Source organism: Rhizobium sp. SVR5-2C, from assembly GCF_056755115.1.
Genome location: NZ_JBNDHT010000024.1, coordinates 1 through 55679, shown reverse-complemented (window position 1 = coordinate 55679; position 55679 = coordinate 1). Strand labels below are relative to the sequence as shown.

The window sequence follows — 55679 nt, the reverse complement described above, 5'->3', positions numbered from 1 at the left end:
GGTCGTTTCCTCGACCATGGCGGCGTTCTGCTGCGTCATCGAGTCGAGCTCGGAAACCGCCGTGTTGATCTGGCGAAGCGTATCCGCCTCTTCGCGGGTCGATTCCATGATCTCATGGATCTGGCCGTTGATCGCTTCCACATGGCTGCCGATGCCCGTCAGAGCCACACCAGCCCGCTCGACGAGCGACACGCCGGATTCGACTTCGTGAGTCGATTTCTGCAGCAGGCTCGCGATCTCCTTGGCGGCGCTCGATGAGCGTTGCGCCAGTTCGCGGACCTCCATCGCAACAACTGCAAAGCCCTTGCCGGATTCACCGGCGCGTGCCGCTTCGACACCGGCGTTGAGCGCCAGAAGGTTGGTCTGGAAGGCGATGTCGTCGATGACGCTGATGATCGTGTTGATCTGCCGCGAGGAGGACTGGATTGCCTCCATGGCAGCGATCGTCTCACGCATAATCTGGCTCGAACCGGTTGTCTCTTGCTTGGCGGCGCGGGCGATGCGCTCGGCCTGTTCGGCACGCTCGATCTGAATGCGGACAGACTGGGTGATCGCGTCGATCGCGTTCGCCGTTTCGGTGATTGATGCCGCCTGGCGCTCGGTGCGCCCGGCAAGGTCGTCGGCGCCGGTACGCATCTCTTCCGAGCCGGAGCGGACCGCCATGGAGTTGCCGCCGATCGCCGTCATCGTCTGGCTGAGGGTGGCGAGCGCCTCGTTGAAGTTGACCCGCAAGCCCTCAAGCTCGTTCGGGAAGCGCGTTTCGATCTGATAGGCGAGATCGCCGTTCGCCAGATGATGCAGCCCTTCGTCCAGCGCCCGCACGACATCCTGCAAAGTTTTCGCTTCCGCCTCGCGCAGCGCCAGATTCTCCTGACGCTCGCGTTCCGCATGGGCGCGGGTCTCGGTGCTTGCTGCTTCCAACGCCCGGCTTTCGATCAGCGACTGCTTGAAGCGGGCGAGCGCCTTGGCCATCATGCCGATTTCATCGTGACGGTTCTGGCTGCCGATCTCGACGTCCAGCTTGCCGTCGGCGACATCCCGGGTATTTCCGGCAAGCCGTTCAAGTGGCGAGAAGAGCAGCCTGGTCACAAGCCCGGTCGCAAGGGCCATGACGATCAGAGCGCCGAGGCCGATCATGGTCAGCAGCGTCGCAATCTCGATCGAGCCCGCATTCAGCTCGCTGAGCAGGACGCTTTCGACGACAAGGAAGCGCTGCCCCTGATAGGTGACTGAGCGGACATAGGCTCGCGCGGTGCCGTCGGCACGGGTGAAGTCGTCGACCGTCATGCCATCGCTGCTGGCAAGCGCATCCTGCACGAAGGTAAACGGCGCCGTATCGAGCGTAGCGAGATGGCCTTCGGCGTTGAGACCGACGGCCGAACCGTCACTGGAAATGATGGCCGCCTGAGCCGTACTGCCGGAAACGATGCCCTTGGCCAGGATGCTGGTGATGATATCGTCGCGCACCTTGAAGAGAATGATGCCCTTCGGCTGGCCGAGCTTGATGATCGGCACGGCATAGAAGATCGCCGACTTGCCGCTCGCAACATCGACGCGCAGGCCGGAAAATGCGGTCGGCGCGGAATCGTCCGTTGCCTTCGTTGTGTTTTCGATCGCTCTGGAGAAAGCGATGCCCGCGCCTGTAGCCTTCCAGGCATCAGTCTTCATGTTCTCGGCGAAGTTGTCATCCTTCTTGTAGGAATAGAGAACCGAGCCGTCGAGATCCGCAATCAGCAGGTCGCTGAAAGTGGTGTTTTCGAGATCGCGGGCAACTTCGCCCTGTGTCTTCTCGTGATTGGAGTAGTAGAAGCCGCTCGGACCTTCCGGCTTCATCAGCTTTTCACGCTGATCGGCGGGATTCGGATTATTGGTGATGAACACCTTCTTGAGCTCGCCGCGCACGTCACCTGAGGATTTTTCGATCGTCTTCCAACCGCTCTTCAGGCTGGTGATCGACATTTGCAGCGCCTCGATGCGCGCGATGGAACTCGCCTGATTTTCAAGCTGCGCCAGTTGATCCTGCAGCATGTCGCCGCGGAAGATGAGCAAACTTTCCTTCGCCTTCAGTGCCTGCGCATCCGAGATGCGGCTGCTGGCGAAATAGCCGAGAACACTGATCGCACTTACCGCAAGTGCGGTGAGCAAAATGAAAGTCGCAATAACCTTGAAGGATAGCGACTGAAATCTCTGAGCCATGGCTACGAACCCCTCGAAGCGCCTTCGCCGGCGGAACGCGCCGGCTGACCAAAAAGCAGAACACGGGGAGTTTTAACCTTTGCGAAAAGGGGCTCCTCTCATATTTGATCGGTTAGATTTCAGGCAATGAATTTAATTCGTGGTAAACAGCGGCCGTAACAGGCGAATGTTTTTGTTCTGTTCACATCTTTCTGGCACTTATTCCGGCATCGCAATAAGGTAAGCCATGCAAAATACGATTCGCATCATCGGCATCGACCCAGGTCTTCGACGCACCGGCTGGGGAATTATCGATACGCTCGGCAATTCATTGCGCTTCGTGGCCTCTGGAACGGTGACCTCCGATGGCGATATGGACCTCGCCTCCCGCCTCTGCCAGTTGCACGATGGCCTTGCCGAGATCATGCACATCTACAAGCCCGACGAAGCAGCCGTCGAACAGACCTTCGTCAATAAGGATGCGGTCGCAACACTGAAGCTCGGTCAGGCCCGCGGCATCGCGATGCTCGTGCCGGCGCGTGCCGGATTGCAGGTATCCGAATATGCCCCCAATGCCGTCAAGAAAGCCGTCATTGGCGTCGGTCACGGCGAGAAGCAGCAGATCCACATGATGCTCAAGATTCTGATGCCGAAGGTGGAATTCAAAGGCAATGACGCCGCCGATGCACTCGCAATCGCCATCTGCCACGCCCACAACCGCGGCAGCAGCCGAATGCGCATGGCGGCGTTGGCAGGTTAGGGTATGTTCTTGACTTGTTCTCGTGGGGCCGGTAAGTAATACTCAAGAGGTATTACCATGCGCGTTACCGAAAAAGGCCAGGTCACCATCCCGAAAAACGTTCGGTCCAACTTGGGAATCGAGGCGGGGAGCGAAGTCGAGTTCGTTTTGCGCGAAGGCGAAGCTGTGCTTCGCCTCATCGAGAGGTCTCGGGATCAGGTCGATCGTGATGTTCGCGAACTCATCGACCATCTTCGGAGGCATCAGGGTTCCATGTCTCTCGGCGACATGAGCGGCGAGGAGTTCTATCGCCTTTTGAGGGATTGATTGGTGGCGACGCTGGTAGACACGAACATCCTGATCGACGTATTCCATGCGCGCGGTGCCTTCACCGACTGGTCGACAGAGCAGCTCGCGGTTGCTCGCGCAGAAGGGCCATTGCTCATCAATCCTTTGATCTATGCGGAGATGGCTGCTGGCTACGCCACGAGCGAAGAGCTGGAATCGGCGCTTGCGCCCAGTCTTTTCCGTCGGGAAGAACTGCCATGGGAGGCTGCCTTTTCAGCCGGCCATGCCTTTCTGCAATACCGCCGGTCCGGCGGCGACAAACGGTCGCCGCTTCCGGATTTCTACATCGGAGCCCATGCGATGGTGAAAGGCTACAGGTTGCTCAGCCGTGATGTTGCGAAATACCGAACCTATTTTCCGCTGATTTCCATTGTCTCCCCCGAAACCCATCCCTGACGGACCTTTTCATGATCGGCAAGCTCAAAGGCACTATCGAGGAAATCGGCGACGACTATGTGCTCGTTGATGTGCACGGCGTCTGCTACGTCGCCTATTGTTCCGGCCGCACCCTGTCGAAGATCGGCTCCGTAGGCGAAGCCTGCGTCCTCTTCATCGAGACTTATGTCCGCGAAGACCAGTTGAAGCTCTTCGGCTTCATGAGCGTGCTCGAGCGCGAATGGTTCAACCTGCTGCAGAGCGTGCAGGGCGTAGGCGCCAAGGTGGCGCTTGCCGTGCTTTCGACGCTCACACCAGGCGAACTCGCCAACGCCATCGCGCTGCAGGACAAGACATCCGTTTCCCGCGCCCAGGGCGTCGGCCCAAAGGTCGCGGTTCGCATCGTCACCGAACTGAAGAACAAGACACCCGCCTATTCAGGCGAGGCGATCAATATCGGCCTCAAGCAGGAAATCGGTGAAGGCGTCGCCTCGGCTCCGGTCGCCGATGCCGTCTCGGCGCTGACCAATCTCGGCTATTCGCGCGACCAGGCAGCAAATGCAGTTGCAGCAGCGATGAAGACTGCAGGTGACGGCGCAGACAGCGCCAAGCTGATCAGGCTGGGATTGAAGGAGTTGGCGCGGTGATATCCCGCAAGGGTGCCAATGCCTGCGGCTTGGTGTATGGACTTGAACAAGCTTTAAACGGAAATGCCTATGAATGATGCCCGCCTGATATCGCCGGAAAAGCGGGGCGAAGACCTCGATGTGACGCTGCGCCCGCAGTCGCTGGACGAATTCACCGGCCAGGCGGAGGCACGTGCCAACCTCAAGGTCTTCATCGAGGCTGCCAAGAACCGCGGCGAAGCGCTGGACCATGTTCTGTTCGTTGGTCCGCCGGGCCTCGGCAAGACGACACTGGCGCAGATCATGGCCAAGGAGCTGGGCGTCAATTTCCGCTCCACCTCCGGTCCGGTCATCGCCAAGGCCGGCGATCTTGCCGCTCTGCTGACCAATCTGGAGGAGCGCGATGTGCTCTTCATCGATGAAATTCACCGCTTGAATCCGGCCGTCGAAGAAATCCTTTATCCGGCGATGGAGGATTTCCAGCTCGACCTCATCATCGGCGAAGGTCCGGCCGCCCGCTCGGTGAAGATCGATCTCTCGAAATTCACGCTCGTAGCCGCGACCACGCGCCTCGGCCTGTTGACGACGCCGCTCCGTGACCGCTTCGGTATTCCGGTGCGGCTCAGCTTCTACACCGTCGAGGAGTTGGAATCGATCGTGCGGCGCGGCGCCCGGCTGATGAACCTGCCGATGACCGATGACGGCGCCCGCGAAATCGCCCGCCGGGCGCGCGGCACGCCGCGCATCGCCGGCCGTCTGCTCCGCCGCGTACGTGACTTCGCCGAAGTCGCCAGGGCCGAAGCCGTCACCCGCGAGATCGCCGACGAGGCACTCACCCGCCTGCTCGTCGACAGCGTCGGCCTTGACCAGCTGGACAAGCGCTACCTCAACATGATCGCCGTCAATTTCGGTGGCGGTCCCGTCGGTATCGAGACGATCGCCGCTGGTCTGTCCGAACCGCGCGATGCGATCGAGGACATCATCGAGCCCTACATGATCCAGCAGGGCTTTATACAACGCACGCCGCGCGGCCGCGTGTTGACGGCCACCGCCTGGAAGCACCTCGGCTTGCAGCCGCCGAAGGACCTCGAGGCTGCGCAGTTTCGGCTTTTTCAGGAAGGCGACTGATTTAAAGGATGCTCGCGGAGCCGCTTGCCGGTTCATAGCGAGGCCATCCGGTTGCCGGCCGTCCGCATTGACGCTGCACCCGACCACGCCTAGCTACGCTAATTCGCAGACGAGGAGGGTGCGTCATGCCACGTTTCGATCCGTGCCGGGTTTTCCGCAAGCTTTCCTATAACAACGCGCTCGCGAACTATCGCCTTCTTGCTGCCTGCTCGTCTCTCCGGCCCGGGGAATTCGAGGCCGAACGCGTGAGCTTCTTCCCCTCGATCAAGGCGACGCTCAATCACATCATCACTGTCGACTGGTTCTATGTCGACGGACTGGAAGGCGGCTCCTTGGGCCTGAAAGCCTTCGACGTCGAAGAGCCCTTCGATGAGGTCGCTGCGCTTGCCGCCGAGCAGCGCAAGGTCGATCGACGCCTCGTGGCGCTTTGCGAAGTCCTTACGCCGGAAAAGCTCGTGTCCGTCATTGATCTTCAGCGCACCGGCCGCATCCAGAAGGAGCGCATGGAGGATGTCTTGAGCCATCTCTTCCAGCATCAGACGCATCACCGCGGCCAGGTTCACGCGATGCTCGCCGGAACAAGCGTCGAGCCGCCGCAGCTCGACGAGTTCATCGTCGATGACGACGCAAAGTTCCGCGGCGGCGAACTTGACGCCCTTGGATGGAGCGAAGAGAAGCTGATGCTCTAGATGTCTGGGGTTATTGCCTAGCCGCGAAATGCGGCTTCGAGCTTCTCGATGTCGAGCTTCACCATGCCGAGCATGACTTCGGTGACACGCTTGGCGCGCTCGCGATCGGGATCGGAAACCATCTCGATCAGCGCGCGCGGAACGATCTGCCAGGAGAGGCCCCAGCGATCCTTCAGCCAACCGCAGTGCTCCTCCACGCCGCCGTTTGTCAGGAAGGCGTGCCATATCCTGTCGATCTCCTCCTGCGTCTCGCATTGCACCGAGATCGAAAAAGCGTGGTTGAACGCTTCGAACGGACCCGCTTCCATAGCCGTGAAATGCTGATCTGCCAGTTCGAGATCAATGATCTTGACGCTGCCCGGAGGGCCGCTTGGCGTTTCAGCCGGAAGGACGGTCATGCGCCCCATGGACGAATTCGGAATCGTCGCCACATAGAATTCAACGGCCTGCTGGACGTCCTTCTCGAACCAGAGACTCGAACTGACCTTGAGCACGGTTTTTCCTCCTTGTGCTGTGTCGACGAAATGTTCGACAGCCCTAGGACGTTTCAAATGTTGCCGCTCCCGACAGCGCTCACGAAATCTTTTCAGAAATTCCCGCGAATGCAGAATTTGACGTTTACGCAAACGTCAAAATTTTGTAAGACACTGTCAAAAGCCGGGCTCGATCCGGTTGCCGAATTGGAGGAATTCGAACGATGCCAGTCTACAAGGCCCCGGTGAACGACACACTCTTCGTGCTCAACGATGTGCTGGGTCTGGAGCGCTACAACAACCTCCCGGGCTTTGCCGATGCGACGCCGGATATGCTCGAGGCCATTCTGGGCGAGGCCGCGAAGTTCGCCGAGGAAGTGCTTCTTCCACTCAATGCCTCCGGCGATCGGGAAGGCTGCAAGCGCGCGGATGACGGCTCGGTCACCACGCCGAAGGGCTTCAAGGAAGCCTACAAGGCCTATAGCGACGGCGGCTGGGTGGGTTTGGCGGTCCCCGAAGAATTCGGCGGGCAGGGACTGCCTTACACGCTGCATTGTGCCGTCGGCGAATATACATCTGCCGCCAATATGTCGCTGATGATGTATCCGGGCCTGACCCAGGGTGCGATTGCCGCAATCTTTGTCCACGGCACGCCCGAGCAAAAGCAGACCTACCTACCGAAGATGGTCTCCGGCGAATGGTCCGGCACCATGAACCTGACCGAGCCGCATTGCGGCACCGATCTCGGCCTTTTGCGGACTAAGGCGGTTCCACAGGCGGACGGCAGCTACAAGATTACCGGCCAGAAGATCTTCATCTCCGCCGGCGAGCACGACATGACGGATAATATCGTCCATCTGGTACTGGCGCGGATCGAGGGCGCGCCGGAGGGCACCAAGGGGATCTCGCTCTTCATCGTGCCGAAGGTTCTCGTCAATGAAGACGGCACGCCGGGCGCGCGCAACGCAGTCTCCTGCGGCGCGATCGAGCACAAGATGGGCATCCACGGCAACGCCACCTGCGTCATGAACTATGATGAAGCGACAGGCTTCCTGATCGGGTCGGAGAACCGCGGATTGAACGCCATGTTCGTGATGATGAACGAGGCGCGCCTCGGCGTCGGGCTTCAGGGTCTGGCGGTTGCTGAGATTGCCTATCAGAATGCCGTCGATTATGCCCGCGAGCGTATCCAGGGCCGTTCGCTTTCCGGCCCAAAGGCGCCCGATAAGAAGGCTGATCCGATCATCGTTCATCCGGATATCCGGCGTACGCTGATGACGATCCGCGCCTTCAACGAGGCGGGCCGCGCCTTCCTGCTCTGGACGGCGCTGAAATCCGACATCGCCCACCGCTCCGCCGACGAGCAGGAGCGCCAGACGGCGGACGATATTCTCGGTCTCGTCACCCCGATCCTCAAGGGCGTGATGACCGACAAGGGCTTCGAGCACGCGGTCATGGCCCAGCAGGTCTTCGGCGGCCACGGCTATATCGAAGAACACGGCATGAGCCAGTACGTGCGCGACGCCCGGATCGCCATGATCTACGAAGGCGCAAACGGCATCCAGGCGCTCGACCTCGTCGGCCGAAAGCTGGGCCTGAACGGCGGCCGTGCCGTGATGGCGCTCTTCAAGGAGATCGCCGATTTCTGCGAGGAACACCGCAGCGACGAGAAGATGACCTTCTTCACCAAGAACCTGAAGAAGGGCTTGAACGATGTGCAGGCGGCGACCATGTGGTTCATGCAGCACGCGATGGCGAAACCTGACAACGCCGGTGCCGGATCGACCGATTACATGCATCTCTTCGGCCTCGTCATTCTGGGTTACATGTGGGCGAGAATGGCGAAAGCTGCTGAGGATGGCCTTGCTTCGGGCGATACGCCGCGCGAAAGCTACCTGCGCAATAAACTCGTGACCGCCCGCTTCTTCATGGAGCGCGTCATGCCGGAAACGGCACTGCGCAAAGCCCGCATCGAAACCGGCGCAGAGACGATGATGACCTTGGCCGCCGAGGCCTTTTGACTGAAATCCCTTCTCCCCAGCGGGGAGAAGATGTCCGAAGGACAGATAAGGGGTGGGCGCGGCAAGCGCGAACGGCCGGGAGGCCGAAGCTTTGGCGCCCCCTCATCCGACCCCTTCGGGGCCACCTTCTCCCCGAGGGGAGAAGGGAACTATATTGACCGGCCGCCATGGCCGCCAGGGAGACGAAACAATGACCGAGGTTTTCATTTACGACCACGTGCGTACGCCACGCGGCCGCGGCAAGAAGGACGGCTCGCTGCATGAGGTTCCCTCCGTCCGCCTCGCCGCCAAGACGCTGGAAGCGATCCGCGACCGCAACGGGCTTGATACGACGACCGTCGATGACATCATCATGGGCTGCGTCGATCCTGTCATGGATGCCGGCGCCGTCATCCCCAAGGCCGCCGCCTTCGAGGCCGGCTATTCCACCCGCGCGCCGGGCATGCAGATCTCCCGCTTCTGCGCCTCCGGCCTAGACGCCGTGAACTTCGGCGCGGCGAAGATCGCCCAGGGCGCCGATGACATCGTGATTGCAGGCGGCGTCGAAAGCATGTCGCGCGTTGGCCTCGGCATGGCGGGCGGCGCATGGTTCATGGACCCCTCGGTCAACTTCCCGGCCTATTTCATGCCGCAGGGCGTCTCGGCTGATTTGATCGCCACAAAATACGGTTTCTCGCGCGATGACGTCGATGCCTATGCCGTCGAGAGCCAGAAGCGCGCGGCAAACGCCTGGGAGAAGGGCTACTTCAAGAACTCCGTCATCCCGGTCAAGGACCAGAACGGGCTCACCATCCTCGCCCACGACGAGCACATGCGCCCAGGCACGGACATGCAGGCGCTGGCGGCGCTCAACCCTTCCTTCCAGCTCCCCGGCGAGATGGGCGGCTTCGAAGCCGTCGCCATCCAGGCTCATCCGGAGGTCGAGCGTATCAACTACGTCCACCACGCCGGCAATTCGTCGGGCATCGTCGATGGTGCCGCTGCCGTGCTGCTCGGTTCCAAGGCCGGCGGCGAGAACATGGGCCTGAAGCCCCGCGGGCGCATCAGGGCCTTCGCCAATATCGGCTCCGACCCCGCGCTGATGCTGACCGGCCCGGTCGACGTCACCGAAAAGCTCCTGAAGCGCACAGGCATGTCGCTTGCCGATATCGACCTCTTCGAGCTCAACGAAGCCTTCGCCGCCGTCGTGCTGCGCTACATGCAGGCCTTCGAGATCCCGCACGACCAGATCAACGTCAATGGCGGCGCCATCGCCATGGGCCACCCGCTCGGTGCGACCGGCGCGATGATCCTCGGCACGGTTCTGGACGAGTTGGAGCGCCGCGACCTGAATACGGCGCTCGTCACGCTCTGCATCGGCGCCGGCATGGGCACGGCAACGGTGATCGAGAGGGTTTGAGGGGTCCAACCCTCCCCCTTGTGGGGAGGGTCGAGCGTAGCGAGGGGAGGGGTCTTCTTCCGGAGACAATCCCCTCCCCAACCCCTCCCCACAAGGGGGAGGGGCTTCAAGCGGCCAAGATTTTCAAGGGAGAGGAAATCCCGACATGAGCACCTACAAGAATTTCACCGTCGCAACCGACGCGGATGGTATCGCCCTCATCACCTGGGACATGCCGGGCAAGTCCATGAACGTCTTCACCGAGGAGGTGATGGAGGAGCTGAACGCCATCGTCGATGCTACGGTCGCCGATAGCGCCGTGAAGGGCGTGGTGATCACGTCGGGCAAGTCGAGCTTCTCCGGCGGCGCGGATCTGTCGATGATCAAGTCGATGTTCTCCCTCTACCAGCAGGAGAAGGCAGCCAATCCCGACACCGCCGCGCAAAAGCTCTTCGATCTCGTCGGCCGCATGACCGGCCTGTTCCGCAAGATCGAGACATCAGGCAAGCCGTGGGTGTCCGCCATCAACGGCACCTGCATGGGTGGTGCCTTCGAAATGTCGCTCGCCTGCCACGGCCGCGTCGCCTCGAATGCCAAGTCAGTGAAGATCGCGCTGCCCGAGGTCAAGGTCGGCATCTTCCCGGGTGCGGGCGGCACGCAGCGCGTCTCGCGCCTCACCGATGCCCAGTCCGCCCTGCAGATGATGACGACCGGCCAGTCGCTATCGGCGGCCCGCGCCAAGGCGATGAACCTTGTGCATCAGGTGGTGGAACCCGACCAACTCATCCCGGCCGCCAAGCAGATGATCAAGGATGGGCTGAAGCCCGTCGCGCCTTGGGACGAGAAGGGCTTCAAGGCTCCGGGCGGCGGCATCTGGACGCCGGCTTCCGCGCAGCTCTGGCCGGCAGCGCCGGCGATCCTCCGCCGCGAGACATCAGGCAATTATCCCGGTGCGCTCGCCATCCTCAAATGCGTCTATGAGGGTCTCCAGGTCCCCTTCGATACGGCGCTGAAGATCGAGCAGCGCTATTTCACACAGGTGCTGCAGACCACCGAAGCTTTTTCGATGATCCGCTCGCTCTTCATCTCCATGCAGGAGCTCGGCAAAGGGGCCCGCCGCCCGGCGGGCATGCCGAAAACTGAGCTCAAGAAGGTCGGCATCGTCGGCGCCGGTTTCATGGGAGCCTCGATCGCCTATGTCACCGCCGCTGCCGGCATTCCCGTCACCCTCATAGACCGCGACATGGAAGCGGCTGCCAAGGGTAAGGGTGTCGGCGAAGGCCTGGTGAAGGATTCCGTTGGCAAGGGCAGGCTGACGCAGGAAGAGGGTGCCGCCCTTCTCGCGCGCATCACGCCGTCCGCCGATTATGGCGACCTCAGGGATGCCGGTCTCGTCATCGAAGCCGTCTTTGAGGACCGCGAGGTCAAGAAGGCGGTAATCGAAGCCGTCGAAGCGGTACTGCCGGAAGGCGCGATCTTCGCCTCCAACACCTCGACGCTGCCGATCACGGGCCTTGCCAAGAACTCCAAGCGCCCGGCCGATTTCATCGGCGTGCACTTCTTCTCGCCGGTCGAGAAGATGATGCTGACGGAAGTGATCCTCGGCAAGGAGACCGGCGACAAGGCGCTCGCAACAGCACTCGATTACGTCGCCGCTATCAAGAAGACGCCTATTGTCGTCAACGACACCCGCGGCTTCTTCGTCAACCGCTGCGTCTTCCGCTACATCCACGAAGCCTATGACATGCTGATCGAGGGCGTGCCGCCCGCCATGATCGAGAATGCCGCCAAAATGGCCGGCATGCCGGTCGGACCGCTGTCGCTGAACGATGAGGTGGCGATCGATCTTTCGCAGAAGATCCTCAAGGCCACCGTCGCCGATCTCGGCGAGGCCGCCGTCGATCCGAAGCACATGGCGCTGATCAACAAGATGGTCGACGAGCTCGACCGCCGCGGCCGCAAAAATGGTAAGGGCTTCTACGACTATCCGGCGAAGCCGGCCAAGAAGTCGCTTTGGCCGGAACTGAAGACCTTCTACCCGCAGAAGAAGGCGGAAGAGATCGATGTCGAAGTGCTGAAGCAGCGCTTCCTCGTCACTATCGCGCTGGAGGCGGCACGCACCATCGAGGAAGGCATCGTCACCGATCCGCGCGAAGCCGACGTCGGCTCCATCCTCGGCTTCGGCTTCGCCCCCTATACCGGCGGCGTGCTCTCCTATATCGACGGCATGGGCGTGAAGGCGTTCGTGGAACTCTGCGAGAAACTTGCGACAACTTACGGTGCTCACTTCAAGCCCACGGCGCTGCTGAACGACATGGCGGAAAAAGGCGAGACCTTCTACGGCCGTTTCGATCCCTATGGCGGAGCAAAGGAGGCGGCATAGGCCGCCTTCCCGCAGCTGCGCATTATGGCAGCTTTGGCAGACTGAAGGCTTTCAATTCCCGCTTATTGCCGTGTCTATGAAGATCAGGCCGGAGAGCTGGTGCCAGTTCATCGAAGCAATCGGAATTGCCGTAAGGAACGTTGCGGTAGGATCCATCATGATTACGGCATAATTGATTCGACTTGCGTGCCTCTGCCGTGATTTGCTTGCCCTGGACATATGTCACCTCTCTCTAAGCGTCCAAACCTAAGGAGTTCGACATGAGCAATACTCAGGTGCAAGGCGAAACCGCAAGCAAGACCTCGGGAGGGCGAACGGCCGACATGAAACTCGAGATCGTCGTCATCCCTGTTTCGGATGTCGATCGCGCCAAACGATTTTACGGCGACTTGGGTTGGAGGCTCGACGCCGACTTCGCCGGCGATAACGACTATCGCGCAATTCAGTTCACGCCCCCGGGCTCGGGCGCCTCGGTCATCTTTGGCAGACAAGTGACGGCGGCAGCCCCCGGCTCGGCACAGGGGCTGTACCTGATCGTCTCGGACATCGAAGCCGCGCGTAGCGATCTGATTGCCCGCGGTGTCACGGTCAGCGAGGCGTTCCACCCCGGCGACACGAATGCCGGCCCGGATGAACCCTATTTGTTTGGCACGCTCCGGGCTCGCGGCCCGCATCCCGAGCGCAGCAGCTACCGCTCCTATGCCTCGTTCAGCGACCCGGACGGCAACGGCTGGCTGTTCCAGGAAATCACCACGCGACTCCCCGGACGGGTGGAGGCTGACACGACATTCACCTCCACGGCGGAGCTCGCGAGCGCACTCCGCCGTGCCGAGGCTGCCCACGGCGAGTATGAGAAGCGGACCGGCGGCCAGCGCGACGAGAATTGGCCGGACTGGTACGCCGAGTACATCGCAAACGAGCAGGCCGGCAAGCCGCTGCCGTCATGATGTAGAGCCTCGCCCGTGCAGAGAACGATTGACGGAGGCTGGAAAGCCAAATTGCCGCCCCCGGTGTCGGATTTCCGTCTGGCGGTTCGTCCTATGTCCGAAACAACGGACAAGGAGGACCGTTATGACAGATGAAAAGTTCCGCGTCGAAGAGGAAACCATCATCGCCATGCTGATGATGCGCGGCAAGGCCATCGAGGAAAAGAATGTCGAGGGCGTCATGTCCTGCACGGCAGATGACGTTGTCGAGTTTTCGCTGGCTCCGCCGCTCGCCATGACCGGCAAGGATCCTGCTGGCCTCGCGGGCTGGTTCGATACCTGGGAAGGGCCTCTCGGTGGCGATATCCGGGACGCGAAGCTGACGATTGGCGGCGATGTTGCCTTCTGGAGCGGCCTGGTGAATATGACCGGCACCAAGACGGATGGCGAAAAGGTCGACCTATGGTTCCGCCAGACGCTCGGCCTCATCAAAAAGGGCGGCCGCTGGCTGGTCGCCCACGAGCACGCCTCCGTGCCCTTCGCCATGGATGGCAGCGGCCGCGCGCTGCTCGACCTCAAGCCGTAACGTCACTCCGCCGCGGCGCGCTTCAGTCCGGAAATCTGTGTGATGAAGGCGCGGAGTGCGGCCGGGCGCACGGGCTTGTGCTGGATGGTGATGCCGTGGCGTTCCGCCTCTGCGCGCACCTCCGGCGTCCGGTCGGCCGTCACCAGCAGCGCCGGAATCTCGACCCGGAAGCGCTCCCTGAGATCAAGGATCGCTGAAATGCCGTTGCCATCGCCGAGGTGATAGTCGGCGATGATGAGATCGGGTGGCGGCCGATCCGTGCCGAGATCCGCAACGGCGGCAAGGGAATCCACCGCTTCTACCTCGCAACCCCAACCTGAAATCAGAAGGCGCATGCCTTCAAGGATCTTCACTTCGTTGTCGAGGCAAAGAATCTGCAGCCCCCTGAGCGTTTGCGCCGAACGATCGGCCGGTGGTGCGGCAGTTGGTGCATCACCGGCTTTCGAAGCATCGATCGGCATGACGATCCGGAAATCCGTCCCGCTGCCATGCGTCGAGTGAAGCTCGACCGTATGGTTGAGAACGCGGGCGATGCGGTCGACGATCGACAGGCCGAGCCCGAGGCCGGCGGCCGTCTTTGCCCCTTCCTCAAGCCGCGCGAATTCCTTGAAGACCGTGCGGAATTTCGAAGGCGGGATGCCGATGCCGGAATCGACCACCTGGATCACCACCTGCTTGCCCCGCCGCCGGACCCCAACCAGCACCTTGCCGCTCAGCGTATATTTGATGGCGTTGGAGACGAGATTCTGCACAAGCCGCCGCAGTAGGTTCGGATCGGAGCGGACCCGCAACGATGTCGGCATAACAACGAGCTTCAGGTTTTTCGCCCGGGCAATCGGCGCGAAATCTGTTTCGATGCGCTCCAGCAAGCTGGCAAGCGGCACGGAGGTCAGCCGCGGGCGCATGGCGCCAGTGTCCAGCCGCGAGATGTCGAGAACGGCGCCCAGGATGGTCTCGACGGATTCGAGTGCGGAATCGATGTTCCGTACGATCGGCCCGTTGTCGGAAAGCGCCATGCGCTCGACGAGCGCGGAGGAATACAGCCGCGCCGCATTCAGCGGCTGGAGGATGTCGTGGCCGGCAGCGGCAAGGAAGCGGGTCTTGCCGATATTTGCCTCGTCGGCCGCCGCTCTCGCTTCGCCGAGTTCGCGGTTCACCCGCGTCAGCTCCGCGGTCCGCTCGGCCACGCGCTGCTCCAGCGTTTCGTTCGCCTGTTTCAAAGCCCGGTCGGCGGCAACTTGCTGGGTAATGTCGGTGAAGGTTGCGACGATCCCCTTGTCCGGCATGGCGTTTGAACGGACCTCAATAATCCTCTCGCCGCCGCCGAGAACGAGCGAGAAGGGCTTGTCGAGCGTCAGGAAATGCCGCACCGTCTGGCTGAGATCGGCGGCCGAAACGTCGCCGCGCCTGCCGAGAATCGCGACGATCTCCGACAGCGGGAAGCCGACGCGGCCGGCATCTTCCGGGAGATCCAGAAGCTGGCGGAAGCGCCGGTTCCAGATCGTCAGCTGGTTGGAGCTGTCAAAGACGGCGATGCCCTGATCCATCTGCGAGAGCGCCGTCTGCAACATGTCCTGGTTATATTGCAATGCCTCGCTGGCCTGATCGAGCAGCCATGCGGTGTCGGCCGAAGCATCCTCGGTCTTCTGGAGGATGAGCGAAAGCACCAGCCGCGCCGAAGAGGAGCCGATGGCGCTTCCCAGCAGCTGCTCGGTAAAGTGAATGAGCGCCATGTCCGCCGGCTGATCGTCCTCCAGTTTCCGGCCCGACCCCTGCTCGTATGTCGCAAGCGATCGCTGCATGCGCTCCTCGCCGAGATATCGCGCTATCGCCGTTTTCAGATCGCCGACGCTGATCCGCGTCTTCCAGCCGCGGGTTGCAAATTGCGAGCGTGATTGTCCCTTGACGAAGATCCCTGCCTGGATGCGCTCCAGCGGCCGTGCATTGCGCGTCATGGAGCCGACAATGAAGAAGGCGGTGTTGACGAGCAGGCTCATTGCCGTGGCGCTAACCAGGGGATCGGCGTTCACGGGTGCAAAAATCGTCGTCCCGGGAAAGATGAAGTTGAGGAACGCGGTGGCGACATAGGAGTAATCCGGTCCGCCGAGCGAGGGCAGGAAAAGCAGGTAGAACCAGATGATGAATCCCGAAGTCAGGCCGAGAACCGCGCCGCGTGCGTTGGCTCGTCGCCAGACCAAGCCACCGAAAAGGGCAGGAGCGATCTGCGCGATTGCGGCGAAGGACAGAAGACCGATCGATGCCAGGCCGGTGGTGCTATCGGTCGAGCGATAGTAGGCGTAGCCGAGCAGAAGGACGGCAAAGATCGCGCTTCGTCTGATGTTGAGCAGGCTCTTGGCAAAGTCGTTGCGCTGGGTAATGCGCCCGGCAAGCTTCCGGCGCAGAAAGATCGGCATGATGAGGTCGTTCGACACCATGATCGAAAGCGCCACGGAATCGACGATGACCATCGCGGTCGCTGCCGAAAAGCCGCCGATAAAGGTGATCAGCGAGACCACCGGCATCTGTCCGGCAAGCGGCAGCGACAGCACGTAGAGATCGGCATTGCCTGCCCCGCCGAAGGTCAGCAATCCGGCGATCGCCACCGGCAGCACGAAGAGATTGATGACGATGAGATAGAGCGGGAAGAGATAGCCCGCGAGCCGCAATTGCTTGGCCGAGCGGTTTTCGACCACCGTGACGTGAAACTGGCGCGGCAGCATGATGATGGCGAATGCCGAAAGCAGCGTCAGCGTGATCCAGCGGCTGAGCGGCGTCTCGTAGGTCAATGCGGAGTTTACCAGCGCATTTCCCACGCTCTTCTGCCAGAGGTCGACCGGCCCTTCGAACAGGAACCAGATGACGCAGACACCGGCGGTGAGAAAGGCCACGAGCTTGACCAGCGACTCCATGGAAACCGCGAGGATCAATCCGTCCTGATGCTCGGTGGCGTCAGTATGTCGTGTGCCGAACATGATGGCGAAGCAGGCAAGCACGAGGGTCGCGACCAGCGGGAGATCGAGAAAGTAAAGGTTGCCGCTGCCGATACCGTAGTCGGATGGATTGACCATCGCCGTTACGGCGCTGGAGATCGCCTTCAATTGCAGCGCGATGTATGGAATTGTGCCGACCAGAGAGATCAGCGCGACGATGGTGGCGACCGTGGAATTCTTTCCGTAGCGAGCAGCGAGGAAGTCCGCTACCGACGTAAGCTTTTCCGTCTTTGCAAGCTCGATGATCCGCCGCAGAACCGGCATGCCGAGCGTGAAGACAAGGATCGGGCCGATATAGATGCCGGCAAATTCCAGGCCGCGCTGGGAGGCGAGCCCGACGCCACCGAAATAGGTCCAGGAGGTGCAGTAGATACCAAGGCTGAGCGCATAGACAACCGGCCAGCCGCCTTGCGGTATGCCGAGCCTCTGGCTTCTGCGGTCGCCATAGCTTGCGACGGCGAACAGAAGCAGAAGATAGCCCAAGGCAAATGCAATTATAACCCAGCCTGCAAGCATTGACCCTCCGCCCGATCCACCATGCGCCGGTTCCCCGGAAGGCTTGAAGATTAAGGGAAATCCTCCCTTTTGGAAATTGCGGTGATCTAGGCATTAAGTCCAAGACGGAAGGAAAAGCCGATTGTTTCAATTCGACAATTGATTAATCAATCAAGAGCTGTAGCTAATGGAAACAACGCACTGTCGAGAGAGCGCATCAGAGGGAGACAGATCGGATGCTTAACGAGTTCAAGGCTTTCATCGCCCGAGGCAACGTCATGGATCTCGCCGTCGGTGTCATCATCGGTGGCGCTTTCGGCGGTATCGTGAAATCACTGGTCGACGACATCATCATGCCGATCGTCGGGGCCATTTTCGGCGGTTTCGATTTTTCCAACTATTTCATCGGCCTTTCGTCTTCGGTCAACGCGCCGACGCTTGCGGCCGCCCGGGCCCAGGGTGCCGTCTTCGCCTATGGCAGTTTCATCACCGTCGTCATCAATTTCCTGATCCTCGCCTGGATCATCTTCCTGCTGATCAAGGGCGTGAACACGCTCCGCAAGCAGGTCGAGCGCAACGAGGAAAAGGCCGCCGAAGAAGCGCCGCCCCCGGCGGATGTCGCGCTGCTGACGGAAATCCGCGATCTATTGGCCAAGCGCCCGGCGGTCTGATTGCTGCCGGAGCCCGCACATTCTGCGGCGCTCATTCATCACGAAAATCGATACGGCATCACGCATTCTCATGGGATTTGCGTGCGGTTTTGTTTTATGAAAGCCAAAACCGGAGATCTGCATGTCGATTATGAACAGCCTGAGCCCGCGCGCCGTTTCGGCGCCAGAAAGCGGGATCGTAGAAGTCGTGAATTATGCCCGTGGCCGCGATGGCCTGCTGCCGTTGTGGGTCGGAGAAGGTGATCTTCCGACGCCGGACTTCATCAGCAAGGCTGCGATGGATGCGCTCGCCGCAGGAGAAACCTTCTACACCTGGCAGCGCGGTATTCCCGAACTGCGTCAGGCTCTATCGGACTACTATGCCCGGCATTTCGGCATCACCCTGCCGGTGGAGCATTTCTACGTGACCGGCTCGGGCATGCAGGCGATCCAGATCGCCGTGCAGGCGCTGACCTCCCCGGGCGACGAATTGATCTATCTGACGCCCGCCTGGCCGAATATCGCTGCAGCGCTTGAAATCGCCGGCGCCCGCTCGATTCCCGTCGAGCTGCAGTTCGAAGGCGGCAAATGGGCAGTTGATCTCAACCGCATCGAAGCCGCGATCACGCCGAAGACCAAGGCGTTTTTCATCAACACGCCGTCGAACCCGACAGGTTGGACGGCGACGAGGAAGGACCTCGCAGACATCCTGGAACTTGCCCGCAAGCACGATCTCTGGATCATGGCGGACGAAATTTACGCGCGCTATTTCTACGCTGGCGGCCGTGCGCCTTCTTTCCTGGATGTCATGACACCAGGCGACAGGATCATGTTCGTCAACTCATTCTCGAAGAACTGGTCGATGACCGGCTGGCGCGTCGGCTGGATCGTGGCGCCGCCGGAAACGGGGCAGGTGCTCGAAAACCTGATCCAATATTCGACCTCCGGCGTTGCTCAGTTCATGCAGAAGGGAGCGGTGGCGGCTCTCAACCAGGGCGACGAATTCGTCGCCGCCAACATCGGGAAGGCAGCCCTTTCCCGCGACATTCTTTGTGATGCGCTCGTTGCCACCAATCGCGTCGAGACGCTGAAGCCGGACGGGGCGCTCTACGCCTTCCTGAAGATCGACGGCGTCACGGACAGCCGCAAGGCGGCGCTCGATATCGTCGACAAGACCGGTGTCGGCCTGGCGCCCGGCACGGCCTTCGGCCCAGGCGGCGAACTCTTCCTGCGGGCTTGTTTCCTGCGCGATCCGGAACAGGTCAAGGACGCCGCCGGCAGGCTCAGCGAGTACATTCTGAAGCTATGACGATCAAAGCCCGGCTCTCAAAGCCGGGCTTTTTTGTACCGGAACGTCAGTTCGATAAAATTGTAGAATAACCGGCAATCGGGTCCTAACCACCGCATCAAACTTACCGGTTCAAAGCCCCGCAAACGGCTGCCAAATAAGAAAATCAGAAAGGAAAGACGGCGTGAAATGCCCCTGTTCGAATAAGACAGGGAATGCGGGACATGGCAATTTTGGTGACGGGCGGCGCCGGTTATATCGGCAGCCATATGGTCTGGGCGCTGCTCGACGCGGGCGAGGACGTCGTTGTGCTCGATCGCCTTTCTACCGGCTTTCGTTGGGCGGTGGCGCCTGCCACGCGATTCTACCTGGGGGATATCGCCGATGCCGAGGTCCTGAAGAGGATCTTCATCGAGAACGACATAGAAGCGATTGTCCATTTTGCGGGATCCGCGGTCGTCCCGGCTTCGGTTGCCGATCCGCTTTCCTATTACGACAATAACTCGGGCAAGACGCGTGCGCTTTTGAGCGCGGCAATCAAGGCCGGCGTGCGCCATTTCGTCTTTTCCTCGACCGCCGCCGTCTACGGCCCGCAGAAGACCTCTGAGGCGGTCAAGGAAACCGCGCCGCTCAACCCGGAAAATCCCTATGGCCAGTCGAAGCTGATGACCGAGTTCATGTTGCGCGATGCGGCTGCGGCCTACGACTTTGACTATGTGGCGCTCCGCTATTTCAACGTCGCGGGCGCCGATCCGCACGGCCGTGCGGGACAATCCACCAGCAGCGCGACGCATCTCATCAAGGTCGCCTGCGAGGCCGCACTCGGCAAGCGTGACAGCGTGCATGTCTACGGCATCGACTACCCGACGCATGACGGCACCGGCGTGCGCGATTATATCCATGTGACCGACCTGGCAGAGGCCCATCTGAAGGCCTTGCAGCATCTTCGCAAGGGCAACGGGTCGCTGGTGGCGAATTGCGGCTACGGTGCCGGCTATTCGGTGCTCGACGTGCTGAACATGGTGGTGCGGCTGCGCGGCCATTCGTTCAAGGTCCACATGGCGCCGCGTCGTCCGGGCGATGCCGCAAGCGTCGTTGCTGACGCCACCTTGGCGCGGCGTGTGCTAGGCTGGACGCCGAAACATGACTCTCTGGAAACGATCGTTCGCAGTGCCCTGGATTGGGAACTAGCCCTCATGGATCGCCGGGTCCACGATCTGCACGGAATGCATCGTGCGCTTGCGGCGGCTTCGTTCTAAACACCAGCATGTCGGCTTGCACTGTGCTTTGAATCTCACACGGCCCGCGCCTGATGATATAAAGTCCATTGGAGCGATGCCTCCTTCTGTTTATTGATGGGGGATCAGTCGAGGGTGGACAGTGGACATGAAGAACGGACACGAGCGCGAAGTTATTATCGAACGGCGCGGTACGGCGGGCATCATCCGGCTCAATCGGCCGCGGGCGTTGAACAGCCTGACGCTCGACATGGTGCGCATGATCGATACGGCGCTCGACGAATTTGCGGATGACGATGGGATTGCAAGCGTGGTCGTGGCCGGCGAGGGCGAGCGCGGCTTCTGCGCCGGCGGCGATATTCGTGTCCTTCACGAAAGCGGGCGTTCCAATTCCGGTTTGGCAGAGACGTTCTGGCGCGAAGAATTTACCCTCAACCATCGCATCGCCAACTACGCAAAGCCCTATATCGCGCTGATGGACGGCATCACCATGGGCGGCGGCGTCGGACTTTCGGCCCATGGGCGGCACCGTATTGCGACCGAGCGGACGAGGCTTGCGATGCCGGAAACCGGCATCGGATATTTCCCGGATGTCGGAGCGACCTGGCTCCTGCCGCGTATGCCTGGCGAAACGGGAACATGGGCCGGACTGACGGGCCTGGAGCTGAACGCTGCAGACGCCATCTACGCCGGCCTTACGGATCTGCAGATCCCGTCTTCGCGGCTGCCGCACGTGATCGATGCATTGGCGCGCATGCCGGCCGGTTCGTCATCGGTGGCCTGCGATGCCTTGCTAAAGCATCTGTCTGAAGAGCCGGCTGAAAGCCGTTTGCGAAGCGCCCAGGAGCTGATCGACCGCCTCTTCCGCTTCGACAGCGTGGAAGACATTGCCGGGGCGCTTGGCGCGGAGCAGGACGCGTTTGCTGTCGAGTCGCTTCGCGTCTTGAGGACGCGTTCGCCGACCAGCCTGAAACTGACTCTCCGTCTTGTGAGGGAGGGCCGCAACAGCGCCCGCCTCGCGGAGTGCCTGAACCGCGAGCTGGCCGCCGGCATTCAAATGTTGAAGTCCGCGGATTTCTACGAAGGCGTGCGGGCGGCGGTGATCGACAAGGACCGAAATCCCAAATGGTCGCCGTCGACCCTTGAGGCAGTGGATGCGGATATGATCGCGCCGTTCTTCAAACCTCTCGATCATCCTCTTCCCATCTAGCGCCACATGCCGCGCATGCGGGCGCCGACATCGATGCGAACCTGGCGAGCCTGCTGTGCGCTGGCGCTCCCGCTCTTGCCCTGCGGCCAGCCGCAGACTTCGAAGAATTGCAGCAGCGTGGCCGGGATAAAGCGCGTGCGCGATGCATAGACGTGCCGGTCGCCCTGCGCATTCTGCCCATGCGTGAAGAAGCGCTGTGGAACGATGAGATCGAGATTGTCCTTGGCGCGGGTCATCGCGACATAGAGGAGACGCCGCTCCTCTTCTATCTCCGCGCTGGTGCCGATGCCCAGGTCGGACGGTATGCAGCCGTCGACCACGTTCAACATGAAGACTTTGGTCCACTCCTGCCCCTTGGCCGAGTGGATGGTCGAGAGAATCAAGTAGTCCTCGTCGAGCAGCGGCACGCCGGCCTGGTCGCTTGTCGCGTCCGGCGGATCGAGCGTCAGCTCTGTAAGAAAGCGTTCCCGCGAGGGATAGCCGCCCGCGATCTGCTCGAGTTGCAGAAGATCGGCCTGACGCGTCGAGGCATCCTCATGCAACCGCTCGAGATGCGGCTGGTACCACTCCCGGACGAGGCCGATTTCGGCAGGCCAGCCGGCCTTGCCGGCTTTCAATTCCTGCATGACTGAGACGAAGGATGTCCAATCCTCCCCGGCGCGGGGCGGGGCGGGCATGGCCGCGAGCGCCTGCAGCGGGCTTGGGTCTCCCGCCATCTGATCGAGTGCGCGCTGGGCGGTCGAAGGACCGACGCCCGGCAGGATCTGCATCAGCCGGAAGCCGGCAACCCGGTCCCGCGGGTTGAGCGCAAAGCGGAGAGCGGCGAGCATATCCTTGACATGCGCGCTGTCGAGGAACTTCAAGCCGCCGAATTTCACGAATGGAATGTTGCGGCGGGTGAGCTCGACCTCCAGCGGGCCGCTGTGATGGGAGGCGCGGAAGAGCACCGCCTGGCTTTTCAGCCGCGTGCCTTCCTCCCGGTTCTCCAGCACCTTGTCTGCGACATAGCGCGCCTGGTCGGCCTCGTCGCGCACCGTGACGAGGCGAGGGCGCTCAGCCGATTGCCGCTCCGTCCAGAGGTTCTTGGTAAAGCGCTCCGAGGCAAGATCAATCACGGCATTGGCCGCAGCAAGGATCGGCTGCGTCGAGCGGTAGTTGCGGTCGAGCGTAACGATATTGGCTGCCGGGCTGAACGACGCAGGGAAATCGAGGATGTTGCGGACGGTGGCGGCCCGGAAGGAATAGATCGATTGTGCATCGTCCCCGACGACAGTCAGCCCCTGGCCTCCGGGCTTCAACGCCAGCAGGATAGAAGACTGCAAGCGGTTCGTGTCCTGATACTCGTCAACGAGCACATGGTCGAAGCGGCTGCCGATATCCCCGGCGATCATCGGTTCGGCAACCATCTGTGCCCAGTAAAGCAGCAAGTCGTCGTAATCGAGGACGTTCTGGCTCTGCTTGGCCTCGACGTAGGCGGCGAAGAGTTCGCGAAGTTGTTTTTCCCACGCAGCGCACCAAGGGAACGCGTCACGCAAAACCAGAGACAGCTCCGTCTCCGAATTCACGGCTCGGGAGTAGATCGCAAGGCAGGTCCCCTTGGTGGGAAAGCGGCTCTCCATCTTCGAAAAGCCGAGCTCGTGACGAACGAGGTTCATCAGATCGGCGCTGTCTTCCCGGTCGTGGATGGTGAAGGCGGGGTCGACCCCGATCTGCTCAGCGTAGTCGCGAAGCAGCCGCGCGCCAATCCCATGAAAGGTACCGCTCCAGGCAAGCGCATCGGCCATGATGCCGGAATTGGCGCCGAGAACCTGGGCACAGATGCGCTCGACACGGCGCGCCATTTCGGAAGCCGCCCGGCGGGAGAAGGTCATGAGCAGGATGCGGCGCGGGTCGGCCCCCTTGACGATCAGATGCGCAACCCGGTGCGCCAGCGTGTTGGTCTTGCCGGACCCCGCACCGGCGATGACCAGCAGCGGGCCAGCAATATGGATGCCCTCGGCAAGCGTGCCATGTTCGACCGCCATGCGCTGTTGTGGATTGAGCTTTTCGAGATACATCCAGCCGTCCGGTTGGCGCCGTGCGGAATCGCGCACGGACAGGTTAGGTGTTCCTTGAATGTTCTTGATTGTGATTCCTGTCAAGCACGGGCTTTAGTCGTCAAAGTCGGACATGACTTGCCGGCGCACGAGCTTGAGGCTGCGATCCGGCTGGAGGATGTATGTTTCCTCTACGCGGTTGCCGCTTGAATCGTGAAAAGTGTTATAGACGGCGCTGCCAACCGGCGACTTCGTCAGTTTCGTTCTCGGCTGGCCGCCATACGTGATGCTGCCGGGGATCGGCTCAAGCTCATTCGCCGTATCCGACGACGTGCAGCTGCAGAGCAGAAACGCTACGAGGATAGCCGAAACGCCCACTTTCATTGAATTGCCTCCACCGCTGTTTCACTAGATATCGCAAAGGTCGGCCAGAGCAAAGTACAGCCTCAAATCTCCATTGCTCACCCGCTGCTTACCCGTGGACATGCAACCAAAAGCCATGCCGAGCGTTAGGGATTATTACCGGTGGAGATCCCCTATGGTACTTCCGTTTGAACCCTGGAACGCGCAGGAAGGCTGCGCCGAAGGACATGGCAACTCAGCAACGAAAGCCTCGGTGGAAAGCGCCCTCCACGCCGCCCGCGACCTGAATGTCGATCAGGTTACTGTGACGGTTGTCGGCTCTTATGTTGTTTTGGAGGGCATCGTGCAACGGGAAGGCGACGATGATCGCGCTGTCGAGATCGCAGAGGAGGTCGTCGGCAAGGGTCACGTCAAGAGCCGCCTGCTGCGGCAGTGACTGGTCAACGGAACCAAAACCACGTCTGGCGTGTTGACTGCCTGATTTCAACGCTGGAGACTGTCATGAGGACGATTTTCCGTTTGGCCATTCCCGCCTTCCTTGCCGCGTCGGCGGTATTTAGCTCTCCCGCCTATGCTTCACTTGAGGGCGACGTGGAACACTACTCCGCGCTGCCGCAGGACCAGATTGCGCTGAACGAATTTATCGACTCTCCTAGCTGTGCTCCGGTCGAAGCGCATTATCTTCCATCCTTCATCCGCGCACCGGATGGAACGATTATCGGCGTCGGCTATATCGAGATGGAAGGCGGTAACGACTGCTGAAGGAGCCGTCGTTCGCGATAATGGATTGCTACGTCGTTTTGACGGATAGCAGCGGTGGCGAGCGCGTCGCGCTCGTCAGTGAAGCTTGAGCTTGGCTTCTTCCGCAGCTGCCAGAAACTCGGCGCGCGCTTCCTCGCAGGTTTTGCGCCCGTCAAGGGCCGCACGGCAGGTACTGCGGGCTTTGAGATAGTGCAGGCCGCGGGTGACGGGCCAAAGGTCGGTGAGGCATTTCAATGCATCGAACGGGCCGTTCACGGTTCTCGCATCGGCGTTTTCGAAGCCGACCTTGACCGGATTGCCCCATCTCTCTGTTGCCATAAGCCATTCCTCCTGTGTCTACGCCAAAACGCACACCCGGGGTCTTCCGTTCCTCTCGCAAGACCCCGCACATAGGCATTGTAGCGGGTTATTTGTTGGCGGCAATCGCGTTTTGATCATCGCACGAGCGGCGAACGAGAAATGCAATTCGATTCTTGGCGAAACTGGTGCCGCGACATCTCATGCATTGGCATATGCCGACAGTAGTACCTTCATCCAAAAGGCGGAGTGGTACTCATCTTTGGTTGCGACCACAGCGACTATGGCTATGTCGAGCATGAAAATGTGCAGATTTTCTAAAATCGAAAGCTGATGCAGAATGACATGCAGTATTTCATCTCCGGGCCAGGGGAGAGAGGCATGTCTTCAAACGAAGAACGGTACTCGCAGCTCAATCATGCGCGGCGTCATTTCCTCGGTCTGGCTGCGGCAACAGGGGCCAGATTAGCGGCGATGGGTACTCTCGCGGCCGCGATACTTCCTTCGTTCAGCGCTCAAGCCCAGCAGGGTGGTAATCAGGGCGGCAACCAGCAGGGAGGCAATCAGGGCGGCAATCAACAGGGCGGCGGTCGCGGCGGTTCCAGGTGCTTTCTCCGTGGCACCTCTGTTCTGACGCCAACAGGCGAGGTTTGCGTCGAGAGTCTTCAGATCGGCGATCTTGTCGAAACCGTGCGCGGCCAAGCCATGCCGGTGAAATGGGTCGGTCGTAGTCTCTACAAGCGAAGCGGTTCATCCTGGAATCCCGACATCGTGCCGATCCGCATTTCGCGGTATGCGCTGGATGATCGGACTCCTCACAGGGATCTCTATCTCTCCCCTGGCCATGCTCTGTTCATCGATGGCGTCCTCATCCTGGCGAAGGATCTCGTCAATGGGATCTCCATTGCGCCGGCCCCTCCGGCCGACGGGGAGGTGATTGAATATTTCCACGTTGTGCTCGAAACCCATGAAGTGATCCTCGCCGAAGGAGCGCCCGCCGAGAGCTTCCTTCTCTGGGGCGACAATCACGAAGGCTTCACGAACTTTCCTGAATTCAGACGCCTCTATCCTGCCGGTTTTGCGATGAAGCCATTCGCACGGGTCGCGGGTTCTGAATCCGGCCGGGATCACCTGAAGGCTCTTCTGCGGCTCGGGATGCGTCCCTTTGTTCCCGGATGCGAGCCATTACCCGATGCGCGCGAACCAATCGATCGCGCCTATGAGAGAATCGCAGCACGAGCCGAGCAGCTCGTCAGCTAAAGGGACAACTTGACGCCACCGCCGAAGAAAATGCGGCCCATCCAGCCTAACGATCTACTGAAGACGTTAAGGGGGCCGTGCTCAAAGAGCTGGATCCGCGGTGGCTTTTTCTCGCCTCTCACTTTAGCGGAAAACTGGTGCTGCCGAGTGGGATTGAACCACCGACCTCACCCTTACCAAGGGTGTGCTCTACCACTGAGCTACGGCAGCAGGACCAGCACGCGTGAGCCGAACGGCTGCATTGCGTGAACGGGGGGCCTATTGCCACAGCTTCTCGATAAGCGCAAGCCGCAAATTCCAACTTCGCATGTATTAACGGGTAAGCTCTTTTTGCGCAGGGCGGAATCCGTTAAACATGGCGCATGGATGACAATACCGAAAAAGCCGCGAAAGGCCGCAAGGCCATGATCGAAGAGCAGGCGAAGCTGCGCCGGGAGCGCGCCGCCGAAAAGCTTCGCGAAAACCTCGCCCGCCGCAAGCACCAGACGCGGGCGCGGCGCGCCGGGCAGGAGGACGAGACAAGTGGGCTTCCTGCCGCAAAAATGGACGAATCGTAATGTTCGCTCCGCTGCGAATTGAAGCGTGTACGGAATTCGTCTAAAGACCTCCCTCCCTTTTTAAGGCAGAACTTTCAGAAAGGCGGGCGCAGCCCGTAAGTCCCTCATGGATCGTATCAGAATTGTCGGCGGTAATGAGCTCAATGGCATCATTCCGATTTCCGGCGCCAAGAATGCCGCCTTGCCGCTGATGATCGCCTCGCTGTTGACCAGCGACACGCTGACGCTCGAAAACGTTCCGCATCTGGCCGATGTCGAACTGCTGATGCGGATCCTCGGCAATCACGGCGTCGACGTTGCCGTCAACGGCCGCCGCGAGCGCCAGGAGGACTCCTATGCGCGCACCATCCACTTCACCTGCCGCACCATCGTCGACACGACGGCTTCCTACGAGCTGGTTTCGAAGATGCGCGCTTCCTTCTGGGTCATCGGGCCTCTCCTAGCGCGCGAGGGCCACTGCCGTGTTTCGCTGCCGGGCGGTTGCGCCATCGGCACGCGTCCGGTGGATCTTTTCCTCGAAGGATTGGCAGCGCTTGGCGCAAACCTTGAAATCGACGGCGGCTATGTCAATGCGACGGCCCCGTCCGGCGGGCTGATTGGCACGCGCTACACCTTCCCGAAGGTTTCGGTCGGTGCGACCCACGTGATGATGATGGCGGCAACCCTTGCGCGCGGCACCACGGTCATCGGCAATGCCGCCCGTGAGCCCGAAGTCGTCGATCTCGCGAACTGCCTGAACGCCATGGGTGCGAAAATTTCCGGGCACGGCACCTCGACGATTGCGATTGAAGGCGTGCAGTCGCTCTCGGGCGCACGCCACCGCGTTCTGCCGGACCGCATCGAGACCGGCACCTATGCGATAGCCGTTGCGATGGCCGGCGGCGACGTCGTTCTTGAGAATACCGACACGACGCTGCTTGAAACGGCGCTGGAAACGATCCGCCGCGCAGGCGCCGAGATTTCGCCGACCAACAACGGCATCCGCGTCAGGCGCAATGGCGGCGGCATCAAGCCGGTGGACGTCGTGACCGATCCGTTCCCGGGCTTCCCGACTGACCTGCAAGCGCAGTTCATGGCGCTCATGACGCGCTCTTCCGGCATTTCGCACGTGACGGAAACGATCTTCGAAAACCGCTTCATGCATGTGCAGGAGCTAGCCCGTCTCGGCGCGAAGATCTCGCTTTCCGGCCAGACGGCCAAGATCGAGGGCGTGCAGCGGCTGAAGGGCGCGCCTGTGATGGCAACCGATCTTCGTGCGTCCGTTTCGCTGGTGATCGCCGGTCTTGCCGCCGAAGGAGAGACCGTGGTTTCCCGCGTCTATCATCTCGATCGCGGCTTCGAGCGGCTGGAAGCAAAGCTCACCCGCTGCGGGGCGATCGTCGAGCGCGTCAGCGAATAGGGAAGAGGCGTTCATAGCCGCTTTATCCCGGTTGCGCATTCCGCCGAGGCATCCTATTTCCGTTGTCTGACGCATCACCATCCAGGTGGTGCCAGATAGAACCGGGGTTTTGCCTGCATGACGGATCTGAAGCTTCTTGCGCTCGACAATGAAGATCTTGCCGTGGTCTCCGCCCACATGCAGGATAGCGTTTTCAAGGTCGGCGACATGGCCTGGTCGCCGCGCGATGGGCAGTTTTCGATTGCTGCCAACCGCTTCGTCTGGGAAGAGGCTATCAGGAAGCGCAAAGGCTTCGAGCGCCGTCGGGCGGCTCTGGTGTTCAAGCGCGTCCTGGCCGTCCGTTCCACGGGTATTAATCGCAGGCGGCGCGACGAGGTGCTTTCTCTGCTGTCCGTTGCCTTCGAGCAGAAGGGCGAGGGGCCAGAAGGTACGATCGAGCTGACGCTTGCCGGCGAGGCTGAGATCGTCCTCGACGTCGAATGCATCGAGGCGGCGCTTGCGGATATCGGCGGAGCATGGGAAACCGCCTCCAAGCCGCGCCACCCGGGCGCATGAAGACTCTCCTTGTGTCTTATTGAGAAGGAATAGCTGCGTTGGCAATCTGGCTGGATCAGGCATCGGACGGTTTCGAACAGCGCTTTGCCGCGTTTCTGACGACCAAGCGCGAGGTTTCGGAAGACGTGAACGCGGTCGTGCGCGCGATCATCGATGACGTGCGGACCCGCGGCGACGCGGCGCTCGCCGAATATTCGAAGAAATTCGACGGCATTGATTTTGCTGCGGTGCCGATGCGCGTCACCGAGGCGGAAATCGATGCTGCGGTGGAGGCTGTTCCTGCCGAGGTGCTCGGCGCGCTGAAGGTGGCCGCCGTGCGGATCGAATCCCATCATCGCCGGCAGCTGCCGAAGGATGATATCTACGAAGATGCCATGGGCGTCGGGCTCGGTTCGCGGTGGACGGCGATCGAGGCGGTCGGCCTCTATGTACCCGGCGGTACGGCGAGTTACCCGAGTTCGGTGCTGATGAATGCGGTCCCGGCAAAGGTGGCAGGCGTCGAGCGCATCGTCATTGTGGTCCCGGCGACGGGCGGCGCTGTTAATCCGGCGGTGCTTGCGGCGGCAAAGCTCGCCGGCGTTTCGGAAATCTACCGTGTCGGCGGGGCGCAGGCGGTTGCAGCGCTGGCTTACGGCACGGAAACGATCGCCCCGGTCGCAAAGATCACCGGCCCGGGCAACGCCTATGTCGCGGCCGCCAAGCGCCAGGTTTTCGGCACCGTCGGCATCGACATGATCGCCGGTCCGTCCGAAGTGCTTGTCATCGCCGACAAGGACAACAACCCGGACTGGATCGCAGCCGATCTCCTGGCCCAGGCGGAGCACGACGCAGGTGCTCAAGCGATCCTGGCCACCGATGACGCCGAATTCGGCAAGGCGGTCGAAGCTGCCGTGGAGCGGCAGTTGAAAACGCTGAACCGCTCGGAAACGGCGGCCGCCAGCTGGCGGGATTTCGGCGCCGTCATCATGGTAAAGAACCTGAAGGACGCCGTCCCGCTGGCCAACCGCATCGCTGCCGAGCATCTTGAGCTTGCTGTCGCCGATCCGGATGCATTGCTCGACGGCATCCGCAATGCCGGCGCGATCTTCATCGGCGCGCATACGCCGGAAGTAATCGGCGATTATGTCGGCGGCTCGAACCACGTTCTGCCGACGGCGCGCTCTGCCCGCTTCTCCTCCGGTCTTTCGGTGCTCGATTTCGTCAAGCGGACGTCGATCCTCCGGCTTGGGCCGCAGCAACTCCGCGAACTCGGGCCGGCGGCGATCGCGCTCGCAGTTTCCGAAGGACTTGACGCTCACGCGCGATCGGTCGCGATCCGCCTCAATCTCGAAAGGTGAGGCATGGCAAAGGGCGACTTCCGGCTCTCTGATGTCATCCTCGACGACACGATCGGCCGTTCGACGCCCGATGTCGAGCATGAGCGCGCCGTCGCCATCTTCGATCTCATCGAGGAAAACCGGTTCGAGCCTGTCGGCCATAGCGGCGGACCCTACCGGCTGAATATTTCGCTGGCCGATTCCAAGCTCGTCTTCGGCATCACCACGGAAGAGGGGCGGGATGTCGCGACCCATATCCTGTCGCTGACGCCTTTCCGCCGGATCGTGAAAGACTATTTCATGATCTGCGAGAGTTACTACGAGGCGATCCGGTCTGCTTCGCCGAGCCGTATCGAGGCCATCGACATGGGGCGGCGTGGCATCCACAATGAGGGTTCGCAGACGCTGAAGGACCGGCTTGCCGGCAAGATCGAGGTCGATTTCGACACTGCGCGCCGCATCTTCACGCTCGTCTGCGTGCTGCACTGGCGCGGATGATACCAGTGGCGCCGGGGGAACACACGGCAGAGGGAAAAGCGCACGGCGCGATCCTTTTCATGTGCGGGATGAACGCCATTCGCTCGCCGATTGCCGAAGCGATCGCCCGTAGCATGCTGCCTGCGACTACCTATATACGCTCGGCAGGCATTCGCGCTGGCGAACGCGATCCATTCGTCGATGTCGTGCTTGACGAGATCGGTCTCTCGCTCGGGCGCCGGCAGCCGCAGACCCTTGAAGAGCTCGAGGATGATTATTTCGATCTCATCATCACGCTGTCGCCTCAGGCGCATCACGCAGCACTGGAACTGACGCGCTCCAACGCGGTTGAAGTGGTCTACTGGCCGACGATGGATCCAACCGTGGCGACCGGTACCCGCGAGCAGATCCTGGATGCCTATCGCGAGGTCCGCGATCACCTTACAGGCTTGATCGAAAGCCGGCTCATCAGGAGAAATGGCCTCGCCGCGCAATCGGCGTGAAACAAATGGCAGAAAGCCCGATCAACAAGGTTCACAAATGAACGTTGATTGTGTAGTTTCCGCGCAAATTTGAGGCGGTCCGATGCCGCCAGCTCAACCGACAGGAAGAAAACCCTTATATGCCTAAAGAAGAAGTCCTCGAATTCCCGGGTATCGTGACCGAACTTCTGCCGAACGCGACCTTTCGCGTGAAGCTCGAAAACGAGCACGAAATCATCGCCCACACGGCGGGCCGCATGCGCAAGAACCGCATCCGCGTTCTGGCGGGCGACAAGGTGCTTGTGGAAATGACGCCCTACGATCTCACGAAGGGCCGCATCACCTATCGCTTCAAGTAGGCTTGTGCCGGAAGTCGTCTCAAAGGTTCCGTTTCCGGTCGAGGGTCCATGGCGCTCACATACAAGCTCATTCTGGCTTCCGGCTCACCGCGCCGCATCGACCTGCTCAATCAGGTAGGCATCGAGCCCTCGCGCCTGATGCCGATGGACATCGACGAGACGCCGAAGAAGTCCGAGCATCCGCGTTCGCTCGCCAGGCGCCTGTCGACGGAAAAAGCCGAAGCGGCGCTTGCCGCGCTCAAGGGCGACCCGGCCTGGAAGGGCAGCTATATTCTTGCGGCCGACACGGTGGTTGCCGTCGGCCGCCGTATTCTCGGCAAGGCCGAATTCGCCGATGAGGCGTCCGCTTCGCTCCATCTGCTCTCCGGTCGCAGCCACTGGGTCTATACCGGTGTGTGCCTCGTGACGCCCGACCGCAAGATCCGCCAGAAGATCGTCGAGACGAAGGTACGCTTCAAGCGCCTTTCCGGTTTCGAAATCGAGAACTATCTTGCGTCCGGCCAGTGGCGCGGCAAGGCGGGTGCTTACGGCATCCAGGGGCTCGCCGGCACCTTTGTGCAGAAAATGGTAGGCTCCTACACAAACGTGGTCGGCCTGCCGCTCTATGAGACCATCCTGTTGCTCACCGGCGAAGGCTTCGACGTGTATAGCCGGTGGCCCGAGGGCTGAGCCCGAAGGAGGATCAGTATGTCCGAAGAAACCAAAACGACGGCAAAGGTCGAGCCGCTACGCAAGATCCGGCCTTGCCCGGAATGCGGCAAACCCTCTCACCGCGAGCACTATCCCTTCTGTTCCAACCGCTGCCGGGAGGTCGATCTTTCCCGCTGGCTCGGCGGCGCCTACGCCATCCCGGTCACCGAGGATGAGAAGAAGGCGGAATACGACGACGAGCAATAGCCAGGGAAATCCACAGCGAACTCCTTCAATTTGCTCGCAAATCCGCAAAATATCCCGGGTCGCCAAAAAACTGTCATTTGATGCTTGCCATGGCCGGACAAGATGCTATAACCCCGCTCGCTTCCGGGGCGAACCAAGGCCCCCGCATTTCTTTCGAACGAGGAATGCCTCATGAAGCACGGATGCCCAGATAGCTCAGTTGGTAGAGCAGCGGATTGAAAATCCGCGTGTCGCTGGTTCGATTCCGGCTCTGGGCACCACTTCCGGTGCCATTTGTCATTCATGTGGCCAGCCCGGGGCGCGACATGCGGCACCTAAGCGAACTCTTCAGACAGACGCTCAGAGCGTTCCTGCCTGCGTTTGTCAGACTCCCCATCAAGGAACAACTGACCGTACGCCAAAGATTTGGTTTTGTTGCGAGGCGAATTGCGGTTCCAGTTCAAAGTGAGCGGTTAACTAAGTTGCGAAGTCTTCCGTTGAGTAGGGTCAGCATCCGCCTATACGTTAGTGCTCACTGATGTATGCCGGAGGGCCACGTCAGTAGGCAACAAGGGCTCCCACTGGAACATTCTTCGTCTCTGGTGGGAGTCTTTCCGTTTGCTGCGGGAGCCGTCGCAGGTGTATTATTTTAGTCGTTAGGAAGATACGCCCCCTAACAAGCCCATGCGAAAGCGAAGTGCGCTTCCAACACGCACTGGCCTTCTCGCAAACTAAAAGGCCCTCACTTAGCAACACAGGTGGGGGCTTTTTCATTTGCAGGAGCCCCGCCGAAGGAGTACTATATTAGCAGTCAGAGACGTACGGTCCCTGACAACCCTGCAAGGGAGGCCAAACACCGACCATTGCAGAAAAAAGGCCCTCACAATCCTGCGACAGCAGATGTGGGGGCTTTTTCTTGTGGGATTATCGGCCCCCAAGCCATCTCTCGAGGCCTATGGCAGCAGCCTTGCCTGTCGCCAGGCACGCCGTTAGCAGATAGCCGCCGGTCGGCGCTTCCCAGTCGAGCATTTCTCCGCCAGCAAAGAGGCCGGGGACGGCCTTCAGCATGTAGCCATCGTCAAGTGCCCTCCATTCGATGCCGCCTGCCGAGGATATGGCCTCAGCGATAGGGCGGGGGCGGGAGAGCGGGATCGGCAGGGATTTGATGAGACCGGCGAGGCTGAGCGGATCCTTGAGCTCGGTTTCGCTCGCGCGTTCGCGCAGCAGGGCAATCTTGGTGCCGTCCAGGCCGGCGCCCTTGCGGAGGCGGTTGGAGAGGCTGGCTTTCCTGTCCTGCCGACCGAGGTCCCTTGCGAGGCGTTCGGGGCTTCTTCCGGGCGCGAGGTCAATGAACAGAGATGCGAGCTTGCCGTCCTCAAGCTCGTCGCGAAGGGCTGCGGCGTGCGCGTAGACGAGGCTGCCCTCGATGCCGTGGCGGCTGATGACGAACTCGCCGGGAAAGGTGGCGGCGGGCGAGGTCGCAGTGACGGATTTGAGTGGCTCTCCGGCAAAACGCTCGCGGAAAGTCTCGCTCCAATCAACGTCGAAGCCGCAATTGGCGGGGCGGAATGGAGAAATGGCGACGCCCCTATCTCGGAGCCAAGGCACCCAGGCGGCATTCGAGCCGAGCCGTGGCCAGCTGGCGCCGCCAAGCGCCAGCAAGGCGGCATCGGGGCGGACGACCAGATGGCCTTTCGGTGTCTCAAAAGCGTAACCGCCGTCCTCGAAGCCGGTCCAGCAGTGGCGGGTCAGGATTTCGACGTCTTGCCCTTCGAGGCGGGCGATCCAGGCACGTAGCAGCGGCGAGGCCTTCATCACCGTTGGGAAGACCCGGCCGGAGGAGCCGGTGAAAGTCTCGGTGCCGAGGCCTTCCGCCCAGGCGCGGACATCGGCTGGCGTGAAGCCGTCCAAGGCGGATCGCAGCCGGTCGCCCGCCTTGCCGAAGCGGGTGACGAAACTCGCGTAGCCTTCCGAGTGGGTGATGTTGAGGCCGGATTTGCCGGCAAGCAGGAATTTTCGCGCCACCGTCGGCATGGCCTCGTAGACGGTGACGGCGTGCCCGGATGCCGAAAGCACTTCGGCCGCCATGAGACCCGCGGGACCCCCGCCGATGATCGCGATCTGTTTTTTCTTCATGGCTTGCCTGATACAGGATTCATATCCGCGCGTCTTCGGATTTGCGGGAAACGGTTCGTTGCCGGTGGAAGGCAAAGGCACTATCTGAATCGGGATAACAACGGAGTTTCGCAGCATGGCCGACCTCAAGGTAAAACCAAGACCCACGGGCGCGACCGCCGTTCTCGGGCGCACCGGCTTTCCGCACATCACCTCGGCGACCAAGGGCGAGCTCGACATTGTCACCGGCGCCTCGCAGCCGGGTTTCAATCCGCTGGACCTGCTTTACTCTTCGCTTTCGGCCTGCCTGGTGCTCAGCGCACGCATTGCCGCAAGCCAGATAGGCATCCTCGACAGGATCACCGAAATCAGCGCGGATGTGAGCGGAGAGAAGGCGACGGAGGGGCCTTCGCGCGTGCAGACGTTCAACATCGCCTTCAGCATCAAGGGCGATATCGACGACGAGACGCGGCAGAAGATCGCCCATGCGGCGGAAGAAATCTGCACGGTGAGCAATACGATCCGCGGCAATCCGGAATTCGCGACGGTGATTTCTGGTTAAGGATCACGTCACCGACTACTTTTGTCGGTCTTTGTCGCTCTTACACTATCCTCGGTTGCTCGCATCTGGTAATTCGCTGCCAGATCGTCGCTTTCAAAGCCAGCGGCGGAGAAAGCTTCGAGATTCATGTCGCAGGCCGCTTCCCCTACAGTCGAAACAGTATCGTCCAACCGTTTTGCCCTGACAGCGCTGATTTTAGGAGGAGCAGCAATCGGCGGCTCGCCGATTTTCGTGCGGCTGTCCGAGGTCGGGCCGATGGCGACGGCGTTCTGGCGCGTCGCGCTCGCATTGATACCGATTTTCATATTCTCGCTGATCAAGGGTAAGGACGCCGGGCCGAAGCCGGAAAAGCTTTCGGATTACGCCTTGCTGATCCTGCCGGGCGCAATCCTGTCCCTGGATCTTGCCGCATGGCACCTCTCGATCACCATGACATCGGTTGCCAACGCGACACTGCTCGCGAATCTTGCACCGGTCTTTGTCACGGCGATCGGCTTCCTGTTTTTCCGCGCGGTGGTGACCCGGCTCTTCGTTCTGGGCCTGGCGCTGGCCTTGGTCGGTGTCATCATCCTGAAGGGCGGACCTGCTGCTTTGGGGAACGGAGATTTGCGGGGTGATGGAGTCGCGATCGTCGCCGCGATGTTCTATGCCGGATACATCCTTGCCATAGGCAGACTGCGCAGCCGCTTCGATACGATCCGCATCATGCTCTGGAGCACGGCTTCCGCCGCGGTTTGCGTGTTTCCGCTGGCTTTCTTCTTCGAGGATCAGATACTGCCGGCGACAGCCTATGGCTGGGGGGTGGTTTTCGGCCTCGCCTTCATCAGCCATGCGGGCGGCCAGGTGGCGATCGCTTATGCGCTCGCCTATCTGCCGGCCGCTTTCTCCTCGCTGACGCTGCTGCTCCAGCCCGTTGTCGCGGCAATCCTTGCCTGGGCTTTGCTCAGCGAAGCGATCGGCCCGATGCAGGCGATTGGCGGAGCCGTGGTGCTCGCCGGGATCATGGTCGCCCGGCGAGGCTGATGGGTCAGGCGACGGCGGCCTGCGTTACGCGCCACGCGTCGAGGATCGCAAGAGCCTCGTCGACGGTGGCGGCAAGCTCTGCCTTTTCCGTGTTGCAGGTTCCCCAGGCTTCGATGAAGCTGCTTGTCTTGCCGTAGCTGTTGTCCAGCACGCAATGGTCGGCACTGAGAAGCACGCACATGATGTGACCATGCATGCGGTCGGTGATCACCTGGCGCGCCGAGCTGAGCAATGCCACGCCGCGGTCGAAACGCTGCTGCGCGCGCTCGCGATAGGCAAGCTCGGTCATGCGGGCACGTCCGCCAATCTTTCCGGACATCAGGCCCTTCAGGATCGCGGTATGCTTGGTCTGCTTTTGGAAATCGGCAGGCTCGTCCGGCCAGTCGGATTTGACTGTGCCGTGTCGTCCCGTGGCGGCGGTGAGGTCCTGGGCGGCGCCGACTTCCTGATCTTCGCGAAGGTTGAGCAGCAACTCGTGCTGTGGTGCCGGGCGGGCGACCGGGCCGATGCAGAAGGCCATGTCCGGGCAGAGGCGGGTTTCGCATTGGAACCAGCGGCGAGCGAATTCAAGGCTCTTCTTGTCGCGCACCAGGAGCGTGAAGTTGCCGTGCTGCTCGATCGCGCGCGCCGTGCTGTCGATGTTGGCCTGCTCCTTGAAATGGATCGTCTGCGGCATCTGCACAATCGGACGGCCCTTGAATTTCGTCAGCAGACCTTCGCGGAACTGGCGATAGCCGGCCCATATGTCGCCGAAATTGCCGCCGCCGTGCAGGAAGATGCGGCCGTCGCCGATTGCGGCGAGCATCCGCTCCTCGTTATAGGTCGGGATCTCGGTCACGTAGGACGGCCGCGTCTTGCGGCGGTCGAAATAGGCAAGCTCGCCGAGCCAGATGGCACTGTCGCCGATGTTGTAGTGGTTCGGGAAATCGAGCAGCGCGAAACGCTCCGCCGGGTCCACAACGTCGGAGAGGTTGTTTGCGATCAAGCCCTGAAGCCGATTGATGATTGTAATGTTGGTTTCCTGCATGGAAGCTCCTGTTTGCTGGCCTGGCTGCGAGGCTAAGCCTCGGCCCGTTTGCCGAACGGCAGCAGCGATTTGCCAAGTGCGATATAGGGACGGATAGCCGACCAGCCGAAGACCGGCAGGAAGGCCAGATAAATAACAGCGCCGACGCCGATGCTGACGCCGAGCGATACCCAGCGGCTTTGAAGATGGTCAGCGATGAACGGGTGGGCGAACCAGACGCAGACAGCCATGAGCGCGCCGCCGCAGAAGGGAAGGGCGACTGCCTTGAATGTGCCTACGGCGTCGATCCCGGCATACTTGCTTAGGACATACTGCTGGTAAGGCATCGTCAGCCAAGCTCGCAGCACGTAGCCGGCCGCAACCGCAAGGATGCCGTAGGGGACCAGCAGCCAGGTGAGGACCAGTGTTGCGGCAAACTGGAGGGCGGCGACCGAGAGGATCGATTCCGCACGATTGACGGCCGAGAGCGCCGAAGATGCGAAGAAGTTCGTCACGAAAGGCACGGACATCAACACCAGCACGGTGGCGATATCGCCGGCATTGCCCCACTTGTCGCCGAAGAGCAGGGCGATCATGTCGTTCGACAGCGCCCCGAAACCGAAGAGCAGCGGGATCGTACCGAGTGCGGCCGCGCCGACGATCTTGTTATAGGCATTGCGGAAGGCCACACGATCGTTCTGCAGGCGCGACAGCGTGACAAGCGAGACGCTACCGATGGGCGCGAGAACGGCCTGGCCAATCAGTTCGATCAGCCGCCAGGCGATGCGGTAGCGGCCAACCTCGACGGCGCCGTACCAGCGGGAAATGAAGATATCTTGCACGCGAGCGAGCAGCATCCACATGAGCTGCGTGACGACGAGGCTGACGCTGAAGAGGAAGACGGAGCGAAACATCGCGACGTTGAAGCGAAACTTCGGCATCCACGGATAGTAGAACCAGCCGAGGAGCACGGTCACGGCGGCGTTGACGGCGGTCTGCGCAACGAGTGCCCAGACGCCCCAGCCGAGAAAGGCGCAGACGACAGCGGTGATCCCGGACAGCAGGCTCGCGGCGATTGCCTGGCCGGCGAGGCTCTTATGGCCGAATTCGCGGGCGAGGCGGGCATTGTGGATGACCGCAAGCGATGAAAGGATGAGCAGCGGCGCAAGCCATCGCAGGATGCCGGCCACTGCGGGATCACGCACGAGCAGGCCATAGTAGGGTGCGAAGACGAAGACGAGGGACGCGACGATGGCGCTGAAGGCGATGGTCGCCCAGAAGCACGTGTCGGCAAGCTCCTCATCAAGATCGAGCTGGCGCGTGATCGCATCGCCGAGGCCGGCATAGGCGAGCACGCGGCCGATCTCGACGAAAAGGCTCGCGAGCGCGAACGTTCCGAAATCGGCGGGGCCGAGGATTCGGGCGAGAATGACGAAGATGACAAAGGTTGCGACGGTACTCCACGCGACGCGGACCACCGACCAGAGGACGGACAGCGCCGTCTTCTTCTTCAGGTCGGCATGCGCAACTGCATGTTCTGCCATTCAGGTTCCAATCGAATTTATCACGGATCGAGCGCGTGGCTTGCGGTGGCGGATCACTTATGGATTGCCGATGGTGCCGCCGGGCTCTTGGATTTGGCGCTCCGCCAATAGGCGAGCATGCCGGTGATTTGATCGCGAAGCTGGCGGCGATAGGTGAGCCCCATTTCTTCACTCATCTTGCGACCGCTAATGACTTCCTTGATCGCCTGACGGATATCCCAGCGCAGCATGCCGCGCATGTTGGAGCGCCGGTCGAACATGTATTTCGCATAGAGCGCCCCATTGCCGAATGCGTAGCCGGCCTGCAGGCGATGAATATCCTCGACCTTGCGGCGACCATGGAAGTGCTTGACGACGATCTCGGGGAAATATTCAACGCGGATACCGGCGTTGAAGGCACGGTGAGTGTAATCGGTGTCCTCGCCCGAGCGGAACGGCGATCCGGCGCCGAAGCGCGGATCGAAGATACCGATTGTGTCGGCAAGCGCTTTTGGGAAGACCATGTTGGCGCCGTGGATGAAGCCTCCGGCATGGAGTTCGCTGGTCAATACGGCGGGTTCGAGTTCGGTCTTGATGGTGACGGGAAGATCGCGCTCATCGCCGAGCTCGATGCGGCCGCCGCGCATGATGAGCTGCTTATCATTGGCGAAGGCGGCGTGGATGGCCGTGAAGTAATCCGGAAAGACTTCACAATCGTCATCCGTGAAAGCAAGGATAAAGCCAGCGGCAGCCCTTATTCCGGCATTCCGGGCATTGGCGAGGCCGGGCAGCGTTTCGTGGATGAGGCGCGTCTCAATGGGCGCCGTGGCCGCCCATTTGCTAAAGACATCCGCCGTACCGTCCGTGGATCCATTGTCTACGAAAACGAGTTCCAAGCGCAAACGCTCCGCCTGGCGCGCGGCAGTCGCGACGGCATCAAGGCAGTTCAATAGGCCATAGGCCCGATTTCTCGACGAGATGATCAGGCTGACGTCAACAGGCCGAGGAGGCATTCATTTCCCCTTCTGCGATCGATGTGGCGGCCAAGATAGGTCGCTCATCGAAGTTCGGCAAGATTTTTTTGCGCTGCAGCAAAATAGAACAGGGCCAGAAAAAATCGAAAAAATAAGGTAATTTGTTGACGAAGATGCGCGTAGGGGATGATGACAGAAAATCTAATGAAGAAATATGTAATAATAATTGATAATTATTGTATTTATTGACTTATATTATACGTTGTATCGACATATGAGACGTAAAAATTCCTATAGGTCGAAGAAATGTATCGTATAAATAAAAAAATCTCCAGAGTGTATTTACGTCGCGGCTCTATGGCGTTGATGTTTCCGCGTATTCTAATGCAGAAGGAAACAAAGTGATCGATTGAAATCAGAATTCAGCAGAAAAGTCCGAGTTCTGAAAAATTCATGGTAGCTAACATCAGATTAAGCAATCAAAAGACAGCATGCACCTGAGTGACGTTCCAGTGCATTACTGCGCGCCGCCAGTCTAAGGGTTTTTCTGCAGAAGCCATTTCTGGATAATCGGCACATCGGCATCGCCGAGATCATGGCCGCCGGAAATGATATCCGAATCGACGGTCGCGCCAGATGTTTTCAGGCGTGCCTCCAATTCGTTCGCATATTTGCCATAGGCGTCGGTCTTGCCGCTGATGACGAGGAGATCGGTACCGGTCAGGTCGGCATGCGGATAGTTCTTCAGCACAGGCATCGAACGCAGCAGTACTGCGCGGTGAACGAGGTTTGGATGCAGGTAGAGCAGCGAGTTCAGCAGATTGGCGCCGTTTGAATAGCCGACGTAGACGATCTTCGCCGGATCCAGGCCGTAGGATTTGACGGCGCTGTCGATAAAGGCGGCGAAGGCCTCGGCCTCGTTCTTGATATCGTCCTGGTCGAACGAGAATGGCGTTAGGCGCTTGTACCAACGAGGAAAGCCCTCTTCCGTCGCGCGCCCGCGCACTCCGAGCAGCGTCGCTCGCGGTGCTACCTTGTGCAGCAACGGCATCAGCGTCGTCTCGTTGCCGCCCGATCCGTGCAGCAGCACGAAGACGCTGCCGTCAGGATGCGGTGGCGTGTAGAAGCGGTGAACGAAGGGCAGGTCGCGATAGTTCACGCGGGGCTCGCCGGGCATGGAAAACTGCGGCAGCACGACCTTCAAATCACTGAGATCGGTAATCGCGTCCTTCGGCGGCAGGAAAAGCTTTGAGCCGAGAGTTGACGGTGGCTCGTCGGTCGTCATCCCGGGCTTGTCGGTCGCAAGCTCGACGAGAGTGCCTCCGGGCTCACGGGCATAAAGCGACCGGAAATATTTGCGGTCATGCGTGTTGGTCGCCGAGGCATTCGTCTTGGCGAGCGCCTCGTGAACCGAAGACAGCTCCGCATCGTCGGCGGCACGGAAGGCCACATGATCGATCGCGCCGGTGCCCGGCGCGCCGGACCAGAAGCCGCGGGCATTGCGCACATCGATAATGTCGCCCGATGGCGAGACGAGTCGATCGATTGCGCCCTTGTTTGCCTGGAACCGGTAGCCGAAATGGCTTTCGAGGAAGCCCCGGCTCTCGTCCGGCACTTCCGTCAGCATGGTCGCGCCGCGGACACGCTGTACGGTGTGCTCGACGGGAACCGGACCGTCGTGCCAAGGGGCGGCGGCCCTCAGGTCCTTGTTGCCGGTAAACTTCAGGATGATGTTGTCCGGATCCTTGAAGCGCAGCACGGGCTCACCGAACTCGTCGGCCGGTCCTTCCATTCGAACGCCGAAGCTCATTGCCCGCGTCAGCCAATAGCCGATGCTCGCCGGATCGATGGCAAGCCCAATTTCGCTGATCTGCCCGAAGCCAGCACGCCCCGGCGAACCATCCTCCCAAACAAGGAAGGTGACGAGCGACCCGGGTGTTCCGTCGGCGTCGCCATAGAAGAGATGCAGTTGCGTTGCGTCTTCGAAGCCGGCGGTCTGTTTGACGAGTCGCAGGCCGAGGAACCCGGCATAGAAATCGACGTTCGCCTGCACCTTGCGGGTGATAGCCGTCACGTGATGTATGCCAGAAACCATCGAGTGCATTCCGTCTTGAATAGGGGTGGCGAGAAGCGCCACAACTAGAGCCGTTACGAGAATCATGCCAGTGCCGCGGAAGATTGCCTTGATTGTTCTACACAGAGAACGAGCGTGTCGCCGTGGGGTTTCAGTTCCAGCGTAACAATGTCCTCCAGCGCCTTTGCCAACTGCTGCTGGGTCGGCGGCTTGATCATATAGCCGACTGCGCCAAGGGCCTTCGCCCTTTGAATATCGCTCTGGTCGCTTGAGGTGCTTAGGATGCAGACGGGAATCTGACTGAGGCGCTCGTCGGCCGAAAGTGCGTTCAAGACTTCGAAACCGTCCATAATCGGCATATTGATGTCGAGAAGAATAAGGTCCATCAGCGGCTGATCCGACAGCCTGGCACGCTGTTGGAGTAATCGCATCGCCTCACGGCCGTTGGTCGCGACATGGAGGTTGAAGCTGACTTTTTCTCGCTGCATGAGCTTCAACTTAAAAAGTTGAATGTCGGCCGGGCTATCCTCGACGAGCAGCACCTCGGCAAGTCTGCCGTCTGCCCCGGTTGGGTGCGGCCGCACGATCTGCGTCGCAGGGATGCGCTCGGGCGCCGGCCCTGCCGATTGGGCGAGCGGTACCTCGAGGATGAAAGTTGCCCCTTCGCCGGAGCTTCCCTCGCACCAGATGGCGCCGCCGTGCAGTTGCGCTATACGACGACAGATGGCAAGTCCGAGGCCGGTTCCTTCGATGCCGGGGCCGACGAGCCGTTTGAACGGCTGGAAAATCAGTTCGCGATGTTGGGGATCGATGCCGGGGCCGTTGTCGCTGAGGGAAAGTTTGCAAAGGCCGCCGGCCGCGGTCGCAACGATCCGAATCTCGGGCATGCGGTCCTCGCAATAGCGGATGGAGTTCGAAATGAGGTTCTGCAGAGCCTGGATCAGCAACGTCGCGTCGCCCATCACTTCCGGCAGATCTCCGTGAGTTATCACCGCCTGACGGCTTTCGATTTGCTGATGAAGATTGTCCCGCACCTGATCGAGCACCATACCAAGCGAGACCGGCTTGAGTTCGAGCTCGCCGGAGACCTCCAGCTTGGTGAGGCCTGAAACCTTGACGATCAGGTCCTCCATGTGATCGGCAGCGCTCAAAATATAGTCGAGAAGTTCGCGGTCCTCGGCCGGAAGCGAGGGCGAGCCATGCAGGATCCTGCTGAAGGATTTGATGGTTCTCAGCGGTTCCTTGAGATCGTGCGCCATTGCACGGGTGAATATCTCAAGGGACTGGCGCTTCTGCTCCAGCTTGGTCTCCAGCGCGCCGTGCATGATGGCATTCTGGACGCAACGGTGCAGCCCTTCCGGCGTCAACGCGTCCTTTGTGACGTAGTCGCGGGCACCTCTCTTCATCACCTCGACGGCCACGGTCTCATTGCCTTGGCCCGTCAGCATGATGACATTCGCGGAAGAATCGCGCTTTAGGATTTCCGCAAGCACATCAAGGCCGTCGCGGCCGGGCAGAGAATAGTCGAGCAGGATGCAATTCGGCCGTTTGCGGCCGATGAGCGCGAGACCATCATCGCCTGTTTCGGCCTCCGATACGATGTAGGCCGGACCGGGTACACGGCTGAGCATGCGCCGGTACACCTCGCGGTCATCGATATTGTCGTCGATGATCAGTACCGTGCAGTCTTCCGGCAATGGTCACTCCTCTAGGGGCAATATGGCAATCTCGAACCAGTATTCCTTCAGTCTTTGTATGGCTGCAAAAAGGCCATCCAGATCGACCGGCTTTTGCACATAGGTATTGGCACCGAGCGCGTAGCAGCCTTCGATGTCGCGCTCGTCGTTAGAGGTTGTCAGGATGACGACCGGTATCTTGTGCCAGTGCGTGTTGGATTTGATCGCCTCCAGCGTCTTGCGCCCGTCGAGCCCCGGCATGTTGAGATCGAGCAGGATCAGGCCCGGCCGCGGATTCATGGTTGCCAGTGTGTCGAGAGCCTCCCGACCGGACGCCGCCCATCGGATTGGATTACGGAGGTTTGTGCGCTTGAAAGCGCGCATCGTCGCCTCGAAGTCGTCCTCGCTATCCTCGACGATGAGGATTGGTTGCGTGTCACGCTGCTGCATTCTGCCCCTCGCGCTTCCTGCCCAAAGTGAAATAGAACGTCGTGCCCACGCCGACTTCCGATTCCAGCCATATCTCGCCACTATGACGGGCGACTATCTTACGTACGAAGGTCAGACCTGCGCCCGTGCCATCGTCCGAATCCTGCGATTTTTCCAAGCGCTTGAAAATACGGAAAATGTCCTCGTGGAATTCCTGGGGTATGCCTTTGCCGTTATCCCTGACGAAGAAGACGCCACGCGCTGTCGCGCCATTCTTTGCAACGAAGTGCTCGAGATAGCCGATACTCACAAGCGGCTGGGGTTTGTCGTTGTATTTGATCGCATTGGTAATCAGGTTCCGGAAGACTTCGGTCAGGCGCGGCGCGTCGCAGATCACCTCCGGCAAGCGGTCGTCTATGACAACCTTGGCATGGCGCTCTTCCAGGAGATGCTCCATGGTGGCCACCACATCCTTCACGATCAGGTTGATGTCCGCGCGCTTCACCGCGAGCTGCTGACGCCCGATCCGTGAGAAATAGAGCAGATCATTGACCAGCTTTTCCATACGCTGGCTGAGCCGCACCAATCGGTTCAGGCGCCGTACACCGTCATCATCGAGGTGGGCTTCATAATCCTCCAGCAGGAAACGGGAATGATTATGAATCCCGCGTAGCGGCTCTTTCAAGTCATGCGAGGCAATATAGGCAAATTCGTCGAGGTCGTGATTGCTGCGCTCCAGATCGGCGGTATAGTCCCCAAGCTTTGCCAGCGTCGTTTTCAGCCGCTCCTCTTGGCGCACACGTTCGCTGATGTCGCGCACGATCCCGACGAAGGTTCTCGTCCCGCCGGTCTTCACCTCGCTGACGGAGACATCGAGCGGAAAGACGACGCCATTCTTGCGCCGCCCCGAAACCTGGCGAGTGGTGCCGATGACCCGCTGTTTGCCGGTTTCCGCATAATGGTCGAGATAGCCATCATGCTTCGAACGATAGGGCTCCGGCATCAGCATCTTGATGTTCTGACCGATCGCTTCCTGCGGCGTGTAACCGAACATCCTTTCGGCCGCCGGATTGAAACTTGAAATCGTCCCCTTTTCATCGATGGTGAGCACCGCATCAGGTGCATTGCGCACTAGGGCACTAAAGCGGATGCGCTCGGTCTCAAGGCTCACCCTGTTTCGCATATAGGAGTAAACGAGCAAGGCAATTAGCCATAGCAGCGTGATGGTGATCGCCCGGTTCACGCCTTGATGCCAAAAGCTCAGGGTATCATGCTGGACGGCCAAGAAACCGAGCAGCACGAGGATGGTACAAAGCAGGGCGAAGAAGAACGGAGCCCTCCGGTTTTCGAACCAGAGAGCTGTAAGGACTAGCGGCACGTAGAGAATACCGTTCGCTACACCGAGAGGCGTGTAGAGGTCTGCAAGGAGACCCGTGAAGCCCACGAGTGCCGGAATCCAGAGCGGTATCCGGCCGCGGCGTGCAGGACGCCGTTCCCAAGCGCTTGCAAGCAGTCCTGCGCCGAAGAAAACCATGGCGGTCGCCGTCGGCAGTGCCATAGTGGCGTACGGGCCCCAGCGGTAGCCCTGCTCCGCGTGTGTGACATAACCGGTCAGGGCGATCATGCCGAGAGTAATGACCAGATAACTCACCAGTTCCTGACCGAGAGGCGCTCGAGCGTCCTTCCAATTCTGGCCAATGATGAGCGAGAGATTGCCGATCAGGAAGATCACCGCAGTATTCGGTGCCATCCCCCCGCCGATCTGTTTGGCGAAATCGCGGTGGACAAGAATGTCGGTCAACATCCGGTCAATGTTGTGAATCGCAGGCCCGAATGTGCTTATTTCGATCAGCCTGGCAAGCACGATGAGGATGGCAAGCAAGGAAAGCAGCGATGATACCACGGATGCCAGCCGTCGACGGGAGGCGGAACAGGCAAGGGCTGTGCCTGACAGCACAAAGCAGAGCGCCGTATTGAACGCCATCGACGGGAGAGCGGGAAAAACGGAAATGATGAGCTCGAGTTCGAGAAACCAGCCTGCGAGCGCGGTCAGGCCAAGAAGGCTGAGGAGCAAGCCAATGCCGACAACGACGGAACAATAGCCCTTCCGCTTTTTTTGCGAAGCGCCCTCCCGGCCTGCTACTGCTGCATCCCACACGTCGTCAGTCTCCCAGTTCGGAACAATTCTTTCCGAAATCCCGCAAGACACAATAGCGAACGTCGCGTTATGCGGGGTTTTCACCGGATGGTTGCGTTCAGCTGCTACCGATTGTCCGCAAATGCAGCTAGTGTCTCGACATTGCACAATCGAGGAGCGTCCCGGATTTACCGGAAGCGAGCACCGATGACCGTCATATTTTACGTCGATGACAGCAGGGATGACCTTTTCTACCTGGAGTACATCCGCAAGAAGCAGAGGGCCGCAGTCTCCCTTCTCTGTTTCACAACGGCCGAAGCTGCGTTTATCGCACTGGAACAGCGGCTTGCCGAAAACGCAGCGCTTCCGGATTTGCTCGTCGCCGATCTTTATATGCCCCTCGATGACGGCTTGGCACTCGTTAAACGGCTTCGGACCGATGCACGGTTCAGGGCTATGCGGCTTGCCGTCTGCAGCGGATCGGATGCCGAGGCGGACCGGCAGCGGGCGCTAGCTGCGGGTGCCGATATCTATCTTGCAAAGCCTCTCGACTTTGCGGTCCTCATGCATTGCGCCAGGCAACGCCGGAGCTCCGGTACGGTAAAAGACGTGTCCGACGAGGCAGGAGACGGCGATTGACAAGGCTCGCTCGCGCTTCCAAGATGCAGCCAGCAGGACGACGAGCCTCGAAGCACTGAGAGAGCCGACCGGCCCATATTCGCCGCCACGAATTCAGCCAACCCCTTAGCTGAATGGATCTATCGGCTCTCTCGCGCGTACTTCGGGCACTTCTTCCGTTCTTCATGGATGTGAACAACAGAAATTGCGATACCTAGTAAAAGCTACAATTCAAGTAACGCTGCCGCCCTCTGTATCACTTGCAGTTGAGAGAATTGATGCTTATCCGCCTTCAGGATACTGGAAGTCCCCATCCCCTATCCTCATCAATTGCCTCAAGACTTCTGTAACTTCTCGCATTCAAAACGTATATCCCAAGATTTTGGGATGAGAATGACTAACGGAGGTTAGACGTAGGATATTGCTGGAATGACCAACGCTTCGGCGGTTCCATTTCATTCAGGGCCCGAGCTTAGCCGGGCGATCAATCGCACCGATTTTTTCCGCCTTTTCAAGGCGGCAGCGCAGCACTACCACTTCGATAATTTTGCGCTTGCGCGCATTTCCGAGGTGAACGCGCCTTTCGGCGGACGCGAAATCGTCATCACCAATATCGCCGAACGCCGGGTCCCGATTTTCATTCAGACCCTCAAGGAAGCGCTGGGCGCGCTCAAGGCAAAGACCGCACAGTTCTTGACGACGCCGGTCGCCGGCAGGAGTGGACAGCTTGAGGGCCTTTCGGCCGACCTTGCATTCAACGAATTCAGCGGTAACACCTTTCTGCTCATACCCCTCTTCACGCCGGAGGGGCGGCGCTACTGCCTTGTCCTCAGTGGAATTCGCCCGGAGCCGGACCAGGGAGAGACTGCCGACGTTCTGCTCGATGTCATGCGCATTTTTGACAAACTCTACGAGGAAATCCTGACGCAGGAAATGTCGGGGCGTCTGACGCAGAGGGAGGCGGAAATCGTCAAGTGGACCAGCGAAGGTAAGACCTCGGCAGAGATCGCGATCATCCTTGGCTTGTCGGAGCATACCGTCAATTCTCATATTACCGCGGCGGTCAGGAAGCTTGATGCGGTCAACCGCGTTCACATGGTGGCCATTGCCCTGAGGAATGGGTTGGTTACGTAACTTGGGGGGAGCAGCATGACAGCCGAAACGGCCCCTGGAGATGCCGTCAAGGTCCTGTTCGTGGATGACGAATTCGTCGAGTTCAGGTCGTTGAAGAAGAAGATCGGTAGTCTTGCCGAGCCTGCTGTCGATATCGAATACTCGCAATCGATCGGCGACGCCCTGGAAAAGATCAAGGGCGGCCGCTTCGACCTTGTTCTGCTTGATAACCGACTGCTGCCAAATGCCGATTTCCGCGAGACGGTGCCCGAGCTTCGCGGCATAGGCTACACTGGACCGATCGGGGTCGTTTCAACGGATATTTCGGGCGGCTACTTCCAGCAATTTCCGGACTACGGCGTTGACTTCCGAATCGGCAAGGATGAGATCGACGCTCGCACGCTGCAGTATATCATCCGTGAATATGTAAAGTACGATGTCCCCGATTTCTGGAAGGACGATTACTCGATCTGATGCGGTCATGCGGCCGGCAGGCGGATCGTAAAGCAGCTGCCCGTTTCGTCGGAGCGGCACAGGGTCACGTCACCGCCCATCGCTATTAGCAGTTCGCGCGCCGCTGTCAGCCCAAGTCCGGCGCCCGGGACGGCGCCTGCCCGTGGCAGCTTCCAGAAAGGCTCGAATATCCGGTCCCGATGAGCGGGTTCGATGCCCCGCCCATTGTCGGAGATGTGGACCAGCCAGTCGCCGGCACTGTTTTCCGCTGTTACCTCGACATGCGGTGCTGCGGCACTCCGATAAATCAGCGCATTGGTTAGAATGTGATTGAACACGGCCGAGAGGATCGTTGCATCGCTGTGGATGGTGGGAAGCGTGCCGTGGCTCATGGTGGCGTCCTGTGCAGCTGTCTCGCTGATCACGTCGGTCCAGATGCTTTCGATCAAGCCACCGAGTTCGAGCGGCTCAGGCGAGAGCTGTGGCGTGCCGGCAGCGAAGCTCATGAGCGTTCGTGTGAGACGTTGGGCCCCCTGGGCTTTCTGAAGGATAGCTGTGAGGCTCTCGCGCTGTTCGCCATCGAGCTTTGACCCAAGCTCATCCAGGAGGATTTCCGCATACATGGCGATGTGCCGGAGCGGCGATTGCAGGTCGTGCGAAGCCGTCGCCAGAAACCGCTTCATACGCTCCTCCTCGCCCGGGCCCGAAACAGCAACTGGCGCTTGATCGTATGACATTCAGACGCACCCCTTCACTTCATTGCAGCCAGAATAAAAAGCGGGCGCCGGTTCTGCAACCGACGCCCGTACAACCATCTGTTACCAGAGGTATCTTAGCCGATGGACTTGCGCGCTTCGGTGGTTTCCGGCGGCAGAATTTCGGGCTCGGCGCTCGAGGACGCTGCTACCGCCTTGGCATGGCGGCGGCGCCAGTCGCCGAGGAAGAGCAGGATCGGTGCTGCGATGAAGACGGAAGAAGCGCCGGCAACGAGGATGCCGAAGACCATCGGAACAGCGAAGCTTTCCACCGCGCTGCCGCCCCAGATCGCCATCGGCAACAGGGCGAGGAAGGCCGTCGCGTTGGTGTAGAGGCTTCGCGCCAGCGTCTCGTTGATCGACCGGTCGATTAGTTCGCGCAGCGGCATCGACTTGTAGAGACGCATATTTTCACGCATGCGGTCGTAGACCACGACCTTGTCATTCACCGAATAGCCGACGAGCGTCAGGATGGCGGCGATGGCGGTGAGGTTGAAGTCGAGGCCGGTCAGCGCGAAGAAGCCGATCGCCTTGGTCACGTCGAGGATGAGCGTGACGATGGCGCCCACGGCGAATGGCCACTCGAAGCGGTACCAGATGTAGAACAGCATCGCGAAGCTGGCGATGACGACCGACAGGATGCCGGCCCACGCGAGCTCACCGCTGACCTTCGGACCGATGACGTCGGTACCGGTGACAGTTGCAGACGGGTCGATCTTGATGATCTCCGCCTTCAGCTTCTCGACGGCGGCCGTCTGGGCTTCTTCACCGCCGTCCTGGCGCTGCGCGCGCACTGCCATGGTATTGTTGTCGCCGTAGGATTGCAGCGCTACCTCGCCGAGGCCGAGGCTGTTCAGGCCCTCGCGGAAACGGCCGAGGTCGGTGGCTTCCGTCGTCTTGACCGACATCTGGATGCCGCCGCGGAAGTCGACGCCGTAGTTGAGGCCCGGATGAATGAAGAGGACGACCGAGGCGATCGACAGAAGCGCCGAAACCGTCACGCCGAAGAAGCGCGCTTTCATGAACTGGATGTGGCGGCCGTAAGGATTGAACATCACCGGTATCAGCGGGCGGATGTTCAGGACCTTGAGCTTACGGCGGCGAGTGATCTCAATCATCGTCACGCGGACGAAGGCGACGGAGGTAAACATCGAGATGATGAGACCGAGCGCCATGGTGACGGCGAAACCGCGGACCGGGCCGGTGCCGAACCAGAACAGGATCGCCGCGGCGATGAGCGCCGTCATGTTGCCGTCGATAATCGTCGAATAGGCGCGACGGAAGCCGGTATCGATTGCTGCAAAGGCGCTCTTGCCCTTGCGCGTCTCTTCGCGGATGCGCTCGTTGATCAGGACGTTCGCGTCGACGGCAAGACCAATACCGAGCACGACGCCGGCGATACCCGGCAGGGTCAGCGTCGCTCCGACAAGCGTCAGGGCCGAGAAGGTCAGGATCGTGTGGATGAGCAGCGCGAAGTTCGCGAGAAAACCCCAGGTGCCGTACAGGATGAAAATGAAGGCCGCGACCAGCACGAAGCCGACGATGCCGGAATAAAGGCCCATCTTGATGGCATCTGCACCAAGGTCGGCGCCTACGGTGCGTTCTTCGATGACGGTGAGCTTGGCGGGCAGGGCGCCGGCGCGCAGCATGGCGGCGAGCGTCGTTGCGCTGTCTGCCGAGAAGTTGCCGGAGATCTGGCCGGAGCCGCCGGTGATCGGTTCGCGAATGACAGGCGCGCTCAATACCTTGTCGTCGAGGACGATGGCAAAGGGATTGCCGACGTTCTGGCGGGTGATTTCGGCAAAGCGGGTGGCGCCTGCGCTGTCAAAGCGGAAGCTGACAACCGGCTCATGCGTGTTCGGGTCGAAGCTGACGCGAGCGTCCGAAAGGCGATCACCGGAGATCTCGACGCGGTCGAGGACCGGAAAGCTATTGCCCTCTTCATCTTTCATCATGGTCACGCCGGGACCGGGCTGGTTATTTGGCGCGAGCATATGGAAGGACATTTTGGCGGTGGAGCCGAGCAGCTCGCGCAGGCGGGACGGGTCCTGAGCGCCGGGGAGCTGAACGAGGATGCGGTTGGCGCCGATGCGCTGGATCGTCGGCTCGGCAACGCCGACCTGGTCGACGCGCTGGCGGATGACCTCGAGGCTCTGCTGCACGGCGTTGTCGACATTGGCGGAGATACCGGCCGGCGAGAAGCCAATGGTGATCGTCGGGCCATTGGCCGTGACGGCGAGGTCCGACTGGCCGGCGCTAAGGCCCGTGCTGATCGGATTGCTGAGCGTGTGCAGTTCGGTGACGGCGGCATCGCTCTGCGAGGCGTCTGCAAGCGTCACCACGATCTGGTTGTTGCTGCGAGTAACCGACTTCGGCTGGATACCCTTTTCGCGCAGGACGCGGCGGGCATCCTGAACCATCGAGTTCAGGCGCTCCTTGGTCAAGTCGCCTTCATCGACTTCGAGCACGAGATGCGAGCCGCCGCGAAGGTCGAGGCCGAGCGAAACCTGATTGTGCGGCAGCCAGGAAGGCAGGCGCTGGAGAACCGATTGCGGCAGCCCGTTTGGCAGGGCGATCAATAGGCCGAGCGCGATGATCACCGTATAGGTGAACACCAGCCATGGTGAATTGCGCATGTATCTTTTTCCTTGATATGCGGTTGCCGGCGCATCCGCGCTGGCGACATGTCTTTCAATCTATCGGAAGCGCCAGCGGCGCGCAGTCTCAGGCCGAACGTGGCGGAGCGCGCGGTTGGTGGGCTCGGCCGGCGGCTGGCGCCAGCGGAGCGTCGAAGGATGTGAGAGCCTTGATCGGAGCCCAGCCGATGAAATCAAGGCCGGGAACGGCGGCAAGGAAGATCGAACCGGAATCATAGACTGCCTGCTTAGGCGCGATCTTGCGGTCCGTGGCAAGCACGCCGCGCACGGCATCGCGGGCCGTGATCTGCAGTGGCTGCGGATCCTTGGAAGGAGATGACAGCGTATTGGCGGCGGCCGACGGCGAGAGAATGAGATTGCCGCCGAAGAGCAGGCCGAGATAGGCGAAGACGGCAATGAGCATGGAAGCGGCGAGACGAGTGGTCAGGCGGCACTCATCGAGCTCCGTCATCTCTGCCTCGGTAATTTCACTCCCGTATCGGCTCAAAAGCGCGCCAATCTCTCATTCTTTTTCGGGTGGCGGAACGTTCTCCGCAACCGGAATTGTATCAGTGCCGTTCCCATCTTCATAGGCCGGACTGTCATGATGTACTTGCGCGAGCCGGTCAACCATCCCCATGGCGATTTCTCGCTCGCCCATGATGACGGTATCGGCGCCGTACCGCTTCAACTCGTCGACTTCCGCGTCCGAGTGGGCCCGGGCGACGATGAGGATCGACGGATTGAGGCCGCGACCGTGCTCGGCGATGCGGCAGGCCTCGAAGGCATTGGGGATTGCAATGACCAGGCTGCGCGCGCCTGCAACATTGGCGAGATCGAGAACCTCGCGAGCGGCGGCGTTGCCGGGGATCGTCTCGACGCCCTGTGCGGCAAGCTCCTCGATGCGTTTTTCGGAATCCTCGATAACAAGGAACGGGGTGCCCGAAGACTTGAGGTTCTGGCCGACAATGCTGCCGACCCTGCCATAGCCAATCAGGATGGCATGTCGGGAAAGCGATGTCGGCAGGATCTCGTCTTCCGGTTCGGCTGACACGACAGTCGTCTCCGCTGTAGCGGCCGTTTCGGCGGGGGCCTCTTCGCGCTTCGAACGTTCGAGAAATGGCCGCATATGGTCGCAAGCGATGAAAAGCAGCGGATTGAGAATGATCGAAATGAGCGCGCCGGCCAGGATGAGATCACGGCCTTCTTCCGGGAGCAGGCCGAGATCGACGCCGAGGGCGGCCAGGATGAAGGAGAATTCGCCGATCTGTCCCAAGCTGGCCGAGATTGTCAGCGCCGTTCCCACCGGCCTTCGGAAGAGCAGGACGATGAGAAAGGCGGCGACGGACTTGCCGATGACGATGATGAAGACAGTCGCCAGGACCGGCAGCGGCTTGTCGATCAGGATGTTCGGATCGAAGAGCATGCCGACGGAAACGAAGAAGAGAACAGCAAACGCGTCGCGAAGCGGTAGGCTTTCCTGAGCGGCGCGGTGGCTGAGCTCGCTTTCCGAGAGCACCATGCCCGCAAAGAATGCGCCGAGGGCAAGAGACACGCCGAAGAGCTTCGATGCGCCAAAGGCAACGCCGAGCGCGATGGCGAGCACGCCGAGGCGAAAAAGTTCGCGCGACCCGGTATGGGCGATCCGGTGCATCGTCCAGGGAATGAGCTTGCGGCCGAAGACCAGCATTAGCGCAACGAATAGCGCGACTTTCACCAGCGTCACGCCGATGATGCCTGTGATCCCGAGATCAAGGCCGAGCAGGCGGCTGAGGCTCGCCGAAAATGGCTCGGCGGTGGCATGGGCACTATCGCCGATGCTGGCGGCTGCGGGTATCAACACAAGCGCCAGGACCATCGCGAGATCTTCGACAATCAGCCAGCCGACAGCGATCTTGCCGCGCTCGGTCTCCACGAGCCGGCGCTCCTGCAGGGCTTTCAGGAGCACGACGGTGGAGGCAACGGACAGTGCGAGACCGAATACGAGGCTGCCCCCGAGCGGCCAGCCCATGAGCGCACCGAGCCCCCAGCCGAGCAAAGTCGCAAAGCCGATTTGAACCACGGCGCCCGGTACGGCAATGCCGCGCACCGAAAGCAGATCTTTCAGCGAGAAGTGGAGGCCGACGCCGAACATCAGGAGGATGACGCCGATTTCAGCAAGTTCGGGCGCAAGGTTCTGGTCTGCAACGAAGCCCGGCGTGTGCGGGCCGGCGAGAACGCCGGCCACAAGATATCCGACCAATGGCGGCAGTCGAAGCCTGTTGGCAAGCGCGCCGAGAATGAACGCCAGCACGAGACCTCCGACGATTGTCGAAATCAAAGGCGTGTCGTGAGGCATCCGTTCTCCCCGATCTGGAATTCCCGTTCACATTATGACATATATGGCTTATATTGACCAATATGGGTGGTTTGAAATCATGGGTCAAGGCGCGAAAGAAACAATTCTAACGCCTGCTTTATGCCGCGCCGCACGAGGTTTGCTCGATTGGACGCAAGCGGAACTCGCCGAAAAGGCAGCGGTCTCGCGCAGCACGATACGTGATTATGAGGGACAGCACCACGAAATCCACCGCGCCACCGAGGCGCAGCTGCGCCTCGCCTTCGAGGATGGCGGTGTGCGTTTCGTTGAGATCGAAGGAGCGGGAACAGGCCTTTACCTGCCCTGAGGCGTACTAGCTCCGTGGTCTCAGGCAGGCGGCGGGCACCTTATAGGCATTGACCGTCTTGCCCCGATAGTAACCGTCGGCAGGTTGCCAGCTTTTGACCAGTTCGGGTGCCGCGGCTGCGCAGCTCAGTTCGCCGCGTGTGACGAACAGAACCTGATCCTGGACATCGGCCGGAAGCGCAAATTCCTGTTCGTAGTAATTTGCGGGGAAGCCAGCGGGCGGACGCGAGTAGATCCTGATCGGCTCGTTTCTCAGCGTGTGGAACATGTCGGCGACAAAATCGCGATTGTCCGTGACAATGGTGCTCACGCCTGCCTGCTTGGCAAGGGCGCCCGCTTCACGGCTGATTTCGCTACGACCCAGATAGCGCTTCATAACCTCATTGCCGCCCGGAAGCACAAGCTGATGGGCAAAGATCGTCGCAAGCGGGAAAAGGAAGCTCGCAACGCCGCCAATGATCAACGAGATGGTGAGGCCTTTCGGCCATAGCTGGACCAGCACCCAAACGGCGAGCACCGTCCCGGCGACATAGGCCGACACGCCCCAATTCGCTTCGGCCTTGGCGACCAGTGCCTGCAGGGTAATCAGGAAAACGACCGGTATGGAGAGCCAGATGAGAAGCTTTTCCTTCTCGCTGCTCTTTCCCTTGATCATGCGCCACGTTGCCCAAAGCATCGCGAAGAAAACAATCGGTCCGACGACGCCGAACTGGGCTGCGAAAAATTCGAGGGCACCGGCGAAATTCAGCCGAAGCTCATTCCACTGCGCGATATCCTCCGTGTGGCGGACGGTCGTTGCGTCGTGGGTAAAGTTCCACCAGAGATTCGGGGCTGCGACGATGAGCGCGGCGACGACCGATATGAAGAAGTCACGCCAGGCGATGCGCGCAGCCGGAACCAGCAGCAGTGCGAACAGTCCGCCGGGCACGATAAAAAGGATCGCGTATTTCGACAGGAAGGAGAAACCGAAAGCAACGCCCATGATGAGAGCAAGTGCAATCGAGCGCTTCTCTGTCAGGCCGAAATAGGCCCAGAGGCCGATTGTCATGAAGAATAGAAGAACGACATCGGTCGAGAAGAAAACCGATGATAGCGCAACGGCAGGCATCGTTATATAGATAGCGCCGGCCCAGCCCTCGGCCTTGGGACCTGCTACGCGTGCCGCGAATTTCATCAGCAGGAATGCTGTACCCATGTGGACGACGGGGCCGCAAAGGCGCACCCAGAAGATATCGCTGGAGCCCGAAAGTTCCGTCATCGCGCGGATGAACCAGGCGATCATCGGCGGCTTCGAATAGTAACCAAAATCGAGATTCTGGGACCAGAACCAGTACTGCGCCTCGTCGACGAAGAAATCCGTCGTGTCGAAATGCAGCGTTATGATACGCCACAGAGTGACGGCGAGAATGATGAAAAGGCCGGTTCTGGCAGTCATGAACAACTTCCGCTGAGCTTGAGGCGCC

Annotated in this window: 52 protein-coding genes and 2 tRNA genes (1 of these 54 running past the window's edge); 34 read left to right on the top strand and 20 right to left on the bottom strand. The window is 60.5% G+C overall.

Annotation, left to right across the window (positions count from 1 at the left end; translation table 11 throughout):
- Positions 1-2196 carry the 5' portion of a methyl-accepting chemotaxis protein gene (locus ACPYOI_RS09685; RefSeq protein WP_481416579.1) on the bottom strand. The gene continues 132 nt to the left of window position 1, outside the view, so 2196 of the gene's 2328 nt are visible here — the first part of the coding sequence; it begins with the start codon at positions 2194-2196; its stop codon lies off the left edge, out of view.
- A gap of 226 nt (positions 2197-2422) precedes the next feature.
- On the opposite strand from ACPYOI_RS09685, the gene ruvC reads away from it, so the two are divergent.
- The 6 genes from ruvC to ACPYOI_RS09655 all read left to right on the top strand — a co-directional run bounded on the left by ruvC (position 2423) and on the right by ACPYOI_RS09655 (position 6080).
- The gene (ruvC, locus tag ACPYOI_RS09680) at positions 2423-2935 is read left to right on the top strand and encodes a crossover junction endodeoxyribonuclease RuvC (protein WP_481416580.1); all 513 of its coding nucleotides are present in this window, start codon (positions 2423-2425) and stop codon (positions 2933-2935) included.
- Positions 2936-2992: 57 nt separating this feature from the next.
- Positions 2993-3241, top strand: coding sequence for an AbrB/MazE/SpoVT family DNA-binding domain-containing protein (locus ACPYOI_RS09675; protein ID WP_481416581.1), 249 nt, complete (start codon positions 2993-2995; stop codon positions 3239-3241).
- Positions 3242-3244: 3 nt separating this feature from the next.
- On the top strand, positions 3245-3658 hold the full coding sequence (locus tag ACPYOI_RS09670) for a type II toxin-antitoxin system VapC family toxin (protein ID WP_481416582.1): 414 nt from the start codon (positions 3245-3247) through the stop codon (positions 3656-3658).
- Between the two features lie 11 nt (positions 3659-3669).
- Positions 3670-4284 (top strand): Holliday junction branch migration protein RuvA, encoded by a 615-nt coding sequence (ruvA, locus tag ACPYOI_RS09665; protein WP_481416583.1) that lies wholly within the window; start codon positions 3670-3672, stop codon positions 4282-4284.
- A gap of 69 nt (positions 4285-4353) precedes the next feature.
- Positions 4354-5391, top strand: a complete 1038-nt coding sequence (ruvB, locus tag ACPYOI_RS09660; protein ID WP_481416584.1) for a Holliday junction branch migration DNA helicase RuvB — start codon at positions 4354-4356, stop codon at positions 5389-5391.
- A gap of 125 nt (positions 5392-5516) precedes the next feature.
- A complete protein-coding gene (locus ACPYOI_RS09655; RefSeq protein WP_481416585.1) occupies positions 5517-6080 on the top strand; it encodes a DinB family protein in 564 nt (187 codons plus the stop codon).
- A 17-nt stretch (positions 6081-6097) separates the two neighbouring features.
- On the opposite strand, the gene ACPYOI_RS09650 is transcribed toward ACPYOI_RS09655, so the two are convergent.
- Positions 6098-6574 (bottom strand): VOC family protein, encoded by a 477-nt coding sequence (locus tag ACPYOI_RS09650; RefSeq protein ID WP_481422830.1) that lies wholly within the window; start codon positions 6572-6574, stop codon positions 6098-6100.
- Between the two features lie 203 nt (positions 6575-6777).
- On the opposite strand from ACPYOI_RS09650, the gene ACPYOI_RS09645 reads away from it, so the two are divergent.
- The 5 genes from ACPYOI_RS09645 to ACPYOI_RS09625 all read left to right on the top strand — a co-directional run bounded on the left by ACPYOI_RS09645 (position 6778) and on the right by ACPYOI_RS09625 (position 13847).
- Entirely contained in the window at positions 6778-8574 is a 1797-nt protein-coding gene (locus ACPYOI_RS09645; RefSeq protein WP_481416587.1) for an acyl-CoA dehydrogenase C-terminal domain-containing protein, read from the top strand.
- Positions 8575-8764: 190 nt separating this feature from the next.
- Positions 8765-9973, top strand: coding sequence for an acetyl-CoA C-acetyltransferase (locus ACPYOI_RS09640; RefSeq protein ID WP_481416588.1), 1209 nt, complete (start codon positions 8765-8767; stop codon positions 9971-9973).
- Between the two features lie 145 nt (positions 9974-10118).
- Entirely contained in the window at positions 10119-12335 is a 2217-nt protein-coding gene (locus ACPYOI_RS09635; protein ID WP_481415152.1) for a 3-hydroxyacyl-CoA dehydrogenase NAD-binding domain-containing protein, read from the top strand.
- 260 nt (positions 12336-12595) lie between these two features.
- Positions 12596-13282, top strand: a complete 687-nt coding sequence (locus tag ACPYOI_RS09630) for a VOC family protein (protein ID WP_481415151.1) — start codon at positions 12596-12598, stop codon at positions 13280-13282.
- Positions 13283-13406: 124 nt separating this feature from the next.
- Positions 13407-13847 carry a YybH family protein gene (locus tag ACPYOI_RS09625; RefSeq protein WP_481415150.1) on the top strand — a complete coding sequence of 147 codons (441 nt, stop codon included), beginning with the start codon at positions 13407-13409 and terminating at the stop codon, positions 13845-13847.
- 2 nt (positions 13848-13849) lie between these two features.
- Here ACPYOI_RS09625 and ACPYOI_RS09620 read toward each other — a convergent pair whose 3' ends face one another.
- Positions 13850-17353 carry a hybrid sensor histidine kinase/response regulator gene (locus ACPYOI_RS09620; RefSeq protein ID WP_481415149.1) on the bottom strand — a complete coding sequence of 1168 codons (3504 nt, stop codon included), beginning with the start codon at positions 17351-17353 and terminating at the stop codon, positions 13850-13852.
- Positions 17354-17568: 215 nt separating this feature from the next.
- Here ACPYOI_RS09620 and mscL point away from each other — a divergent pair, with 215 nt between their 5' ends.
- From mscL to ACPYOI_RS09600, 4 genes are all read left to right on the top strand, one after another.
- Positions 17569-18003 carry a large conductance mechanosensitive channel protein MscL gene (gene mscL / locus ACPYOI_RS09615; RefSeq protein WP_168828280.1) on the top strand — a complete coding sequence of 145 codons (435 nt, stop codon included), beginning with the start codon at positions 17569-17571 and terminating at the stop codon, positions 18001-18003.
- A 121-nt stretch (positions 18004-18124) separates the two neighbouring features.
- Complete coding sequence (locus ACPYOI_RS09610; RefSeq protein ID WP_481415148.1) at positions 18125-19291, top strand: pyridoxal phosphate-dependent aminotransferase; 1167 nt, start codon at positions 18125-18127, stop codon at positions 19289-19291.
- 203 nt (positions 19292-19494) lie between these two features.
- On the top strand, positions 19495-20529 hold the full coding sequence (galE, locus tag ACPYOI_RS09605) for a UDP-glucose 4-epimerase GalE (protein ID WP_481415147.1): 1035 nt from the start codon (positions 19495-19497) through the stop codon (positions 20527-20529).
- A gap of 127 nt (positions 20530-20656) precedes the next feature.
- Positions 20657-21718, top strand: a complete 1062-nt coding sequence (locus ACPYOI_RS09600; RefSeq protein ID WP_481415146.1) for an enoyl-CoA hydratase/isomerase family protein — start codon at positions 20657-20659, stop codon at positions 21716-21718.
- Here ACPYOI_RS09600 and ACPYOI_RS09595 read toward each other — a convergent pair.
- Both ACPYOI_RS09595 and ACPYOI_RS09590 read right to left on the bottom strand, forming a co-directional pair.
- A complete protein-coding gene (locus ACPYOI_RS09595) occupies positions 21715-23775 on the bottom strand; it encodes an ATP-dependent helicase (protein ID WP_481415145.1) in 2061 nt (686 codons plus the stop codon). The genes ACPYOI_RS09600 and ACPYOI_RS09595 overlap by 4 nt on opposite strands.
- Before the next feature lie 93 nt (positions 23776-23868).
- On the bottom strand, positions 23869-24138 hold the full coding sequence (locus tag ACPYOI_RS09590) for a hypothetical protein (protein WP_481415144.1): 270 nt from the start codon (positions 24136-24138) through the stop codon (positions 23869-23871).
- Positions 24139-24292: 154 nt separating this feature from the next.
- On the opposite strand from ACPYOI_RS09590, the gene ACPYOI_RS09585 reads away from it, so the two are divergent.
- Together ACPYOI_RS09585 and ACPYOI_RS09580 are read left to right on the top strand one after the other, a co-directional pair.
- A complete protein-coding gene (locus ACPYOI_RS09585; protein ID WP_481415143.1) occupies positions 24293-24553 on the top strand; it encodes a BON domain-containing protein in 261 nt (86 codons plus the stop codon).
- A 65-nt stretch (positions 24554-24618) separates the two neighbouring features.
- The gene (locus ACPYOI_RS09580) at positions 24619-24879 is read left to right on the top strand and encodes a hypothetical protein (RefSeq protein ID WP_481415142.1); all 261 of its coding nucleotides are present in this window, start codon (positions 24619-24621) and stop codon (positions 24877-24879) included.
- A 75-nt stretch (positions 24880-24954) separates the two neighbouring features.
- Here ACPYOI_RS09580 and ACPYOI_RS09575 read toward each other — a convergent pair whose 3' ends face one another.
- Positions 24955-25197 carry a DUF982 domain-containing protein gene (locus ACPYOI_RS09575; RefSeq protein ID WP_481415141.1) on the bottom strand — a complete coding sequence of 81 codons (243 nt, stop codon included), beginning with the start codon at positions 25195-25197 and terminating at the stop codon, positions 24955-24957.
- 360 nt (positions 25198-25557) lie between these two features.
- Here ACPYOI_RS09575 and ACPYOI_RS09570 point away from each other — a divergent pair, with 360 nt between their 5' ends.
- Positions 25558-26436, top strand: a complete 879-nt coding sequence (locus tag ACPYOI_RS09570) for a Hint domain-containing protein (RefSeq protein ID WP_481415140.1) — start codon at positions 25558-25560, stop codon at positions 26434-26436.
- Positions 26437-26571: 135 nt separating this feature from the next.
- On the opposite strand, the gene ACPYOI_RS09565 is transcribed toward ACPYOI_RS09570, so the two are convergent.
- Positions 26572-26646 (bottom strand) — tRNA-Thr (locus ACPYOI_RS09565).
- A gap of 152 nt (positions 26647-26798) precedes the next feature.
- Between ACPYOI_RS09565 and ACPYOI_RS09560 the strand changes: the two genes are divergently transcribed.
- The 10 genes from ACPYOI_RS09560 (at position 26799) to ACPYOI_RS09515 (ending at position 32738) form a co-directional block, all read left to right on the top strand.
- Positions 26799-26993 (top strand): hypothetical protein, encoded by a 195-nt coding sequence (locus ACPYOI_RS09560; protein WP_168828290.1) that lies wholly within the window; start codon positions 26799-26801, stop codon positions 26991-26993.
- 106 nt (positions 26994-27099) lie between these two features.
- The gene (gene murA, locus ACPYOI_RS09555; protein ID WP_481415139.1) at positions 27100-28392 is read left to right on the top strand and encodes a UDP-N-acetylglucosamine 1-carboxyvinyltransferase; all 1293 of its coding nucleotides are present in this window, start codon (positions 27100-27102) and stop codon (positions 28390-28392) included.
- A gap of 117 nt (positions 28393-28509) precedes the next feature.
- Positions 28510-28947, top strand: coding sequence for a DUF2948 family protein (locus ACPYOI_RS09550; RefSeq protein WP_168828292.1), 438 nt, complete (start codon positions 28510-28512; stop codon positions 28945-28947).
- A gap of 38 nt (positions 28948-28985) precedes the next feature.
- Positions 28986-30284 carry a histidinol dehydrogenase gene (gene hisD, locus ACPYOI_RS09545; protein ID WP_481415138.1) on the top strand — a complete coding sequence of 433 codons (1299 nt, stop codon included), beginning with the start codon at positions 28986-28988 and terminating at the stop codon, positions 30282-30284.
- A 3-nt stretch (positions 30285-30287) separates the two neighbouring features.
- Positions 30288-30761 (top strand): UPF0262 family protein, encoded by a 474-nt coding sequence (locus ACPYOI_RS09540; RefSeq protein WP_481415137.1) that lies wholly within the window; start codon positions 30288-30290, stop codon positions 30759-30761.
- Positions 30758-31243 carry an arsenate-mycothiol transferase ArsC gene (locus ACPYOI_RS09535; protein ID WP_481415136.1) on the top strand — a complete coding sequence of 162 codons (486 nt, stop codon included), beginning with the start codon at positions 30758-30760 and terminating at the stop codon, positions 31241-31243. The genes ACPYOI_RS09540 and ACPYOI_RS09535 overlap by 4 nt, the downstream gene beginning before the upstream one ends.
- Before the next feature lie 119 nt (positions 31244-31362).
- Entirely contained in the window at positions 31363-31581 is a 219-nt protein-coding gene (infA, locus tag ACPYOI_RS09530; RefSeq protein ID WP_003545338.1) for a translation initiation factor IF-1, read from the top strand.
- 48 nt (positions 31582-31629) lie between these two features.
- Complete coding sequence (locus ACPYOI_RS09525; RefSeq protein WP_168828296.1) at positions 31630-32250, top strand: Maf-like protein; 621 nt, start codon at positions 31630-31632, stop codon at positions 32248-32250.
- An 18-nt stretch (positions 32251-32268) separates the two neighbouring features.
- Positions 32269-32478, top strand: coding sequence for a DNA gyrase inhibitor YacG (yacG, locus tag ACPYOI_RS09520; RefSeq protein WP_168828297.1), 210 nt, complete (start codon positions 32269-32271; stop codon positions 32476-32478).
- 184 nt (positions 32479-32662) lie between these two features.
- A tRNA-Phe gene (locus ACPYOI_RS09515) sits at positions 32663-32738 on the top strand.
- Positions 32739-33381: 643 nt separating this feature from the next.
- Here the strand turns inward: ACPYOI_RS09515 and ACPYOI_RS09510 are convergent.
- Complete coding sequence (locus ACPYOI_RS09510) at positions 33382-34593, bottom strand: TIGR03862 family flavoprotein (protein WP_481415135.1); 1212 nt, start codon at positions 34591-34593, stop codon at positions 33382-33384.
- A 115-nt stretch (positions 34594-34708) separates the two neighbouring features.
- Between ACPYOI_RS09510 and ACPYOI_RS09505 the strand changes: the two genes are divergently transcribed.
- Both ACPYOI_RS09505 and ACPYOI_RS09500 read left to right on the top strand, forming a co-directional pair.
- The gene (locus ACPYOI_RS09505; RefSeq protein ID WP_481415134.1) at positions 34709-35134 is read left to right on the top strand and encodes an OsmC family protein; all 426 of its coding nucleotides are present in this window, start codon (positions 34709-34711) and stop codon (positions 35132-35134) included.
- A gap of 126 nt (positions 35135-35260) precedes the next feature.
- A complete protein-coding gene (locus tag ACPYOI_RS09500) occupies positions 35261-36157 on the top strand; it encodes a DMT family transporter (protein WP_481415133.1) in 897 nt (298 codons plus the stop codon).
- 4 nt (positions 36158-36161) lie between these two features.
- On the opposite strand, the gene ACPYOI_RS09495 is transcribed toward ACPYOI_RS09500, so the two are convergent.
- The 7 genes from ACPYOI_RS09495 to ACPYOI_RS09465 all read right to left on the bottom strand — a co-directional run bounded on the left by ACPYOI_RS09495 (position 36162) and on the right by ACPYOI_RS09465 (position 45997).
- Complete coding sequence (locus tag ACPYOI_RS09495; protein ID WP_481415132.1) at positions 36162-37184, bottom strand: polysaccharide pyruvyl transferase family protein; 1023 nt, start codon at positions 37182-37184, stop codon at positions 36162-36164.
- Positions 37185-37216: 32 nt separating this feature from the next.
- A complete protein-coding gene (locus tag ACPYOI_RS09490; protein WP_168828360.1) occupies positions 37217-38707 on the bottom strand; it encodes a lipopolysaccharide biosynthesis protein in 1491 nt (496 codons plus the stop codon).
- Positions 38708-38760: 53 nt separating this feature from the next.
- Positions 38761-39699, bottom strand: coding sequence for a glycosyltransferase family 2 protein (locus ACPYOI_RS09485; RefSeq protein WP_481415131.1), 939 nt, complete (start codon positions 39697-39699; stop codon positions 38761-38763).
- A gap of 496 nt (positions 39700-40195) precedes the next feature.
- Complete coding sequence (locus ACPYOI_RS09480) at positions 40196-41755, bottom strand: VOC family protein (protein ID WP_481415130.1); 1560 nt, start codon at positions 41753-41755, stop codon at positions 40196-40198.
- A 62-nt stretch (positions 41756-41817) separates the two neighbouring features.
- Entirely contained in the window at positions 41818-43431 is a 1614-nt protein-coding gene (locus ACPYOI_RS09475) for a response regulator (protein ID WP_481422829.1), read from the bottom strand.
- 3 nt (positions 43432-43434) lie between these two features.
- Positions 43435-43860 (bottom strand): response regulator, encoded by a 426-nt coding sequence (locus tag ACPYOI_RS09470; RefSeq protein WP_481415128.1) that lies wholly within the window; start codon positions 43858-43860, stop codon positions 43435-43437.
- A complete protein-coding gene (locus ACPYOI_RS09465) occupies positions 43847-45997 on the bottom strand; it encodes a sensor histidine kinase (protein ID WP_481415127.1) in 2151 nt (716 codons plus the stop codon). Before ACPYOI_RS09465 ends, ACPYOI_RS09470 begins: the two co-directional genes overlap by 14 nt.
- 186 nt (positions 45998-46183) lie before the next feature.
- On the opposite strand from ACPYOI_RS09465, the gene ACPYOI_RS09460 reads away from it, so the two are divergent.
- From ACPYOI_RS09460 to ACPYOI_RS09450, 3 genes are all read left to right on the top strand, one after another.
- Positions 46184-46615: a response regulator gene (locus ACPYOI_RS09460; protein WP_481415126.1), complete on the top strand. Its 432-nt coding sequence runs from the start codon at positions 46184-46186 to the stop codon at positions 46613-46615.
- Positions 46616-47023: 408 nt separating this feature from the next.
- Positions 47024-47728: a helix-turn-helix transcriptional regulator gene (locus tag ACPYOI_RS09455; protein WP_168828366.1), complete on the top strand. Its 705-nt coding sequence runs from the start codon at positions 47024-47026 to the stop codon at positions 47726-47728.
- 15 nt (positions 47729-47743) lie between these two features.
- Positions 47744-48181, top strand: coding sequence for a response regulator (locus ACPYOI_RS09450; RefSeq protein WP_481415125.1), 438 nt, complete (start codon positions 47744-47746; stop codon positions 48179-48181).
- 5 nt (positions 48182-48186) lie between these two features.
- Here ACPYOI_RS09450 and ACPYOI_RS09445 read toward each other — a convergent pair whose 3' ends face one another.
- From ACPYOI_RS09445 to ybaL, 4 genes are all read right to left on the bottom strand, one after another.
- Positions 48187-48843: a sensor histidine kinase gene (locus ACPYOI_RS09445; RefSeq protein WP_481415124.1), complete on the bottom strand. Its 657-nt coding sequence runs from the start codon at positions 48841-48843 to the stop codon at positions 48187-48189.
- Between the two features lie 149 nt (positions 48844-48992).
- Positions 48993-51551 carry a protein translocase subunit SecD gene (gene secD, locus ACPYOI_RS09440; RefSeq protein WP_481415123.1) on the bottom strand — a complete coding sequence of 853 codons (2559 nt, stop codon included), beginning with the start codon at positions 51549-51551 and terminating at the stop codon, positions 48993-48995.
- A gap of 88 nt (positions 51552-51639) precedes the next feature.
- Positions 51640-52023, bottom strand: coding sequence for a hypothetical protein (locus ACPYOI_RS09435; RefSeq protein WP_481415122.1), 384 nt, complete (start codon positions 52021-52023; stop codon positions 51640-51642).
- 51 nt (positions 52024-52074) lie between these two features.
- On the bottom strand, positions 52075-53889 hold the full coding sequence (gene ybaL, locus ACPYOI_RS09430; protein ID WP_481422828.1) for a YbaL family putative K(+) efflux transporter: 1815 nt from the start codon (positions 53887-53889) through the stop codon (positions 52075-52077).
- A gap of 34 nt (positions 53890-53923) precedes the next feature.
- Between ybaL and ACPYOI_RS09425 the strand changes: the two genes are divergently transcribed.
- Positions 53924-54217, top strand: a complete 294-nt coding sequence (locus ACPYOI_RS09425; protein WP_481415120.1) for a helix-turn-helix domain-containing protein — start codon at positions 53924-53926, stop codon at positions 54215-54217.
- Positions 54218-54223: 6 nt separating this feature from the next.
- Here ACPYOI_RS09425 and ACPYOI_RS09420 read toward each other — a convergent pair whose 3' ends face one another.
- On the bottom strand, positions 54224-55651 hold the full coding sequence (locus ACPYOI_RS09420; protein ID WP_481422827.1) for an ArnT family glycosyltransferase: 1428 nt from the start codon (positions 55649-55651) through the stop codon (positions 54224-54226).
- Positions 55652-55679: the final 28 nt, after the last annotated feature.

What these genes read in the sequence shown, in the direction of transcription:
- ruvC (WP_481416580.1), top strand. Translation starts at nt 2,423, where the DNA reads ATGCAAAATACGATTCGCATCATCGGCATCGACCCAGGTCTTCGACGC.
- ACPYOI_RS09675 (WP_481416581.1), top strand. Translation starts at nt 2,993, where the DNA reads ATGCGCGTTACCGAAAAAGGCCAGGTCACCATCCCGAAAAACGTTCGG.
- ruvA (WP_481416583.1), top strand. Translation starts at nt 3,670, where the DNA reads ATGATCGGCAAGCTCAAAGGCACTATCGAGGAAATCGGCGACGACTAT.
- ruvB (WP_481416584.1), top strand. Translation starts at nt 4,354, where the DNA reads ATGAATGATGCCCGCCTGATATCGCCGGAAAAGCGGGGCGAAGACCTC.
- ACPYOI_RS09655 (WP_481416585.1), top strand. Translation starts at nt 5,517, where the DNA reads ATGCCACGTTTCGATCCGTGCCGGGTTTTCCGCAAGCTTTCCTATAAC.
- ACPYOI_RS09645 (WP_481416587.1), top strand. Translation starts at nt 6,778, where the DNA reads ATGCCAGTCTACAAGGCCCCGGTGAACGACACACTCTTCGTGCTCAAC.
- ACPYOI_RS09640 (WP_481416588.1), top strand. Translation starts at nt 8,765, where the DNA reads ATGACCGAGGTTTTCATTTACGACCACGTGCGTACGCCACGCGGCCGC.
- ACPYOI_RS09635 (WP_481415152.1), top strand. Translation starts at nt 10,119, where the DNA reads ATGAGCACCTACAAGAATTTCACCGTCGCAACCGACGCGGATGGTATC.
- ACPYOI_RS09630 (WP_481415151.1), top strand. Translation starts at nt 12,596, where the DNA reads ATGAGCAATACTCAGGTGCAAGGCGAAACCGCAAGCAAGACCTCGGGA.
- ACPYOI_RS09625 (WP_481415150.1), top strand. Translation starts at nt 13,407, where the DNA reads ATGACAGATGAAAAGTTCCGCGTCGAAGAGGAAACCATCATCGCCATG.
- ACPYOI_RS09620 (WP_481415149.1), bottom strand. Translation starts at nt 17,353, where the DNA reads ATGCTTGCAGGCTGGGTTATAATTGCATTTGCCTTGGGCTATCTTCTG.
- mscL (WP_168828280.1), top strand. Translation starts at nt 17,569, where the DNA reads ATGCTTAACGAGTTCAAGGCTTTCATCGCCCGAGGCAACGTCATGGAT.
- ACPYOI_RS09610 (WP_481415148.1), top strand. Translation starts at nt 18,125, where the DNA reads ATGTCGATTATGAACAGCCTGAGCCCGCGCGCCGTTTCGGCGCCAGAA.
- galE (WP_481415147.1), top strand. Translation starts at nt 19,495, where the DNA reads ATGGCAATTTTGGTGACGGGCGGCGCCGGTTATATCGGCAGCCATATG.
- ACPYOI_RS09600 (WP_481415146.1), top strand. Translation starts at nt 20,657, where the DNA reads ATGAAGAACGGACACGAGCGCGAAGTTATTATCGAACGGCGCGGTACG.
- ACPYOI_RS09595 (WP_481415145.1), bottom strand. Translation starts at nt 23,775, where the DNA reads ATGTATCTCGAAAAGCTCAATCCACAACAGCGCATGGCGGTCGAACAT.
- ACPYOI_RS09590 (WP_481415144.1), bottom strand. Translation starts at nt 24,138, where the DNA reads ATGAAAGTGGGCGTTTCGGCTATCCTCGTAGCGTTTCTGCTCTGCAGC.
- ACPYOI_RS09585 (WP_481415143.1), top strand. Translation starts at nt 24,293, where the DNA reads ATGGTACTTCCGTTTGAACCCTGGAACGCGCAGGAAGGCTGCGCCGAA.
- ACPYOI_RS09580 (WP_481415142.1), top strand. Translation starts at nt 24,619, where the DNA reads ATGAGGACGATTTTCCGTTTGGCCATTCCCGCCTTCCTTGCCGCGTCG.
- ACPYOI_RS09575 (WP_481415141.1), bottom strand. Translation starts at nt 25,197, where the DNA reads ATGGCAACAGAGAGATGGGGCAATCCGGTCAAGGTCGGCTTCGAAAAC.
- ACPYOI_RS09570 (WP_481415140.1), top strand. Translation starts at nt 25,558, where the DNA reads ATGTCTTCAAACGAAGAACGGTACTCGCAGCTCAATCATGCGCGGCGT.
- ACPYOI_RS09560 (WP_168828290.1), top strand. Translation starts at nt 26,799, where the DNA reads ATGGATGACAATACCGAAAAAGCCGCGAAAGGCCGCAAGGCCATGATC.
- murA (WP_481415139.1), top strand. Translation starts at nt 27,100, where the DNA reads ATGGATCGTATCAGAATTGTCGGCGGTAATGAGCTCAATGGCATCATT.
- ACPYOI_RS09550 (WP_168828292.1), top strand. Translation starts at nt 28,510, where the DNA reads ATGACGGATCTGAAGCTTCTTGCGCTCGACAATGAAGATCTTGCCGTG.
- ACPYOI_RS09540 (WP_481415137.1), top strand. Translation starts at nt 30,288, where the DNA reads ATGGCAAAGGGCGACTTCCGGCTCTCTGATGTCATCCTCGACGACACG.
- ACPYOI_RS09535 (WP_481415136.1), top strand. Translation starts at nt 30,758, where the DNA reads ATGATACCAGTGGCGCCGGGGGAACACACGGCAGAGGGAAAAGCGCAC.
- infA (WP_003545338.1), top strand. Translation starts at nt 31,363, where the DNA reads ATGCCTAAAGAAGAAGTCCTCGAATTCCCGGGTATCGTGACCGAACTT.
- ACPYOI_RS09525 (WP_168828296.1), top strand. Translation starts at nt 31,630, where the DNA reads ATGGCGCTCACATACAAGCTCATTCTGGCTTCCGGCTCACCGCGCCGC.
- yacG (WP_168828297.1), top strand. Translation starts at nt 32,269, where the DNA reads ATGTCCGAAGAAACCAAAACGACGGCAAAGGTCGAGCCGCTACGCAAG.
- ACPYOI_RS09510 (WP_481415135.1), bottom strand. Translation starts at nt 34,593, where the DNA reads ATGAAGAAAAAACAGATCGCGATCATCGGCGGGGGTCCCGCGGGTCTC.
- ACPYOI_RS09505 (WP_481415134.1), top strand. Translation starts at nt 34,709, where the DNA reads ATGGCCGACCTCAAGGTAAAACCAAGACCCACGGGCGCGACCGCCGTT.
- ACPYOI_RS09500 (WP_481415133.1), top strand. Translation starts at nt 35,261, where the DNA reads ATGTCGCAGGCCGCTTCCCCTACAGTCGAAACAGTATCGTCCAACCGT.
- ACPYOI_RS09495 (WP_481415132.1), bottom strand. Translation starts at nt 37,184, where the DNA reads ATGCAGGAAACCAACATTACAATCATCAATCGGCTTCAGGGCTTGATC.
- ACPYOI_RS09490 (WP_168828360.1), bottom strand. Translation starts at nt 38,707, where the DNA reads ATGGCAGAACATGCAGTTGCGCATGCCGACCTGAAGAAGAAGACGGCG.
- ACPYOI_RS09485 (WP_481415131.1), bottom strand. Translation starts at nt 39,699, where the DNA reads ATGCCTCCTCGGCCTGTTGACGTCAGCCTGATCATCTCGTCGAGAAAT.
- ACPYOI_RS09480 (WP_481415130.1), bottom strand. Translation starts at nt 41,755, where the DNA reads ATGGTTTCTGGCATACATCACGTGACGGCTATCACCCGCAAGGTGCAG.
- ACPYOI_RS09470 (WP_481415128.1), bottom strand. Translation starts at nt 43,860, where the DNA reads ATGCAGCAGCGTGACACGCAACCAATCCTCATCGTCGAGGATAGCGAG.
- ACPYOI_RS09460 (WP_481415126.1), top strand. Translation starts at nt 46,184, where the DNA reads ATGACCGTCATATTTTACGTCGATGACAGCAGGGATGACCTTTTCTAC.
- ACPYOI_RS09455 (WP_168828366.1), top strand. Translation starts at nt 47,024, where the DNA reads ATGACCAACGCTTCGGCGGTTCCATTTCATTCAGGGCCCGAGCTTAGC.
- ACPYOI_RS09450 (WP_481415125.1), top strand. Translation starts at nt 47,744, where the DNA reads ATGACAGCCGAAACGGCCCCTGGAGATGCCGTCAAGGTCCTGTTCGTG.
- ACPYOI_RS09445 (WP_481415124.1), bottom strand. Translation starts at nt 48,843, where the DNA reads ATGAAGCGGTTTCTGGCGACGGCTTCGCACGACCTGCAATCGCCGCTC.
- secD (WP_481415123.1), bottom strand. Translation starts at nt 51,551, where the DNA reads ATGCGCAATTCACCATGGCTGGTGTTCACCTATACGGTGATCATCGCG.
- ACPYOI_RS09435 (WP_481415122.1), bottom strand. Translation starts at nt 52,023, where the DNA reads ATGACGGAGCTCGATGAGTGCCGCCTGACCACTCGTCTCGCCGCTTCC.
- ybaL (WP_481422828.1), bottom strand. Translation starts at nt 53,889, where the DNA reads ATGCCTCACGACACGCCTTTGATTTCGACAATCGTCGGAGGTCTCGTG.
- ACPYOI_RS09425 (WP_481415120.1), top strand. Translation starts at nt 53,924, where the DNA reads ATGACATATATGGCTTATATTGACCAATATGGGTGGTTTGAAATCATG.
- ACPYOI_RS09420 (WP_481422827.1), bottom strand. Translation starts at nt 55,651, where the DNA reads ATGACTGCCAGAACCGGCCTTTTCATCATTCTCGCCGTCACTCTGTGG.